The organism is Caulobacter sp. 17J80-11 (genome assembly GCF_014349105.1).
Lineage (GTDB): Bacteria > Pseudomonadota > Alphaproteobacteria > Caulobacterales > Caulobacteraceae > 17J80-11.
The window spans coordinates 108,197-165,867 of record NZ_JACSJI010000002.1 but is presented as its reverse complement, the minus strand read 5'-3'; the positions used below and the strand labels follow the sequence as shown (position 1 = coordinate 165,867).

The following is a 57,671-nucleotide window of genomic DNA, read 5'->3' as shown; positions in this document are numbered from 1 at the left end:
GCGTCGTCGTTGCCCGGGACCGGGAAGCTGATGCCGTCCGGATCGGAGTTGGTGTCCAGGATGGCGATGACCGGGATGCCCAGCTTGCGGGCTTCCTGGATGGCGATCGACTCCTTGTTGGTGTCGATCACGAACATCAGGTCCGGGATGCCGCCCATGTCCTTGATGCCGCCCAGCGACAGCTCGAGCTTGTCGCGCTCGCGGGTCAGCATCAGCAGTTCCTTCTTGGAACGGCCTTCCGGGCTGGCCATCACCTGCTCCAGTTCGCGCAGACGCGCGATCGAGCCGGAGATGGTGCGCCAGTTGGTCAGGGTGCCGCCGAGCCAGCGGTGGTTGACGTAGTACTGGGCGCAGCGCTTGGCGGCCTGGGCGACCGGATCGGACGCCTGGCGCTTGGTGCCGACGAACAGGACGCGGCCGCCGCCGGCGGCGACTTCGCGAACCTTCACCAGGGCCTGGTGCAGCAGCGGGATGGTCTGCGACAGGTCGATGATGTGGATGTTGGCGCGGCTGCCGAAGATGTAGCGCTCCATCTTCGGGTTCCACCGGTGGGTCTGGTGGCCGAAGTGAGCGCCGGCTTCGAGCAGGCTACGCATGCTGAATTCGGGAAGCGCCATGAAATTTCTCCTTCTTCCGATGCGCCTCCGCAGACGTGAAAGCCCTCAGGCCTCGGAACGGGTGGTGAGGGCGAAAAGCCCGCACCGCCGCTGTCTGCGTGTGAGATGGGGGCGCACGTAGACGCGAACGCGCCGGAAATCAAGGGAAAACGCCGGAACGCGGGACCGCCCTACCCTTCGACAAGCTCAGGGTGAGGGTTCCTTCAGCCGCTCACCCACAAAGCTGCGAGCGAAAGCAGTCCAAATCCTCATCCTGAGCTTGTCGAAGGACGAGGCCTTCGTCGCCCCTACGCGTCCTCCAGCATGAGCACGCCCGGCGCGGTCTTCAGTGCGCCGCGCAGCGAGGCGTCCAGCCGGTAGCGGCCCGGCAGGCGCAGCTCGATCTCGTGGGCGCCGTCCAGGGCCGCGATCAGCACGATCTCGCCCCCGCCCTTCTGGGTCGCCCCGGCCTCAAGCCGCTTCTTCAGGGCCTCGACCTCGGCCGAGCGAGGCGAGACGTGGACGCGCAGGCCCCCGGCCGCCTGCTCGACGGCCTTCGAGATCGGCTCGGCCTCGTCGCCGAAGAAGCGCACCTCGCCTTCGGCGGCCTTGGCGCGGACCTTCAGAATGATGGAGGCGCCGGTCTCCAGCACGTCGCGGCAGCGGCGCAGGCTCTCCGGCGGGAACATCACCTCGTACTCGCCGGTGGGGTCCGACAGGGTGACGAAGGCGAACTTCTCGCCGGTGCGGGCCGAAGCGCGCTCCTGGCGGCGGCGTACGACGCCGCACATGCGGAAGGCTTCCTGCCCCTCCTCGGCCAGGGCCTGGGCCTCGGCCGCCAGGGTGGTGCGCCGGCGGCGCAGCAGATCGACCATGTCCTCCAGCGGGTGGCCGGACAGGTAGAAGCCGACGGCCGACAGCTCCTCGTCGAGCCGCTGCGGGCCGATCCAGGGCTCGCTCTTGGGCAGGCGCGGGCGCGTGGCCTCGCCGCCCTGGCCGAACAGGCTGACCTGGGACGAGGCGCGCTCGGCCGCCACGCTCTGGGCGTAGGCGATCAGCCGGTCGGCGGCCTGGACGATCTGGGCGCGGTCCGGGTGGATGCTGTCGAAGGCGCCGGCGCGGGCCAGGTTTTCGATGGCGCGCTTGTTCACCGCCTTGGGGTCGATGCGCTCCAGGAAATCGAAGATGTCGCGGAACGGCCCGCCTTCCTTGCGCACCTCGACCAGGTGCTTCATCGCCTCCAGACCGACGTTGCGGATCGCGCCCAGGGCGTAGAGGATTTCGCCGTTCTCCACGTCGAAATCGGCCATGGAGACGTTCACGTCGGGCGCGCGCACCTTCACGCCGAAGCGTTTGGCGTCCTGGTAGAACACCGCCAGCTTGTCGGTGTTGGCGATATCCAGGCTCATCGACGCGGCCAGGAACTCGACCGGGTGGTTCGCCTTCAGCCAGCCGGTTTGGTACGAGATCAGGGCGTAGGCGGCGGCGTGCGACTTGTTGAAGCCGTAGCCGGCGAACTTGGCCACCAGTTCGAAGATCGAGTCCGACTGGGACTCGGGGACTCCCTTTTCCTTGGCGCCGGACACGAACCGGGCCTTCTGGAAGTCCATCTCCTCCTTTTTCTTCTTACCCATCGCCCGGCGCAGCAGGTCGGCTTCGCCGAGGCTGTAGCCGGCCAGGATCTGGGCGATCTGCATCACCTGTTCCTGGTAGACGATGACGCCGTAGGTCTCCTTCAGCACCGGCTCCAGCGAGGGGTGCAGGGTGTCCATCGGCTTACGGCCGAACTTGCAGTCGACGAAGGTGTCGATGTTGTCCATCGGCCCCGGCCGATAGAGCGAGATCAGCGCGGTGATCTCCTCGATCGAGCCGCAGCGCATCTTGCGCAGGGTGTCGCGCATGCCCTGGCTTTCGAGCTGGAACACCCCGATCGTCTGGCCCGAGGCCAGCAGCTCGTAGGTCTTCTCGTCGTCGAACGGCAGCTGCGACAGGTCCACGCCCGCGCCGCGCTTCTCCAGGAACTTGGCCGCGCGGTCGAGCACGGTCAGGGTCTTCAGGCCCAGGAAGTCGAACTTCACCAGGCCCGCGGACTCGACCCACTTCATGTTGAACTGGGTGGCCGGCAGCTCGGAGCGCGGATCCTGGTAGAGCGGCACCAGCTCGACCAGCGGGCGGTCGCCGATCACCACGCCGGCCGCGTGGGTCGAGGCGTTGCGGTAGAGGCCTTCCAGGCGGAGCGCCGTCTCAAGCAGCTTCTCGACCGCCGGGTCGTCGCGCCGGGCTTCCTTCAGCCGGGGCTCCAGCTCGATGGCCTGGGCCAGGGTCACCGGATTGGCCGGGTTGTTCGGCACCATCTTGGACAGACGGTCGACCTGGCCCAGCGGCATCTGCAGCACGCGGCCGACGTCGCGCAGCACGGCGCGGGCCTGCAGGGTGCCGAAGGTGATGATCTGGGCCACGCGGTCGCGCCCGTACTTCTCCTGAACGTAGCCGATCACCTCCTCCCGCCGCTCCTGGCAGAAGTCGATGTCGAAGTCGGGCATGGAGACCCGTTCGGGGTTCAGGAAGCGCTCGAACAGCAGGCCGAAGCGCAGCGGATCGAGATCAGTGATGGTCAGCGCCCAGGCGACCAGCGAACCGGCGCCCGAACCGCGCCCCGGCCCCACCGGGATGCCGTGCGCCTTACCCCACTTGATGAAGTCCGACACGATCAGGAAGTAGCCGGAGAACCCCATCTTCTGGATGATCCCGACCTCGCGCTCGAGGCGGGCCCAGTAATCTTCCTCCGGCGCCGACATCGGCGTCACCGCCAGGCGCGCCTTCAGGCCTTCCTTGGCCTGCCAGGCCAGTTCCTCGGGCTCGGAGCGGCCCGCGCCGGTGCCGAAGCTGGGCAGGATCGGGTCGCGCTTCTTGACCAGGAACGCGCAGCGCCGGGCGATCTCCAGGGTGTTGTCGCAGGCCTCCGGCAGGTCGGCGAAGGTCGTGCGCATCTCCGCGGCCGGCTTGAACCAGTGCTCGGCGGTGACGCGACGGCGGTCGTCCTGGCCCATGAAGGCGCCGTCGGAAATGCACAACAGCGCCTCGTGCGCGGCGTACATGTCCTTCTTGCCGAAATAGACGTCGTTGGTGGCGACCAGCGGCACGTCGTGGTCGTAGGCCCAGCCCACCAGGCCGGGCTCGGCGGCGTGCTCGGCCGGCCGGTCGTGGCGTTGCAGCTCGACGTAGAAGCGGTCGCCGAAGGCCTCGTGCATGGCCTGGAGCGCCCGCTCGGCCTCGTCCTTCTTGCCGGAGGCGAACAGGTGGTCGACCGGGCCGTCCGGGCCGCCGGACAGCAGGATCAGCCCCTCGGAGCGCTCCACCACCCGGCTCCAGGGCACGTGCGGCTCGTCCATCGGGCCCACCTCGAGGTAGGCGGCCGAGGACAGGGCGGTGAGGTTGAGATAGCCGGTCTCGTTCTGGACCAGCAGCACCACCGTGGGGGTGCGGGCCCAACGCTCGCCGGGCTTGTCGCCGATGCCGGAGACCGGCAGGGCGCAAGCGATGATCGGCTGCACCCCGGAATCTTTGGCGGTCTGGGAGAACTCCAGCGCGCCGAACATGTTGGCGCGGTCCGCTATCGCGACGGCCGGCTGCCCGTCGGCGGCGGCCAGAGCGCCCACCTTGTCCGCCTTGATCGCGCCTTCCAGCAACGAATAGGCGGACCGAACCCGCAGATGGACGAAGCCTTCGCCGCTCATGTCATCCCCGACTTAAGCGTCGGGAACGACTCACGCCACCAGGTGCGTCACCGACCACACCATCCAAACGAAGGCGGACACGGAAGCAAGCGCCAGCGTTTCACGAACCGCACGAACAACCATGGAATTTTTCCCCCGGCTTCACCGTTTCTGGTTTGTTCTCTATTCCGGTTTTGTTCTCATTGCAAGCGCCGCGAATCGCCTGCGCCCTTCCCTCTCCCTCAGCAGTAATTCCGGTCGGCCTCCGGCGCGGCCCTGACGCCCGGATCGGCGCGCGCGGAGTTTCAGGCGCGCACGGAAGGAGCAGACCATGGCGACGCTTCGGACGATCGGCGCCCTCGTCGTCGCGGGCGCCCTGGCGCTTCCCATCGCCGCGCAAGCGCAATCGCCCGCGAACACACGGCTGGCCGACGGCCGCGACTGGCAGCGTTCCTCGCCCGAGGTGCGCCGCGCCTACCTGGCCGGCGTGTCGAACATGATCTCGGTCGGCGCCCGCTACGACGCCAAGCACGACCCCGGGCAGACCGACACCTTCTCGCAGCGCGCCCAGAAGGGCCTCGACGGCTTCACCGTCGACGCCGCCATCCAGACCGTCGACGCCTGGTACAAGGCCCACCCCGACCAGCTCGACAAGCCGGTGCTGTCGGTGATCTGGGCCCAGATGGCCAAGCCCCGGCTGGCCGAGTGAAGCCGCAGGAGACCGCGATGAGAAGACTCGCGACCGCCCTCGCCGCCGCAGCCCTCGTCCTGACCGGCTGCGCCACCGCCACCGGCGCGGTCGTGGGCGCCGGGATCGGCAGCCTGTCGGGCAACGCCGGAACCGGGGCCCTGATCGGCGGCTCGGTCGGCGCGGTGATCGACATCGTCGACTGACGCCGACCTTCGGCCCAGGCGCCTCAGCCGACGGCCGCGGCCGCGGCTGCCGGCGAGCGTGCCCTGCCCCGCCCCGGCGACGCACGCCCAGGCCAGCCAGTCGCCGAAGCGCGCATAGGGGGTGACCGCGCCGCGAACCGGCAGGTCGGCGACCATCGCCTTCACCCCGTCCTTGCTCGCGTAGTCGTCCATGGCGGCCAGCACGCGCGCCTGGGCGTCGACCGCCTGGCTCAGGCCGTCGTTGGTCACCCGGAACATCGAGGCGCCGTTCTCGATGGCTCGGAGGCCCGCCATGTGGGTGTGCATCGGATCCATGCCGCGGCTGTCCCAGGACGGGTTCAGCAGGATGTCGGCGCCGGCGCGCCCGGCCTGGCGGATCAGAGCCTGGTAGTCGAAGTCGTAGCAGATGGCCCAGGCCAGCCGGCCGTAGGGGGTGTCCATCACCTCCACGACGCCGTCGCCGGGCACGGACGCTTCCGCCGGGGTCGGGTGGCTCTTCAGATAGCTGGAGCGCACCTCCCCGGTCGGGTCGATCGCGACCACCTTGTTCCGGGCCAGCCGTTCGCCGGGCGTGATCGTCGCCATAGCCATGAACAGGTAGACGCCCTCCTCCCGGGCCAGCCGGCGGCCCTGCGCCACGAAGGCCGATTCGTCGTCCTTGAAGACCAGCGCGTTGGCCTCGGACCAGACGACGATCCTGGCCCCCGCCCTCGCCTCTTCGCGGCTGCGCTCCAGCAGCCGCTGCTGCAGCTCCTGAGTCGCCGGCCGCGCCTTGTCCGCCATCTCCGGCGTCAGCTTGCGTCCCTGGGCGAGCGGCGCCCAGGCGCCCATGAACACGTCGAGGTTCTCGGCGACCACGCCGGCCACGCGCACGGTCGGCCCCTTCGGCGGGTCCAGCGCCAGCCGAAGCCCACCCGCCGCCAGCACCGCCGCGACCACGCCGGCGACGACGAGCCCCGCACGGCGGGCGGCCGGATCGGCCCAGCCGCGCGCCCAGACGACGTTCGCCGTCGACGCCGCCCAGCCGACCAGGAAGCTCACGCCCCATAGGCCCGTGACCGACAGCACCTGCAGCAGTGGGAGCGCGCCCCACTGCGAGTAAGCAGCCAGGCCCCACGTGCCGAGCCCGGCGCTCGACCAGGCGAACTCGACGGCGACCAGCGCCAAGGGGAACACCAGGGTCGAGGCGAAGCCCTTCAGACGCGGCGCGATCAGCCGGTCCGCCACCACCGGCAGGAAGAACAGCAGGCCGATGGCCGCGACCACCGCGTGGTAGATCAGCCCCTGGAAGACCAGCGCGCCGCGCCAGGCTACGTCCTGCCCCGCGATGAACGTCACCGCGCCCAGGGCGAGCCCCGGCAGGGGCGCCGAGCTTCGCGTGAAGCGGAGCATGAACACCGGCGCCAGCCAGGCGGCGATCGGCACGGTCGTGTTTCCGACCGTGAAGGCGGCGCAGGCGAAGGCGAGCGCCAGCCAGACGAATCTCGACATAAGGAACCTCGGTTTGCGGGTCGCGTGCGCCGGATGAAGCCGGCCGGAACGCCGCCCGCGAGCGGAGATGCGTCGCCGGACCGGCGGCGTTCGCAGGAGGAACCGGTGACGTCGATGAGGCCCGTTCACGAAGCGTCGGCGGGACTGCGCGCGAACTTGAGCCCGCGCGGCGTCGCCCGCGAGCTGGGCGCCTTGCTGGGCGTCGCCGTCGTGCTGGCCATGATCGGCGCCTTCGGCCTGTTCGTGACCGGCCCCTGGCCGGAGCGGCTGCTCTACTGGTCGCGCACCGTGCTGGCGGGCTACGTCCTGCAGCGGCCGTTGATCCGGCTGGGCGCGGGCGTGGCCGTGCGACTGGGCCGGAGCGAAGCCGTCGGCTGGGCGGCGGCGGTGCTGGTTGGGACGGTCCCCATGACCTTCTGGCTGTGGTGGCTGGGGCCGACCATCGATCTCGCCCGTCCGTGGCCGGACGACCTCGCCTTCCTGCAGACCTACGCCCAGGCCCTGCCGATCGGCGCGCTGGGCTGGAGCCTGATGTGGTTCCTGGCCGGCCGGAGTCTGGCCGCCGACGTCGAGCCGACCGAAACCCCGGCGCCCGCCCCCGAGACCGAGGCGTCCGTCGAGCCGGCCGCCGGCGCACGCCTGCTCGAGCGCCTGCCCGCCCGGCTGGGGCGGGAGGTGATCGCGCTGGGCATGGAGGACCACTACGTGCGGGTCTTCACCCGTCGCGGGGACACCCTGGTGCTGATGCGCATGGCCGACGCGGTGGCGGAGCTGGCGGCCGTGGACGGCGCGCAGGTGCACCGCTCCTGGTGGGTGGCGCGCGCCGCCGTCGTCGCCTCCGAGCGGCGCGGGCGCTCCGGCGTGCTGCGCCTGGACACCGGACTCGAGGTCCCGGTCGCACGCCGCCGGCTGGCGGAGCTGAAGGCGCTGGGCTGGGCCTGAGCGCCTTCAGCCGCCGTTTCCTTACTCCGCCGCGTCGAAGGCCGGCCGGCCCTGGACGCCGACCGCCGCGCGCAGCTTGTCGGCTTCCATGAGCTTGCCGTCCATCATGACCAGGCGCGTGTGGCGCAGGTCCCCGATGGTCTTGGACGGGTCGCCGTCGACCAGCACCAGGTCGGCGTCCATGCCCACGGCGATCGTGCCGGTGTGCTTGTCGGCGCCGACCAGGCGGGCCGGCACGGAGGTCGCCGCCGCCAGGGCCTCGGCCGGGGTGAAGCCGGCCTCGACGTAGAGCTCCAGCTCGCGCACCAGCTCCAGGCCCGAACCGTCGGTGCCGGCCACGATCGGCACGCCGGCCTTGTGCATGACCCCGACCAGCTCGACCAGCTTCTTGAAGCTGGCGCGGAAGTCGGCGCGGGTGGTCCCGTCGGCCGGCGCGAAGCCGCCCTGGCGGAAGCCGCGCTCCACGGTCGGCGGCAGGGTGCCCACATAAGGCGCGTAGGACGGCGACAGGTCGCCGTTCTCCGGCACGAACAGGCTCTCGGCCACCACCAGGGTCGGGTCGACCGCCGTGCCTCGCTTGGCCATGTCGGCGATCAGCGACTTCATCGGCTCGGCGTTCAGGTCCATGTCCTTGGCGTAGCGGCCCACGCCCTGGAAGCGCTGGATCCCGTTGGAGTGGTTCACCACGTCGTCGGGCATGGCCTGCATGGCCACGAAGTAGATGTGGGTGACCTCGTCGTAGCCGGCGGCGATCGCCTCGCCCGGGCGCATGCCGGCCGGCACGTGGCCGTGGACGTGCAGGCCCAGCTTGTGCGCCTCGGCGGCGGCCGGGGCGACCCAGGACGGATCGAAGGTGCCGTAGAATTTCACGCCCACCTGGCCCTTGGCCTTGGCGGCGTCGACCTGCTGGATCGCCTCCTCGCGGGTGGTGGCGACGTTGGCGATCTGGGCGGTGTTGGGGCCCTTCCCGTCGATCAACGACGACGAATAGACGTGAGGGGACAGCAACTCGCCGGCGGCGCGGCGTTCACGGCGCGCCTGGGTCAGGGCGTCGTTGTTGCCCGGGTCGCGCACCGAGGTGACGCCCAGCGAGAGCTCGGACGGACCGGTGTAGTCGTCGCCGACGTGCATGTGGGCGTCCCACAGGCCCGGCGTCAGGGTCATGCCCTTGCCGTCGACGATCCGCGACGCCTTGGGGAACTTCACCTTGCCGACCGGGCCGACGGCGACGATCTTGCCCTTGTCGACGACCACGGTCTGGTGCTCGGCGAAGCGCTTGCCGTCGACGAAGGCGCGCACGTCGTAGAAGGCCACCGGAGCGGCCGGCGTCTCGACCAGGGTGCGCGCCAGCTCCGGCGACTTTTTCGCCAGGGCCGCGTCCTGCGCCTTCTCCAGCGCCGGCTGATCGCCTTCGAAACCGGCGCGGATGATGCTCAGCCCGCCGATGTTGGCGAACACCTCGCCCTTGGCGTCGGTCCACACCGCGAACGGCGTCCCGCTGATGCCGGTGATCGACCAGGCGGTGACGGTCTGGGCGTTCGCCCCGGTACCGACCGTCGCGGTCGTCAGCTTTTCGGCGTGCGCCTTGCCGCCCGGCAAGAGGGCGACGTCGGCGCCGCCGGACACCAGCCGTTCGATCGGCAGGTTGCTGCCCCGCAGCGAGATCCCCGCCGGCAGGTAGAAGGCCGGACCGGTGTAGGCGGACGAGCCGGAGTCGATCGGCGACTTCCACACCGCGCGGCCGTTCGCGACGCTGAAGGTCTCGGCGACGTCGCCCTGCGGGCTGGAGCCGCGCAGCCGGTAGTCGGCGATGGCTCCGTCGGCCCCCAGCCGCACCGTCTCTTCCTCGTCCCAGGCCTGCCCGCGCAGCAGCAGGTTCATGCGGGCCATCAGCGCGCCGTCGGCCGCGGTCCAGTACAGGACCTCGCCGTGGCGACCGCCCGGCGACATGATGACGAAGCGTTCGGCGTCCGCCGGCGGCTTGGCCAGCTCGGCCGACGGCGTCTGCGCCGCAGCGCCGCTCGCGAGCAGAAGCGCCGCCAGAGCGGTCGTAGCCAACAGATTGCGCATGGTCTTCCCCGTCCCTTTTCAGCAAGGGTTAGTTTGAAGACCGACGTTTTTCAATCCGGGTGCGACGAACCGTAGACGGACGCTCAGTAGGCGTGGCTCTCGGCCGGGCGCTCTTCCAGGTGGCCGTCCTTGAGCGCGAACACCCGGTCCATGTAGCCGGCCAGCTCCATGTTGTGGGTGGCGACCAGGGCGGCGACGCCCTGCTGGCGGACCAGGTCGTGCAGGGCCTGGAACACGGCGCGGGAGTTGTTCGGGTCGAGGTTGCCGGTCGGCTCGTCGGCCAGCAGCAGGCGCGGCCTGTTGGCGAGCGCCCGGGCGATGGCCACGCGCTGCTGCTCGCCGCCGGACATCTGCGAGGGCTGGTGCTCCAGCCGCTCCGCCAGGCCCAGCGTGATCAGCAGCTCCCGCCCCCGCGCCTCGGACTCGGCGCGCGGCCGGCCGGCGATACGCAGCGGCAGGCCGACGTTCTCCACCGCGGTGAATTCCGGCAGCAAGTGGTGGAATTGGTAGACGAAACCGATCTCGGCCAGGCGCAGGCGGGTGCGCTGGCGCTCGGACAGGTCCGAGCAGTTCTGGCCGTCGATGGTGATGGTCCCGGCGTCCGGGTGCTCGAGCAAGCCGGCGGCGTGCAGCAGGGACGACTTGCCCGAGCCGGAGGGGCCGATCAGGCCGACCACTTCACCCGGACGGACGTCCAGGTCACAACCCTTCAGCACCTCGAGCCGGCCGGCGCCGGTGACATAGGTGCGGCGCAGGCCGCGGATCGAAAGAACGGGACGCTCACTCATAGCGGAGCGCCTCCACCGGATCGAGTTTCGACGCCCGCCAGGCCGGCGGCAGGGTCGCCAGGCAGGCTGCCAGCATCGACCACAGGGCCACGAAGGCGACCTCCGACCACTCCACCTTGGCGGGGATCTGGGCCAGGAAATAGATCGACGGGTCGAACACCCGCGTGCCGGTGGCCCATTCCACGAACCTCTGGATGGGGCCGATGAAGATGCAGAACAGCACGCCGAGCGTGATGCCCGCGAAGGTCCCGGCCAGGCCGATCGAGGCCCCGGCCATGAAGAAGATCCGCAGCACCGCGCTCTGGCTGGCCCCCATGGTGCGCAGGATGGCGATGTCGCGGCTCTTGTTCTTCACCAGCATGACCAGGCCCGAGATGATGTTCATGGCCGCGATCAGCACGATGAACATCAGGATCAGGCGCATGACCGTGCGCTCGACCTGCAGGGCGTCGAAGAACTCGCGATTGCGGTCGCGCCAGTCGGTGAACAGCGCCCCCGGCCCCGCCGCCTGGATGATGGCGGGTTTAAGCTTGTCGATCTGGTCGGGGTTCTGGACGGTGATCTCGACCGCGTCCCAGAGCCCTTCCTTGCCGAAGAACAGCTGAGCCTGCTCCAGCGGCATGTAGGCGTAGAGCGCGTCGAACTGCGACATGCCCACGTTGAAGGTGCCGCCCAGCAGGAAGGTCTTGCGCAGCGGCGCCGCGCCGAAAGCGGTCGAACCGCCCGACGGCGAGATCATGGTCACCGGGTCGCCGGGCCGCAGGCCCAGGTTCATGGCCAGCACTTCGCCCAGCAGGACGACGTCGCCGCCGTACTCGCCTTCGCCGAAGCCGTCCTTGGAGCCGGCGCGGATGTTGGTGGAGACCAGCTTGGTCTCGTTCAGGGTGCGGCGGCTGACGCCGCGCACCAGCGCGCCCTGCACCTGGCCGGAGCCCAGGATGATGGCCTGGTTCTCGACCAGCGGCGCGACCTGGACCACGCCGGGCACGGCGCGCAGGCGCTCGACCATGGCCTCGCGGTCCGGCGCGGTCAGCGGCGCGCCCTGGATGAAGGCGTGGCCGTTGAAGCCGAGCATGCGGCCCAACAGGTCGGCCCGGAAGCCGTTCATCACCGACATCACGATGATCAGCACCGCCACCGCCAGCGTGATGCCGACGAAGGAGATGATCGAGATCAGCGCGACGCCGCCTTCCTTGCGCTTGGCGCGCAGGTAGCGGAACGCCAGGTTCCGCTCCCAGGCGGAAAAGGGTCTTGCAGCTTGCAGCTCAGCCATGGAGCTCTCTTAACGCGCTTCCCCCCGAAAGAGGACTCAAGCGGCCGTCAACTTGGTCAGCGCGGCTTCCAACGGCAAGGTCTCGCGCTCGCCGGTCGCGCGACGCTTCAGCTCGACCACGCCTTCGGCCAGGCCCTTGGGCCCGATGATCAGCTGCCAGGGCAGGCCGATCAGGTCCATGGTGGCGAACTTGCCGCCCGCGCGCTCGTCGCGATCGTCGTAAAGCACGTCGACGCCGGCCTTGGTGAGGGCCGCATAGGCCTGCTCGCAGGCGGCGCCGACCGCCTCGTCGCCGTGGCGCATGTTGATCAGGCCGACCTTGAAGGGCGCGACCTGGTCCGGCCAGACGATGCCGTTCTCGTCGTGGCTGGCCTCGATGATGGCGCCGATCAGGCGCGACACGCCCACGCCGTAGGAGCCCATGTGCACCGGGCGCTCGACGCCGTCGGGGCCGGCGACCACGGCCTTCATCGGCTTGGAGTACTTCTCGCCGAAGTAGAAGATGTGGCCGACCTCGATGCCGCGGGCCGAAAGGCGAGCGCCTTCAGGCGCTTCGGCCTCGAACCTGGCCTGATCGTGCATCTCTTCGGTCGCCGCGTAGAGCGCCGTGCGCTGGTCGACGACCGCCTGCAGGTCGTCCCAGTCCACGTTCGGACCGGGCGCGGGCATGTCGACCAGGTCCTTGTGGCAGAACACCTGGCTCTCGCCGGTGTCGGCCAGGATGATGAACTCGTGGCTGAGGTCGCCGCCGATCGGGCCGGTGTCGGCGCGCATCGGCACCGCCTTCAGGCCCATGCGGGCGAAGGTGTTCAGATAGGCCACGAACATGCGGTTGTAGGCCTTGCGCGCGTTCGCCTCGTCCAGATCGAAGGAGTAGGCGTCCTTCATCAGGAACTCGCGGCCGCGCATCACGCCGAAGCGCGGGCGCTGCTCGTCGCGGAACTTCCACTGGATGTGGAACAGGTTCTTCGGCAGGTCGCGGTAGCTGCGGACGTACGAGCGGAAGATCTCGGTGATCATCTCCTCGTTCGTCGGGCCGTAGAGCATCTCGCGCTCGTGGCGGTCGGTGATGCGCAGCATCTCCTGGCCGTAGTCGTCGTAACGGCCGCTCTCGCGCCACAGGTCGGCCAGCTGAAGGGTCGGCATCAGCAGTTCGACCGCGCCGGCGCGCTCCTGCTCCTCGCGCACGATCTGCTCGATCTTCTTCAGCACCCGGAAGCCCAGCGGCAGCCAGGCGTAGATGCCGGCGGCCTCCTGGCGGATCATGCCGGCCCGCAGCATCAGGCGGTGCGAGACGATCTGCGCCTCGGAGGGCGTTTCCTTGAGAACGGGCAGGAAATAGCGCGACAGGCGCATGGGCTGAGAATCCGGGGGAGCGAAAACGAGGAAGCGTCCAATTAGCCGCTGCAATGCAGCAAAGGCAACGACGTCGTTCTCGCGGAGGGCCCGCCCCTCGTCCTTCGACAAGCTCAGGATGGGGGCCACCCAGCCGTCAGTCGAAGTCCTCACCCTGAGCCTGTCGAAGGGCGAGGACTTCGTAGCCTCAGACCGGCGGAGCGCTCGGCATCGGGATGACGCCCGACCAGATCACCGCCATGACCACCAGCCACACGATGGCGGAGACCCAGGTGGTGGTGATGAACTTGCGCTTCAGGTTGGGATTGACCGGGGCGCCGGGGTCGCCGCCGTCCTTCAGGTCGATGCCCATCTCCGCGTGGGTCTTGGTGCCGAGCGGCAGGACGGCGAACAGCACGGTCCACCAGACGACCAGGTAGATGGCGACGAGGGTGAACGGTCCCATCAGTGCGCGTCCTTCGGGGTTTCCATCAGCTCGACCAGCACGCCGCCCATGTCCTTCGGGTGCAGGAAGATGACCGGGGTGCCGTGCGCGCCGATGCGCGGCTCGCCGGTGCCCAGGACCGTGGCGCCCTTGGCGCGCATGGCGTCGCGGGCGGCGATGATGTCCTCGACCTCGAAGCAGACGTGGTGCTGGCCGCCCTTGGGGTTCTTGGCCAGGAAGCCCAGCAGGGGCGAGGCGTCGCCGTGCGGCTCGATCAGCTCGATCTGGCTGTTCGGCAGGTCGACGAAGCAGACCCACACGCCCTGCTCCGGCAGGGCGAACTTCTCGCCGATGCGGGTCGCGCCCAGCAGGTCGCGATAGAGCTTCACGCTCTCGTCGATGGACGGCGTGGCCACGCCGACATGGTTGAGGCGACCGATCATGTTTCCCCGACTAGGTCCCTGGTTTCTCGTCTTTTAGTCCGCCCCCGGCGGATCGTCCCGCGGCTCAGACGCGCAGGACGATGGTCTCGACGATCGGGCGGCGGTCCCAGATGTGCTGGGCGGCCTTTTTCACGGCGCGGGAGACGGCCGTTTCCACCGCCTCGTCCTCGCCGCGGTCGTCCTTGGAGAGCCGCTTCAGGGCCTCCTCGGCGGCGTCGGCCAGTTCGTCCAGCGCGTCGTCGATGGTGTAGTCCTCGTCGCCGGGCAGGCCGAGGCCGCGCACCTCGACGTCGGTGACCAGCTTGCCCTTGCCGTCCAGCGCCATGGACACGAACAGCATGCCGTTGTGGGCGGCGTGGCGGCGTTCACGCAGCGCGTCGCCGCCCTCCGGCACCAGCACGCCGCCGTCGACGAACAGCCGGCCAGCGGGCACCTCGTCGATCACCTCGGGCTTGCCCGGGGCCAGGCGGACCATGTCGCCGTTGCGCGGGGCGACGGCCTGCGGCACCTGCATGTCCTTGGCAAGGTTGCAGTGCTCGAGCAGGTGCCGGCGCTCGCCGTGGGTGGGGATGGCGATCTGCGGCCGGGCCCACTGGTACATCTCTTTCAGCTCGTCACGGCACGGGTGGCCGGAGACGTGGATGCCCGGGTGGTCGCGCTCGGTGTAGAGCCGCACGCCGCGGTCGGCGAGCTTGTTCTGCAGGTTGCGGATCGGGATCTCGTTGCCCGGGATCACGCGCGAGGAGAACACGCACGAGTCCCCCTCCCCCAGGCTGACGTGGGGGTGGTTGCCCTCGGCGATGCGCGACAGGGCCGCGCGCGGCTCGCCCTGGCTGCCGGTGCACAGGTAGAGGATCTGCTCCTTCGGGAAGGCCTTGGCCTCCGCCTCGGGGATGAACTCCTTCACGTCCTTCAGCAGGCCCACCGACTTGGCCGCACCGGTGATGCGGTGCATCGAGCGGCCGACCAGGCAGACGCGCCGGCCGGCGGCTTCGGCCGCCCTGACGACGCTGTCCACCCGGGCCACGTTGGAAGCGAAGCAGGCCACCGCCACCTTGCCCTTCAGCGTCTTGATCAGCGCGGCCAGGGCGACCTTCACCTCGCCCTCGGAGCCGGCGTGGCCGTCGACGAAGACGTTGGTGGAGTCGCAGACCATCGCCAGCACGCCCTCGTCGCCGAGGCGGCGGATGGTGTCGACGTCGGTACGCTCGCCGATCACCGGGTCCTGGTCGATCTTCCAGTCGCCGGTGTGCAGCACGGTGCCGAGCGGAGTCTTGATCGCCAGGCCGTTCGGCTCCGGGATCGAGTGGGTGATGGTCACCAGGGTGACGTCGAACGGCCCGAGCTTCAGGGTCCCGCCCAGCGGCACCTCGATGATCTCGACCTCGTCCAGCAGGTCGGCGTCACGCAGCTTCTCGCGCACCAGGTAGGCGGTGAACGGCGTCGCGTAGATCGGGGCCTTCAGCTTCGGCCACAGCCAGCCCAGCGCGCCGATGTGGTCCTCGTGCGCGTGGGTCAGCACGATGCCCAGGATGTCCTCGCCTTCCATGTAGGAGGCGTCCGGGACGATCACCTCGACGCCCGGCGTGGTCTGGTCGCCGAAGGTCACGCCGACGTCGACCACGATCCACTTGCGCGCATGCGCCGGGCCGTAGCCGTAGAAGTTCAGGTTCATCCCGATCTCGTTCGACCCGCCGAGCGGCAGGAACACGAGTTCGTCTTGTTGTTGTTTTTGATTCATTTCGATGCGGAGTTCGTGTTCCGCCGCCAGATTTCAAGCAGGCCGCGGATGGTGAGGTCGGAGTCGAACCGGTCGATCTTGGTCGTCGCTCCCTCGAACAGGGAGGCGACCCCGCCGGTTGCGACGACGGTCATGGGACGGCCGTACTCGGCCTTGATGCGGTCGATGAGGTGCTCGATGAGGCCGACATAGCCCCAGAACACGCCCGCCTGCATGGCGCCGACGGTGTCCTTGCCGATCACGTGGGCGGGACGCTCGATGGCGATACGGGGAAGCTTGGCGGCGGCGGAGTGCAGGGCCTGCAGCGACAGGTTGATGCCGGGCGCGATCACCCCGCCCTCGAACCCGCCGTCCTCGCCGACCACGTCGAAGGTGGTGGCGGTGCCGCTGTCGACCAGGATCAGCGGGCCGCCGTATTCGATGAAGCCGCCGATGGCGTTGACCAGGCGGTCGGCGCCGGCCTCGGACGGCTTCTGGATGCGCACCTCGATGCCGAGATCGGCGTTCTCGCCGACCACCAGGGGTTCGGTGTGCAGGTAGCGCCGCGACAGGTTGCGCAGGTTGAACAGCGACTGCGGCACCACGGTGGAGATGATGCAGCCGTCGAGGTCGTTCAGCGACAGGCCGGCCATCTGCAGCAGCTGGTGCAGCCACACGGCGTACTCGTCGGCGGTGCGGCTGGCCTCGGTGGCGGTCCGCCACTGGGCGATCCAGTCGGCGCCGTCGTGGACGGCGAACAGCGTGTTGGTGTTGCCCTGCTCGATGGCCAGCAGCATGTCCCCGCCCCTCGTCCTCAGGCCGCCGCGAAAAACACGTCGCCGGCGGTCACGCGGCGCAGCTCGCCCGAGGCGGTGCGCAGGCGCAGCGCCCCGTCGGGCTCCAGGCCCTCGGCGATCCCTTCGATGGTCTCGTTGCCCAGCCGGGCTACACACGCCTGGCCGAGCCCTTGAGCCTTCGCCGTCCAGGCCGTGAGCACGGCCGCAAAGCCGGACGCCTCCCAATCGGCCAGACGCCGCGCGAAGGCGGCGCGGAAGGCCTGCATGGCCTGATCCGGCGTCGGACAGGCCGTGACGTCGCCGCTCAGGTGGTCGGCCAGCCGCGTGGCGGGCCGCTCCACGTCGCTGGGCGCGTGCGCGAGATTCAGGCCGCAGCCGATCGCCAGCCACAGCCGGCCGTCAGGCGTCGGACCCGACTCGATAAGGATGCCGGAGGCCTTGCGGCCCGCCAGCAGCACGTCGTTCGGCCATTTGATGGAGACGACCGCGGCCGGGGCCCAGGTCTCGAACACGTCCGCCACCGCCAGGGCGGCGACGAAGGCGACCTGGGCGGCCTCGGCCGGGCGGCGGTCGGTGGTGGCCAGCAGGGTGGCGGCGAGGTTGCCCTCGCCGGTCGCCCAGGCGCGGCCGCGGCGTCCGCGGCCCGCGCTCTGGCGGCGGGCGGTGATCCACAGGGGCCCCGCCTCGCCCGCCTCGGCCCGCCTGCGGGCCTCGGCGTTGGTGGAGTCGATCTCGTCGAGGGCGAGAACCGGCGGAAGGTCGGCCGCGCCGATCAACGGCTCACCCGAGGCCCAGCGCCGAGGCGGCGTTCCGGGCGGCCGGGTCCAGCAGGGCGAGCGCCACCAGCACCAGCGGGAAGCAGAACGCCGCCGAGGCGAAGGCGACCAGCCGGGTCTCGGCCGGGGCGCCGTCGGTCGGCGCGGGAGCCGCGTCGAACCACATCACCTTGATGATGCGCAGGTAGTAGAACGCGGCCACCACGGAGGCGACGAGGCCCGCCACGGCGATCGGCCAGAGGCCCGCGCCGATGGCCGCCTTGAACACGTAGTACTTGCCCCAGAAGCCCGAGAACGGCGGCATGCCCAGCACCGACAGCGACAGCACGGTCAGCGCCAGCGCCACGCCAGGGTTGACCCGGCGCAGGCCGGACAGCTCGGCGATGGTGGTCACCGGGCGGCCGTCGCGCGACAGGGCCATCAGGCAGGCGAAGAAGCCGGTGATGTCGATCATGTACAGGACCAGGAACACCAGCAGGGCCTGCAGGCCGGCCTGGGTGCCGGCCGCGATGGCCAGAAGCGCGTAGCCCATGTTGGCGATCGACGAGTAGGCCAAGAGGCGCTTGATGTCGCGCTGCATCAGGCCGCCGAAGGCGCCGACCACGAAGGAGATGGCGGCGATGATCATCACCACCTGGGCCCACTGGTCGTGCACGCCGAAGAAGCCCTGGCTCAGGGTGCGGGCGAACAGCACCATGGCGGCCAGCTTCGGGGCGGCGGCGATGAAGGCCACCGCCGGGGTGGGGCCGCCTTCGTAAACGTCGGGCGTCCACATGTGGAACGGCGCGGCCGACACTTTGAAGGCCAGGCCGCAGATCAGGAACACCAGGCCGAAGATCACGCCGGCGCCCGCCTCGCCGCTGACCGCGGCGGCGACGGCGTCGAAGCGCATGGCGCCGGTGAAGCCGTAGATCAGGCTGATGCCGTACAGCATCAGGCCCGACGACAGGGCGCCCAGCACGAAGTACTTCAAGCCGGCCTCGGAGGCCTTGGCGTCGTCGCGCTGGAAGGCGGCCAGGACGTAGAGCGCCAGGGACTGCAGCTCGACGCTGACGTAGAGCGAGATCATGTCGCCGGACGAGACCATCATGCTCATGCCGATCGTGGCGAGCAGGATGAGCACCGGGTACTCGAACTTCTGGTTGGACGCGCGACCCAGCCAGCCGTGGCCGAGCACGACGCCGAAGGCGCTGGCGACGTAGATGGCCACCTTCGAATAGACCGCCATGCGATCCACCACGAAGGCGCCGTTGAAGGCGACGCCGAGCGGGCCGAGCGCCGCGGCGAAGGCGGCGGCCACCAGGGCCGCGCCGGACAGCACGGCCACCGCGCCGGACGCGCGGTCGCCGCGGAAGGCGCCGAACACCAGAACCGCCAGGGCGCCGATGGCCAGGATCAGCTCCGGCAGAGCCAGGGAGAGGGCGGACGAGAGATCCATCACTTTAGGTCCTCACCCGGCGATCGCGGCCTGGTACGTAGCGACCAGGGCGTCGACCGAGGCGGTCGTGAAGTCGAAGACGAAATTCGGATAGACGCCGAGCGCCAGGGTGCCGATCACCAGCGGGGCGAACACGGCGATCTCGCGCCAGTCCATGTCGCTGATGTTGGCCAGCTGCGGGTTGGTCAGCTCGCCGAACATGACCCGACGGTACAGCGTCAGGGCATACACCGCCGAGAAGATCACGCCCGAAGCCGAGACGATCGCCGCCCAGGTGGACACGTTGTAGACGCCGGTCATGGTGGTGATTTCACCGATGAAGCCCGAGGTCCCCGGCAGGCCCACGTTGGCCATGGTGAACAGCAGGAAGGTCGCCGCGTAGACCGGCATGCGGCTGGTCAGACCGCCGTAGAAGGCGATCTCGCGGGTGTGCATGCGGTCGTAGATCACGCCGACGCAGAGGAAGAGCGCGCCGGAGATCACCCCGTGGCTCAGCATCTGGAAGATGGCGCCCTGGATGCCCAGCGCGTTGCCCGCGAAGATGCCCATGGTCACGAAGCCCATGTGCGCGACCGACGAATAGGCGATCAGCTTCTTGATGTCGGTCTGCCGGAAGGCGACCAGCGAGGTGTAGACGATCGCGATCACCGACAGGGTGAAGACGAACGGCGCGAACAGCTCGGAAGCCTGCGGGAACATCGGCAGGTTGAAGCGCAGGAAGCCGTAGCCGCCGAGCTTCAGCAGGATGCCGGCCAGGATGACCGAGCCCGCGGTGGGCGCTTCGACGTGGGCGTCCGGCAGCCAGGTGTGCACCGGCCACATCGGCATCTTCACCGCGAACGAGGCGAAGAAGGCGAACCACAGCAGCTGCTGGGTCGTCGCGTCGAAGTGGAACTTCATCAGTTCCGGGATGGCGGTCGTGCCGGCGGCGTAGGCCATGTACAGCATGGCCGCGAGCATCAGGACCGAGCCCAGCAGGGTGTACAGGAAGAACTTGTACGCCGCGTAGATCCGGTTCTTGCCGCCCCAGATCCCGATGATCAGGAACATCGGGACCAGGCCGCCTTCGAAGAAGATGTAGAACAGGAACAGGTCCAGCGCGGTGAACACGCCGATGACCAGCGTCTCCAGCACCAGGAAGGCGATCATGTAGTCGACCACCCGCTCCTTGATGCTGGTCCAGCTCGCCAGGATGCAGAGCGGCAGCAGGAAGGCGGTCAGCAGGACGAACAGCACCGAGATGCCGTCCACGCCCAGATAGTACTGGGCCCCCGAGAACCACTCGTAGCGCTCCACGAACTGGAAGCCGGGCGCGTTGCGGTCGAAGGCCACGCACAGCCAGATCGACAGGGCGAAGGTCGCCAGCGTGGTCCAGAGCGCGATCCATTTGGACGTGCGCTCCACGACCTGCCGGTCGTCGGGCCGCGAGGTCAGGCGCAGGCCGAGGACGACGAGCGCGCCGACCAGCGGCAAGAAGGTGATGACGCTGAGAATGTTAGGCATCGCTTTTTACCCCCCTCACCCGTGCCAGTTGGCGATGACGAAGGTCAGAAGGCCCGCGACGCCGAGCAGCATCACAAAGGCGTAGTGATAGACGTAGCCGGTCTGGATCCGGACCAGGCGCTTGGCGGCGGCCAGCGAGGCCGCGGCGAAGCCGTTGGGCCCCAGACCGTCGATGAGCTTCTGGTCGCCGCCCTTCCAGAACAGGTCGCCCAGGAAACGGGCGCCGCGGACGAAGACGAAGTCGTAGAGTTCGTCGAAGTACCACTTGTTGTAGAAGAAGCTGTGCAGCGGCCCGCCGCGGTCGGCCATGCGCTTCGCCAGGCCTTCGTGCAGCAGGTAGAACCAGGCCGCGACCAGCAAACCGCCGACCGAGCCGACCAGCGGCGCCCAGCGCACCCAGGTCGGAACCTCGTGCATTTCGTGCAGCAGGTGGTTCGACGCCGCGTTGAAGATCGCGCCGCCCCAGAACTCGACCTGCTTCTCGCCGATGAAGTACGGCGCGAAGAAGAAGCCCGCGACGATCGCGCCGGCCGACAGCACGATCAGCGGGATCAGCATGACCCACGGGCTCTCGTGCGGCTTGTGGTCGTGATCGACGGCATGCTCGTGCTCGGCGCCCGGCTCGGTGTGGCTCTCGAACTGCGCGGCGCTGGCGTGGTCGTCGGCGTGCGCGTCGTGGGCGTGCCCGTGCGCCTCGGCGTGATCCCACTTCGGCGTGCCGAAGAAGGTCATGAACACCAGACGCCAGGAGTAGTAGGCGGTCAGGATCGCGGCGAACAGGCCGATGAAGAAGGCGAACTTGCCGACCTGAGAGTGAGCGCCCGCGGCGAAGGCCGCTTCGAGGATGGCGTCCTTCGAGTAGAAGCCGGCGAAGCCGAAGCTGAAGCCGTGGCCCGGGAAGCCGAGGCCGGTGATGGCGATCGTGCCGATCGTCATCATGGCGAAGGTCAGGACCATGTACTTGGCCAGGCCGCCCATCTTCCGCATGTCCTGCTCATGGTGCATGCCGTGGATCACCGAGCCTGCGCCCAGGAACAGCAGCGCCTTGAAGAAGGCGTGGGTGAACAGGTGGAACATGGCCGCCTGGTAGGCGCCGATGCCCGCGGCGAAGAACATGTAGCCGAGCTGCGAACAGGTCGAATAGGCGATGACCCGCTTGATGTCGTTCTGGGCCAGGCCGACGGTCGCCGCGAACAGCGCCGTGATCGCGCCGATGACGGCGACGATCTGGGACGCCACCGGGGCGGCCTCGTAGATCGGCGACAGCAGGCAGACCATGTAGACGCCGGCGGTCACCATGGTGGCGGCGTGGATCAGGGCCGAGACCGGGGTCGGGCCTTCCATCGCGTCCGGGAGCCAGGTGTGCAGGAAGAACTGGGCCGACTTGCCCATGGCGCCGATGAACAGCAGGAAGCCCGCCAGATCCAGCGCGCTGAACGACCAGTTGCCGAACGCCCAGGTCTTGCCGGCCATGGTCGGGATCAGCGGGAACAGCTCGTCGAACCGGATGGTGTGGAACATCCAGTAGACGGTCATGATGCCCAGCGCGAAGCCGAAGTCGCCGACCCGGTTGACCACGAAGGCCTTGATGGCCGCGCCCGAGGCCGAGGCCTTTTGGTACCAGAAGCCGATCAGCAGGTAGGACGCCAGGCCCACGCCTTCCCAGCCGAAGAACAGCTGCATGAAGTCGTTGGCGGTGACCAGCGCCAGCATGGCGAAGGTGAACAGCGACAGATAGGCGAAGAACCGCGGCTTGGCCGGATCCTCGGCCATGTAGCCCCAGCTGTAGAGGTGCACCAGGGCCGACACCGTGGTGACCACGATCATCATGGTCGACGACAGGGCGTCGACGCGGATCGACCAGGTCGACTTGAAGTCGCCGATCTGGATGAAGGGCAGCAGCTCGACCAGGAACTTCGGCTGATGGCCCCAGGTGTGGTTGTAGAAGTTCACCCAGGCGAAGGCGCAGGCCAGGAACAGCAGGCCCGTGGTGATCGCCATCGAGGGCTTGTCGCCGATCCGGCGGCCGAACAGGCCGGCGATCGCGGCGCCCACGAGCGGCGCGAACACCAGGACGGTGACGAGGGTCTCCGAAGACACTGGACTTAGCCCTTCATCATGCTGGCGTCGTCGACGGCGATGTCGCCGCGATTACGGAAGAAGGTGACGAGGATGGCGAGGCCGACGGCCGCCTCGGCGGCGGCCACGGTCAGCACGAACATGGCCATGATCTGGCCGGCCACGTCGTTCAGGTAGGCCGAGAACGCCACGAAGTTGATGTTCACCGACAGCAGGATCAGCTCGATCGACATCAGGATGACGATCACGTTCTTGCGGTTCACGAAGATGCCGAACACGCCGATCGTGAACAGGATCGCGGCGACGGCCAGGTAGTGGGCGAGCGTGACGGTCATTCGGAAATCCCCTCGCCGGTCGGGACGCTGACGACCGCCACCGCGTCCTTGCGGCGGCGACCGACCTGCACGGCCACCTTCTGGCGGCGCACGTTCGGCTTGTGGCGCAGCGTCAGGACGATGGCGCCGACCATGGCGATCAGCAGCACGATCCCGGCCGCTTGGAAGAAGTAGACGTAGTCGGTGTAGAGCACCCGGCCGATCGCTTCGGCGTTGGTCATGTCGGCCGCGGCGGCCAGCGGGACCTTGCCGGCGGCCGCGCCGCGGTCGGCGACGGCGACGCTGACGAAGATCATCTCGCCCAGCAGCACGACGCCGATCACCAGCGCCAGCGGCAGATATTGGGCGAAGCCCTGTCGCAGGCTGGCGAAGTCGACGTCCAGCATCATGACGACGAACAGGAACAGCACCGCGACGGCGCCGACGTAGACCACGACCAGCAGCATGGCCAGGAACTCCGCGCCGAGCAGCACGAAGAGGCCGGCCGCCGAGAAGAAGGCCAGGATCAGGAACAGCACCGAGTGCACGGGATTTCGGGCCGAAACGACGGCCAGACCGGAAACGACGGTGACTGTGGCGAGGATGTAGAAGGCGAGCGCCGGAAGCGGCATGCGGACATCTGCTCCGTGCGGTCCGCGCCGCTTCGAAGCGCGGGAGGCGGAAAGAAACTCATGAAGCCTGCGGGACGTTCGAGGGACGCGAATCCGCGCCCCTTCGGGGTCCCGCAAGCCGGCGCTCTTCTAGACTGGGCCGGATGCGATTGCAAAGGGTCCGGAGGGCTGTTCGGAACCGCAAGAACCGGGATGGCGCCGGAGCCTGTGCGCATCCATCTTCCCGGCTCAGTTTGAGAGGTCCTCATGGCCGAGAAAGATCAAAATTACCTGCTGGGCACGCACGACGAGGAGATCGCCCGGCTCGGCCTGCAGCACCGGGTCTGGCGCCCGCGCGTGCTGGACGCCTGGCGCCGGGCGGGAATCACCGAGGGCTCGACCGTGGTCGACGCCGGGGCCGGCCCCGGATGGGCTTCCGTGGACCTGGCCGAGATCGTCGGCGCGACCGGGCGGGTGCACGCCCTGGAGCGTTCCGAGCGGTTCCTCGCCTATCTGAACGCGGTCGCCGCCCAGCGCGGGCTCGACAACGTCTCCACCCACAACCTCGACCTGGTGCTCGACGCCCTGCCCGTCGCGAACGCCGACGCCTTCTGGGTGCGCTGGGTGCTGGCCTTCGTCAGCGACCCGCGCGCCGTGCTGGCCAAGCTGGCCTCCACCCTGCGCCCGGGCGGCGTGGCCGTGATCCACGAGTATCTGGACTACGGCACGTGGGCCTTCGCCCCGGCCCAGCCGATGCAGGAAGCCTTCCGCGACTTCGTCACCGCGGACTGGCGCGCCAGCGGCGGCGAGCCGGAGATCGGCCGCTTCCTACCCGCCATGCTTCCGGAGGCCGGTTTCCGAATCAAGGAGTTGCGCCCGATCGTGGATGTGGTGCCGCCGACCAACTTCGTCTGGCAGTGGCCCGCGTCCTTCGCCAAGACCTATCCGGAGCATCTGGTGCAGACCGGCAAGCGCGACCGCGCCTGGGCCGACCAGGTGATCGCCGAATACGAAGCGGCCGAAAAGAACCCGAACGCCATGATGGTCACCCCCATGGTGCTGGAGGTGATCGCCGAGCGGGTCTGAGGCGGCGGAACATCCGGGCACGGCGGCTGTTCAGGGCGTGACCGCCGCGAACCGGCCGCCGATGACCCTGCGCCTCTTCTCGCGCCTGTGCGGCCTCGTCGCCGTCGTCGCCGCCCTGCTCGTCCTGGCGGGCTGGGCCTGGGACGTCCCCGCTCTGGAGGCCCTGTTTCCCGGCTTCCCTGCGACCCAACCGACGACAGCGCTGGTCATCGGGCTCCTCGGGGGCGGCCTGCTTTCGGCGGCGTCTGACCGGCCGCCCGCGCGCGGGCTGGCGCGGGCGCTGTCGGTCCTGGTCGCGCTGATCTGCGTAGCGACCATCCTGGCCTACGCCGGCTTCGACATCGGCGTGGACCGGTGGCTCTTCCCGGACCGGGTGGCGGAACAGCGCTTCATCCCGCACCCCGGCCGCATGGGCCAGATGACCATCACCTGCGCCCTCCTCCTGGCCTTCGCGATCGCGGCCAAGGCCCGGCGCCGATGGCCGCGGACGGCGGTGGGGGCCGCCACCGTGGCGCTGCTGCTGGCGGCGGCGGCGTCTCTGGCCTTCGTGTTCAACGCCGGAACGGCCGGCTTCGCGTCCGTCTCCATCCCGACCGCGGCCGTCCTGGCGGTGCTGGGGGCCGGCGTGCTCGCCGCCCCGCCGCTCACCGGCTGGCCGCGGCGCCTGACGCTCGACACCCCCGGCGGCGCGGTCTCGCGGCTGCTGCTGCCGCTGGCGGTGCTGACCCCCGCAGGGATCGGCGCGATCGCCCTGATCGCCACGCGCGAGGGCTATTTCTCGCCGGACTTCCGGCTGGCGGTCGTCTGCGCGGTCACGGCGACAGCGTTCGGCGCCATGGTGATCTGGGCCGCAGACCGGATCGACGCGCTCGAAGCGGCGCGCCAGCAGTTGCGCCATCGGGCGGCGGAGGCCCAGGCCGGCGAGACGCGGCTGCGCGCGGTGGCCGACGCGGTGCCGGGGCTGCTGTTCGAAGGCGACGCCGAGGGGCGCAACACCTACGTCAACGCCCGATACCTGGCCTACACCGGCCTGCCCTTCGACGAGTTGCTCGGCGAAGGCTGGCGGCAGGTGGTTCATCCCGACGATCTCGGCCCGCTTTACGCCGTTTGGATCGACGCGGTGCGGGAGGTGCACCCGGTCCAGCAGGAGGTTCGCATCCGCAGGGCCGACGGCGCCTGGCGCTGGTTCATGCTGCGCGCAGCCCCTGCCCGCGACGCCGAGGGTCAGGTGGAGAAGTGGATCGGGGTGGCCACCGACATCACCGACCAGCGCGAGGCGATGGAGCTGCAGCGGACCCTTCTGCAGGAGGTCAGCCATCGGGTGAAGAACAGCCTCGCCCTGGTCTCCAGCCTGCTGGGGCTGCAGGCCCGGACGCTCCAGGACGCCCCACGGCGGGCGCTGGAGGACGCCGCCGCGAGAGTGCATGCGGTGGCGCGGGTGCACGACCAGCTCTGGCGCGGAGCCGGCATGCGCGAGATCGACCTGAGCGCCTTCCTGACCGACCTGTGCGCCGCCGTGGCCGGCACCGCCCCACAGCACGCCACCCGGGTCGACGCGGAGCCCGCTGTGGTCAGCGCCGACCTCGCCGTGCCGCTGGGCCTGCTGGTCAACGAGCTGCTGACCAACGCCTACAAGTACGCCTATCCCGAAGGCGAGGGCGGCGAGGTCCAGGTGCGCGGCGCCTCGGCGCCGGGCGGTCGCTATCGGCTGGAGGTGACCGACCGCGGCCGGGGCCTGCCGGCCGATTTCAACCTGGCTGGCTCCCGCGAGAGCCTGGGCATGCGCGTCGTCACCAGCCTGGCGGCCCAGCTCGGCGGCGAGCTGACCGCCGGCTCGGCCGAACCTGGCGCGCGCTTCACGCTGGAGTTCCCGCTGGGGGCCGCAGCCCCCTCCTCTCCCGAATGAAAAAAGCGCGGGAGAGGCCTCCCGCGCTTCATCTTTTCAGGCAGTCGCTCAGATCAGCGATACGGCGCGTCGAGCTCCAGGTTGCGAGCCAGCTCGCGCTCCCAGCGGTCGCCGTTCGCCAGCAGCTTCTCCTTGTCGTAGAGCAGCTCCTCGCGGGTCTCGGTGGTGAACTCCATGTTCGGGCCCTCGACGATGGCGTCCACCGGGCAGGCCTCCTGGCAGAGGCCGCAGTAGATGCACTTCACCATGTCGATGTCGTAGCGCGTCGTGCGGCGGCTGCCGTCGTCGCGCGGTTCGGCCTCGATGGTGATGGCCTGGGCCGGGCAGATCGCCTCGCAGAGCTTGCAGGCGATGCAGCGCTCTTCGCCGCTGGGATAGCGGCGCAGCGCGTGCTCGCCGCGGAAGCGCGGCGACAGCGGCCCCCGTTCGAACGGATAATTGATGGTCGCCTTGGGGCGCAGCATGTAGCGGAACGCCAGGCCCCAGGCCCCGATGAAGTCCAGCAGCATGGCGCCTTTGGCGGCCTGTCCGATCCTTTGGAACATCACGAAACTCCGAACACGCGCCAGGCGGCGACCAGGACCACCGCGGCCAGCGAGGTCGGCAGGAAGATCTTCCAGCCCAGACGCATGAGCTGGTCATAGCGATAGCGGGGCACCACCGCCTTGGCGACGGCGATCATGCAGAACCAGAACACCACCTTGATGATGAAGGTCAGCAGGTAGACCGTGTACTGCATCCAGCCCGGCAGGGCGTCGATCCAGCCCTGCGGCACGCCCGGGTGCCAGCCGCCGAAGAACAGGATGGTGATCATCGCGCACATCAGCACGATGTTCGCGTACTCGCCGATCATGAACAGCAGGTACGGGGTGGAGGAGTACTCGACCTGGTAACCGGCCACGAGCTCCGACTCCGCTTCCGGCAGGTCGAACGGCGGGCGGTTGGTCTCGGCCAGGGCCGAGATGAAGAACACCACCGACATGGGGATCATCACCAGGGCCATGTGCAGGCCGCCCAGGCCGTGGCCGCCGAACACGTTCCAGTTCAGCAGGCCGCCGCCCTGCGCGTCGACGATCGACGTCAGGCGCATGGAGCCGGAGAACAGGATGACGGTGATGATGATGAAGCCGATCGAGACCTCGTAGGACACCATCTGCGCGGCCGAACGAAGCGAGCCCAGGAACGGGTACTTCGAGTTGGAGGCCCAGCCGCCCATGATGATGCCGTAGACGCCCAGCGAGCTGATGGCGAACAGGTAGAGGATGCCGACGTTCAGGTCGGCCACCACCCAGCCCGGCGCGAACGGGATCACCGCCCAGGCGGCGAAGGCCAGGATGAAGGTGAGCAGCGGGGCCAGCAGGAAGACCGTCTTGTCGGCCCCGGCCGGGACGACGATCTCCTTGAACACGAACTTGAAGAAGTCCGCGAACGACTGGAACAGGCCGAACGGGCCGACCACGTTGGGGCCTTTGCGCAGCTGCACGCCGGCCCAGATTTTGCGGTCGCCCCACAGCAGGAAGGCCAGCGAGACCAGCACGCCGACCATGACCAGCAGGATCTGGCCGACGGTCAGAAGCGTCCACCCGCCCGGCGTGGTCCAGAAGCTTTCAGTCTGCATGGCGGTCACTCGGCGGCCAGAGCGCGGACGGGCGAACGCAGGGCCGAGAGTTCGGCCATGGTCACGCTGGCGCGCGCGATCGGGTTGGTCAGGTAGGGGTCGCGGATCAGGCTGACGAACGGCAGGTCGGAGACCTCGCCCTTGGCGCCCAGCTTGGCCAGGTCCAGCGCGGCCGACGGCGCGACGTAGTCGACGCGGCCGAAGGTCGGGTGCTCGATCAGCAGCTTGGCGCGCAGGTCGGCCAGGGTGTCGTACGGCAGGGTGCGGCCCAGGCGCTCCGACAGGGCGCGCAGGACGGCCCAGTCTTCCTTGGCCTCGCCCTTCGGGAACACCACGCGTTCGGCCAGCTGCACGCGGCCTTCGGTGCTGACGTAGAAGCCCGGCTTTTCGGTGTAGGCGGCGCCCGGCAGGATCACGTCGGCGCGCTGAGCCCCCGCGTCGCCGTGGCTGCCCATGTAGACCACGAAGGCGCGGCCCAGGCGGGACATGTCGATCTCGTCGGCGCCCATCAGGAAGAGGACGTCCAACGCGCCCTTGCCGGCCGCCTCGACCATGCCCGGCACGTCCAGGCCGCCCTCGCTCGGCACGAAGCCGAGGTCGAGGCCCGCCACGCGCCCGGCGGCGGTGTGCAGCACGTTGAAGCCGTTCCAGCCGTCCTTCACCACGCCGAAGGCCTTGGCGGCGTCGGCCGCCAGCTTCAGCACCGCGGCGCCGTCCGCTCGGGCCAGCGCGCCCATGCCGACGATCACGGCCGGACGCTGGGCGTTCTTCAGCACCTCGGCGAAGGCGGACTTCTTGACGTCCTTGAGGGCCTTCACGCCCTCGCCCAGCCAGGCGTAGTCGTAGGACAGGTCGGCCTGCTCGCCGATCACGCCGATCTGGGCCTTGCCGGCCAGCCAGATCTTGCGCAGGCGCGCGTTCAGCAGCGGCGCTTCCTTGCGCGGATCCGTGCCGATCAGCAGGACCGCGTCGGCGTCTTCGATGCCGGCCAGGGTCGAGTTGAACAGGTAGGCCTCGCGCTGGCCGACGCCGATCTGGGCGCCGTCCTGACGGCAGTCGAGGTTCTTCACGCCCATCGACCCGAACAGGTCCAGCGCGGCCTTCATCGACTCGGCGTCCTGCAGGTCGCCGGCGATCACGCCGACGCGCTCAGCCGCCACGCCCTGCATGCGCTGGGCGATGGTGTCGAAGGCCTCGGCCCAGGAGGCCGGCTTCAGCTTGCCGCCGACGCGCACGTAGGGGCGGTCCAGACGCTGGCGCATCAGGCCGTCCACGGCGTAGCGGCTGCGGTCCGACAGCCACTCCTCGTTCACCGCGTCGTTCACGCGCGGCAGCACGCGCATGACTTCCGGGCCGCGGTAGTCGGCGCGGATGTTCGAGCCCAGCGCGTCCATGACGTCGATGGTCTCGGTCTTGCGCAGTTCCCACGGGCGGTAGTTGAACGACCACGGGCGGTGGGTCAGGGCGCCGACCGGGCACAGGTCGTTGACGTTGCCCGACAGCTCCGAGGTGACCGCCTGCTCGAGGTAGGTGCCGATCTCGACGTCCTCGCCGCGGCCGGTCAGGCCGATCTCGGGAACGCCGGCGACTTCGGTGACGAAGCGGACGCAGCGCGTGCACTGGATGCAGCGCGTCATGAACGTCTTGATCGTCGGGCCCATGTTCTTTTCTTCGACCGCGCGTTTGTTCTCCGCATAGCGGGAAGCGTCGCGGCCGTAGCCCACGGCCTGGTCCTGCAGGTCGCACTCGCCGCCCTGGTCGCAGATCGGGCAGTCCAGCGGGTGGTTGATGAGCAGGAACTCCATCACCCCTTCGCGCGCCTTCTTCACCAGCGGCGTGTCGGTGAAGATCTCCTGGCCTTCGGCGGCCGGCAGGGCGCACGAAGCCTGCGGCTTCGGCGGTCCGGGCTTCACCTCGACGAGGCACATGCGGCAGTTGCCGGCGATGGACAGGCGCTCGTGGTAGCAGAAGCGCGGGATTTCATTCCCGGCCAGCTCCGCCACCTGCAGCACGGTCATGCCGGGTTCGAACTCGACCTCGACGCCGTTGACCTTGGCCTTGGGCATTCGAACTTACTCCGCCGCGAGCGTGGCGCCGGCGAACGAGCCGCGACGCGCGCGATATTGGTTGATGCGATCCTCGATCTCGTGGCGGAAGTGCCGGATCAGGCCCTGGACCGGCCAGGCCGCCGCGTCGCCGAGCGCGCAGATGGTGTGCCCTTCGACCTGACCGGCCACGTCGAGCAGCAGGTCGATCTCGGACGGATCGGCCTCGCCGATCGACATGCGTTCCAGCACGCGCCACATCCAGCCGGTGCCTTCACGGCACGGCGTGCACTGGCCGCAGCTCTCGTGCTTGTAGAAGTAGCTGATGCGGGCGATGGCCTTCACCATGTCGGTGGACTGGTCCATCACGATCACCGCCGCGGTCCCCAGGCCCGAGCGCAGTTCGCGCAGACTGTCGAAGTCCATCAGCGCGGTTTCGCACTGCTCGGCCGTGATCACCGGCACGGACGAGCCGCCCGGGATGACCGCCTTCAGGTTGCCCCAGCCGCCGCGCACGCCGCCGCAGTGCTCTTCGAGCAGCTGCTTCAGCGGGATCGACATGGCCTCTTCCACGTTGCACGGCTTGTTCACGTGGCCGGAGATGCACATCAGCTTGGTGCCGGTGTTGTTCGGACGGCCGAAGCCGGCGAACCAGTCGGCCCCGCGGCGCAGGATGGTGCCCACCACCGCGATCGACTCGACGTTGTTCACCGTGGTCGGGCAGCCGTACAGGCCCGCGCCGGCCGGGAACGGCGGCTTCAGGCGCGGCTGGCCCTTCTTGCCTTCCAGGCTTTCCAGCAGGGCCGTCTCTTCGCCGCAGATGTAGGCGCCGGCGCCGTGGTGGACGTAGACGTCGAAGTCCCAGCCGTGGACGTTGTTCTTGCCGATCAGCTTGGCCGCATAGGCCTCCTTGACCGCCTCTTCCAGGATCTCGCGCTCCCGGACGTACTCGCCGCGGAGATAGATGTAGCAGGCGTGCGCCTGCATCGCGAAGGAGGCGATCAGGCAGCCTTCGATCAGGAGGTGCGGATCGTGCCGCATGATCTCCCGGTCCTTGCAGGTGCCCGGCTCGGATTCGTCGGCGTTGACCACCAAGTAGTGCGGGCGGTCGCCCACCACCTTGGGCATGAACGACCACTTCAGGCCGGTGCCGAAGCCCGCCCCGCCGCGGCCGCGCAGGCCGGAGTTCTTGACCTGGGTGATGATCCAGTCGCGCCCGGCCGACAGCATGTCCGCCGTCGCGTTCCACGCGCCGCGCTTCTTCGCCCCGTCCAGCCGCCAGTCCTGGAGGCCGTACAGGTTGGTGAAGATGCGGTCCTTGTCTTCGAGAATGCCGACCATGTGCAAATCAACCGCCGGAGATCCGGCGCCGGTGATAACGATTGCGCTGGACCAACGCCACCGCGAGGGCGACCCATCCAGCTCCGAAACAGATCCAACCGAGCGTGATCACCCAGTTGGGATAGGCGCCGAGGGACAGGATCGCCCCCACCACCACGAGAGCCATTCCCGTCAACCGCGCCGGCTGGGCCACCTTGCGCAGTTCCGCGCGGTAGGCCGCCCTGCCCTCGGGCGTCGACAGGTCCGGCGGGTTCACGAACGCCCCTCCGGATCGAACGGGTGCTCTTCGCGCCACTTCTTGCGGCGCATGAACACCACCACCCAGCAGGCCAGGGCCGCGACCAGCGCCACCATCCCCAGCCACCAGAGCGTCTTGAAGTCGGCCAGATCGAAGCGGCGACCGACCACCGAGACCAGGCCCAGAAGCGTGAAGACCCAGGCCCCCGCCTCCCACTTGCCGCCCGCCCGGTTGAGCTCGCGGTTGTAGGCGAGCCGGCGCTCCAGCAAGCGCTTGCGGGCCTCGATCTCCTCGGGCGTCACGTCGCCGTCTCCGGCGTCGGCGCGTTCGGCAGCTGCTTGATCTTCTTGGCGGCCGAGCCGTCGTAGAGCTTCGGATCGGTCAGGGTCAGCGCCCCGCCCTGCGGCTCCGAGGAATGACGGCCGGCGTAGGAGCCCGGGTACGGCTTCTCGCCGGCGCGGAACTTGTCGAGGATGTCGGCCAGGCTCTCCGGCGTCAGGTCCTCGTAGTAGTAGTCGTTGATCTGGGCCATCGGCGCGTTCACGCACGCGCCGAGGCACTCGACTTCCTGCCAGGTGAACCAGCCGTCGGCCGACATGTGGTCCTTCGCGCCGATCTTGTCCTTGCAGACCGTGATCAGGTCGCCCGCGCCGCGAAGCATGCACGGGGTGGTGCCGCAGACCTGGACCAGGACCTTACCCACCGGCTCCAGCTGGAACATGGTGTAGAAGGTCGCCACTTCCAGCACGCGGATGTAGGGCATGCCGAGCAGTTCGGCGATGGCGCGCAGGGCCGGCTCCGAGCACCAGCCTTCCTGCTTCTGCACCAGCCACAGGATCGGGATCACCGCCGATTGACGGCGGCTCTCGGGATACTTCGCGATCCACCAGTTCGCCTTCTCCAGGGTCTCCGGAGAAAAGGCGAAGGACGCGGGCTGCTCCTTGGCGAGACGACGGACCGACATCAGACGGCCTCTTTCCTTACTTCGCCGGCGGACACGGGCCGCGCGGCTTCCAAACGCAATTGGGCCTGTCGCACCGGGCCGACCCGACGCGCGACGATCACGCCGACGTAGGCGACCACGAACAGGCCCAGATAGATCGGCTGGCCGGAGGCCGCCGGGGTCGCCCCGGTGAGGGTCCGATAGGCCAGGCCGGCGGCGAGCAGCAGCAACAGCGGCGACCACACCGTAGCCACGTCCTGCAGATAGCCGCGCGCGCCGCCCGGATGGAGCGGCCACCACGGCTTCGCCGCGCCCCAGCGCAGCAGGACGACGCCCGCCAGCACGGCGAGCGACGTCAGAGTCAGCAGGATCGGGCTGCCGGTCATCACCGGTCGATTTCCCCGAACACGATGTCCAGCGAGCCCAGGATGGCGGACACGTCGGCCAGCATGTGGCCGCGGTTCATCCAGTCCATGGCCGCCAGGTGCGGGAAGCCGGGCGCGCGGATCTTGCAGCGGTACGGCTTGTTGGTGCCGTCCGAGACCAGATACACGCCGAACTCGCCCTTGGGGGCCTCGACGTAGGCGTAGACCTCGCCCGGCGGGGTGCGGAAGCCTTCGGTGTAGAGCTTGAAGTGGTGGATGAGCGCCTCCATCGAGCGCTTCATCTCGCCGCGACGCGGCGGGGCCACCTTGTTGTCCACCGCCAGCACCGGGCCGGGGGTTTTGCGCAGGCGATCAATGCACTGCTGCATGATCTTCAGCGACTGGTACATCTCCTCCATGCGCAGGAGGTAGCGGTCCCAGCAGTCGCCGTTCTTGCCGACCGGAATGTCGAACTCCAGGTCCGCGTAGCACTCGTAGGGCTGGCTCTTGCGCAGGTCCCAGGCCACGCCCGAGCCGCGCAGCATCACGCCGGTGAAGCCCCAGGCGATCGCCTGCTCCTTCGACACCACGCCGATGTCGACGTTGCGCTGCTTGAAGATGCGGTTCTCGGTGACCAGGGCCTCGAGGTCCTTGGTCACGCGCGGGAATTCGCTGATCCAGCGCTCGATGTCGTCGATCAGGTCCGGCGGCAGGTCCTGGTGGACGCCGCCCGGGCGGAAGTAGTTGGCGTGCAGGCGCGCGCCGCAGGCGCGCTCGTAGAACACCATCAGCTTCTCGCGCTCTTCGAAGCCCCACAGCGGCGGGGTGAGCGCGCCGACGTCCATCGCCTGGGTGGTGACGTTCAGCAGGTGGTTCAGAATGCGGCCGATTTCCGAGTACAGCACCCGGATCAGCTGGCCGCGGATCGGCACCTCGACACCCAGCAGGCGCTCGATGGCCAGGCAGAACGCGTGCTCCTGGTTCATCGGCGCGACGTAGTCGAGCCGGTCGAAGTACGGGATGTTCTGCAGGTAGGTGCGCGCCTCCATCAGCTTCTCGGTGCCGCGGTGCAGCAGGCCGATGTGCGGATCGACGCGCTCGACGACTTCGCCGTCGAGCTCGAGCACGAGACGCAGAACCCCGTGCGCCGCAGGGTGTTGCGGGCCGAAGTTGATGGTGAACTTGCGGTCCTCGTCGGCGCCCAGCGCGGGGCGGGCGAGATCGGATTGGCCGGCTTCGGGCATGGCTCAGCCTTTCGCCTTTTCGTCGCCGGGCAGGACGTACTTGGCCCCTTCCCACGGCGAGAGGAAATCGAACTGTCGGAACTCTTGGGTGAGCTTCACCGGCTCGTACACGACCCGCTTCTGCTCCTCGTCCCAGCGCACTTCGACATAGCCCGTCATCGGGAAGTCCTTGCGCAGCGGGAAGCCGGTGAAGCCGTAGTCGGTCAGCAGCCGGCGCAGGTCGGGGTGTCCGGCGAACAGCACGCCGTACATGTCGAACGCCTCGCGCTCGAACCAGTCGGCGACCGGGAAGACGCTGGTGATGGTGGAGACCGGGGTCTCCTCGTCGGTCTGCACCTTGACCCGCACGCGCAGGTTCTTGGTCAGCGACAGCAGGTGATAGACCACGTCGAACCGGCGCGCGCGCTCCGGATAGTCGACCGCGGTCAGGTCGATCAACTGCACGAAGCGCAGCTCCGCGTCGTCGCGCAGCAGCTTCAGCACCTCGACGATGCGGTCGCGGTCGGCCAGCAGGGTCAGCTCGCCGTAGGCGAGCTCGAACGCGGAAACGGCGCCGTTCGACTTGGCGACGGCGGCTTCCGCGACGGCGGTCAGCTTTTCAATGCTCATGCCGCCCTCCTCAGCGCTCGATCGAGCCGGTGCGGCGGATCTTCTTCTGCAGCTGCAGCACGCCGTAGACCAGGGCCTCGGCGGTCGGCGGACAGCCGGGCACGTAGACGTCGACCGGCACGATCCGGTCGCAGCCGCGCACGACGCTGTAGCTGTAGTGATAGTAGCCGCCGCCGTTGGCGCAGCTGCCCATCGAGATCACGTACCGCGGCTCCGGCATCTGGTCGTAGACCTTGCGGAGCGCCGGGGCCATCTTGTTGGTCAGGGTGCCGGCGACGATCATCACGTCCGACTGGCGCGGGCTGGCGCGCGGCGCGAAGCCGAAGCGCTCCAGGTCGTAGCGCGGCATGGACGCCTGCATCATCTCCACGGCGCAGCACGCCAGGCCGAACGTCATCCACATCAGGGAACCCGTGCGGGCCCAGGTGATGACGTCGTCGGCGGCGGCGACCAGGAAGCCCTTGTCGGTCAGTTCGGCCGAGACGTGCTCGAAGAACTTGTCGTGGACCTTCGGGTCGTAGCCTTCGACCGTGGCGCGGCCGGCCATGCCGGCGGGAAGCTTGTTCAGTCCCATTCCAGCGCCCCCTTCTTCCACTCGTAGATGAAGCCGACGGTCAGCACGCCGAGGAACGCCATCATCGACCAGAAGGCGAACACCATCTCCGGCTTCGGCAGGTCGAACATCGACACCGCCCAGGGGAACAGGAACGCGACTTCGAGGTCGAAGATGATGAACAGGATCGACACCAGGTAGAACCGGATGTCGAACTTCGTGCGCGCGTCTTCGAAGGCGTTGAAGCCGCACTCGTAGGCCGAGTTCTTCTCGGTGTCGGGCGCGCTGGGCGCCATGATCCAGGCGGCCAGCATGAAGCCGACCCCCAGCGCCGCCGCGATCCCGAAAAAGATCACGATGGGCAGATATTCCAGCAGGAACGCGTTCATCGATGAGCCTCGTCCGCCGAGGAGAGCGGCGGAATCGCGGGCCTTTTAGACCATGGCCGGAGCCGGTTCAAACCCTTAGCGCGGGGTCGCCACACGCCCTCGTGAAATAACTGCGAGGCTGGAACGAACCTTTTCCGGCGGCCGGCGGTTGGATGTCGAATTCAGGCCGGGAGTGAGCGCAGGGATTGGGCGCTTCCATTCCAACGGGTCGCTGGAGGGGACCATGGCGACGCTTGCCATGCCGGCGCGGGCGACCGCGGCGGCTACGGTCGAATTGACCGTTCTCATGCCATGCCTGAACGAGGCCGAGACCATCGAGACCTGCGTGCGCAAGGCTCGCCGGTTCCTGGAGCGGGCCGGCGTGGTGGGCGAGGTGCTGGTCGCCGACAACGGCAGCACCGACGGCTCCCAGGCCCTGGCCCAGGCCAGCGGCGCGCGTGTGGTGCAGGTCGGCGAGCGCGGCTACGGCGCGGCGCTGATGGGCGGCGTGCGCGCCGCGCGCGGCCGCTACGTCATTATGGGCGACGCCGACGACAGCTACGACTTCGAGCGGCTGGATCCGCTGCTGGAGCGGCTGCGCGCCGGCTTCGACCTCGTCATGGGCAACCGCTTCAAGGGCGGCATCAAGCCCGGGGCCATGCCCTTCCTGCACCGCTGGCTGGGCAATCCGGTGCTGTCGTTGCTCGGCCGGCTGTTCTTCAACATTCCGATCGGCGACTTCCACTGCGGCCTGCGCGGCTTTTCGCGCGAGGCGCTGCTGAGCCTCAACCTCCACTGCCCGGGCATGGAGTTCGCCAGCGAAATGGTGGTGAAGTCGGCCGTCAACGGCCTGCGCATCGCCGAGGCGCCGACCACGCTCAGCCCGGACGGCCGCTCGCGCGCGCCGCATTTGAAGACCTGGCGCGACGGCTGGCGGCACCTGCGCTTCCTGCTGCTGCACAGCCCGAAGTGGCTGTTCCTGATCCCGGGCGCGGCGCTGATCGCCTTCGGGCTGCTGGGCATGGTCGTCCTCGCCCCCGGCCCGCTGGCGCTGGCCCCGCACCTTGTGCTGGACGTGCGCACCCTCGTGGTCGCCTGCTTCGCGCTCGTCACCGGCACCCAGCTGATGGTGTTCAGCGCGCTGGGACGGCGCTACGCCATGAACGAGGGCTTCATGCCCCCGGCCAACGCCTTCCGGCCGCTTCTGGCGGCGCTGACCCTTGAACGCATGCTGCTGGGCAGCGGGCTTGTGCTGCTCCTGGGCTGCGCCGGCACGGCCTGGGCCATCGGCGCCTGGGCGGCGTCGGACTTCGGGCCGCTGATCAGCGGCGGCCTCACCCGCCTGCTCCTGGTGTCGCTGACCGCCGTGGCGGTGGCGCTGGAGGTCGGCGCCTCGGCCTTCCTGGCCTCCATGTTCACCCTGCGCCGGTGAGCCGCCGATGATCCGCCGACTGCTGATCGCCGCCCAGATCGCCGCGGCTGCGGCGCTCCTGCTGTGGCCCGCCCTGATCGCCGGCCGACCGGCCGTGTTCGACGACACCGACGGCTATTACTGGCTGGGCGAAAGCCTGTCGGAAGCCGGCCTGCAGAGCCTACTGCACCTGTTCGGCGACCACCGCCCGATCATCGCCCAGGGCTCGCTGTTCGCGCCCGACGGCGTGCAATACCTCAGCTACATGGGCGCGCGCTCGCCCGCCTACGCCCTCTTCCTGTTCCTCACCCAGCGGCTCGGCTCGCTGTGGTTCACCGTCTACCTACAGGCCCTGGCCGCGGCGTGGATGATCCGCACCCTGCTGCGCGCCGCCGTGCCCCGCGCGGGCGCCAAGGCCTTCTTCGGCCTGATCGCCGGCCTGTCTGCAACCACCGCCCTGCCGTTCTACGCTGGCTTCGCCATGCCGGACCTGTTCGCCGGCCTGGCCGCCCTGGCGCTGGTGCTGCTGCTGGTGTTCCCGGACCGGCTGCCGCGGGCCAGCGCCGTGGCGGTCTGGCTGATCCTGGCCCTCGCCCTCTCTTTCCACCGCAGCAACCTGCTCGTCGCCCTGGCTGTGCTCGGCGTCGTGTTCGCGGTCCTGGCCTGGCGGCGCGGCCCGCGCCGGAGCTTGCGTCGATGCGCCGTCGCGGCCAGCGCGGCGGCGGCGGCGCTCGCGGCGCTGACGGCATATCCGGCGCTGATCCGCGCCCTGCCAGGCCCCGCCGAGCTCGCCGACCCGCCGTTCCTGATGGCGCGCGTGCTGGCCGACGGTCCCGGGCGCGCCTACCTCGCTCACGCCTGCGCCCACCGCGCCGACTACGCCCTGTGCGACTTCCAGCACGTGGCCATGACCGACTCGGAGGACATCCTCTGGTCCCAGGAGCCGGGCTACGCCCTGGTCGAGACGGCCGACGCGGCCACCCGCGCCCGGCTGAAAGCCGAGGAACGCACCTTCGTTCTCGCCACCCTGAAATCCGCCCCGCTGGCCGAGCTCGGCGCGGCCCTGCGCAATGTCGGCCTCCAGTTGATCCGCTTCCAGGTGGCCGAACCCCTGGAGTCGCCGGCGCAGTACGTGGCGCGCGGGCAGAACGCGATCGCGACCATCCTGCCGGGGGCCGAGGCCTGCCAGCAGGAGCCCGCCTGCACGCCGCCGTTCCACGCCGGCTTCCTGCGCTGGCTGCACTCCGGCATAGTCGTCCTGGGCGCCGGCTTCCTGGCGGTCTGGGCGGTGCGCGCTCGCACGAGCGCCCCCGCCGGCGACGAGGCGCGCCTGCTCTACGCGGCGGCCCTGATTGTCGGCTTTCTGGTCCTCAACGCGGCACTCTGCGGCGTCCTGTCGGCGCCCATGCCGAGATACCAGGCGCGGGTGATCTGGCTGCTGCCGCTGCTCGCGGGAGTGGTCGCCATCGCTTCGGCGCGCGGCTGGCGAAGCTTGGCGACGACGGTGGGGACGGCCGCGCAGTCGACCGCCGTCGGCCTGCTGGCCGTCGCCTTCTATCGTCGCTGACCGATGCGGCGCGTCTCGATCCCCGCCTGGAGCACCGTCTTCCCGGCCGCCCTGCTGCTGATCTGGCCCGCCCTCGCGGTCGGCCGGCCGTCGATCTTCTACGATTCAGACGGCTATCGAGCGGCCGGAATCAGCATCCTCAGCCTGCTGCACGGGATCGGCGCGCGCCTGCTCGGCGGCCACGGTCCTGTCGTCGAGAACTGGTCGATGTTCGCCGCCGGCTCGGCGGAGTCGCTCAGCTTCATGGGCGCGCGCTCGCCCACCTACGGCTTCTTTCTGGCGCTCAGCGAAGCGGCCGGCTCGCTCTGGATCGCGCTCTACCTGCAGGCCCTGGCCGTGGCCTGGCTGGTCTGGACCTGGCTGCGCGCGGCCGCGCCGGCGTCCGGCGTGCGGGCCTACCTGATCCTGGCCGCGGCGCTCGCGGCGGCCACGTCCCTGCCCTTCTTCGCCGGCTTCCTGATGCCGGACCTGTTCACCTCCGTCGCCCTGCTCGCGGCCGTCCTGCTGCTGGTCTATCCGGAGCGGCTGGGCCGTCGGTCCCGGGTCGCCGTCTGGCTTCTGCTGGCCGTGTCCCTGACCTTCCACACCAGCAATCTGCTGGCGCTTGCGGCCGTCCTGGTGCTGGTTTTCGCTGTCCTGACGGTACGGACCGGCCTGCGGCCCGCCGTTCGGCGCAGTGCTGCGACCGGCGCCGCCGTCCTCGCGGCCCTCCTGGCCGCGGCCGCCTATCCTCTGGCCGTGCGCGCCCTCCCAGGCCCCCAGGAGCTGCACAGCCCGCCCTTCCTGACCGCGCGGGTGCTGGCAGACGGCCCCGGCCGCAGCTATCTGGCCGACGCGTGCGGCCACGGGCGCCCCTTCGCCCTATGCGCCTTCCGCGCCGCCGACCTCGCGGACGCCGACAGCTTCCTGTGGGAAGAGACTGTCGGCACTGGGGTTTATCGGGTCGCCTCGCTCCCCGTCCGCGAGCAGCTTCGGGCCGAGCAGGCGCGATTCGTCGCCGGCGTGTTCGCGACCGCGCCGTTCCGCCAGCTGGGCGCCTCGATCGGCAACTGGGGCCGCCAGCTCGCCGCCTTCCACGTGGAGGAGCCGATCACCGCCCAGGGCGAGGTGTTCGCCAAGTCCGTCACCCGCGTGCCCGGCGCCCAGAAGTGCCTCCAGGCCGGCGCCTGCGATTCCGCGTTCAGCGTCGGGGAGCTGCAGCTTTTGCACGGGCTCCTGCTGGCGCTGGCGATCGGCTTCCTCGGCTGGCGGCTGACGCGCGCCGACGTCCGTTCGGCCCTGCATCGCGACGCCGGCGCAGGCGATGCCGCCCTGCAGTCGGCCGCCGCCGCCGGCCTGATTCTCGGCTTCCTGCTGGTCAACGCCGCGGTATGCGGCATGCTTTCGGGTCCTGCGCCCCGCTACGAGGCCCGGGTGGTGTGGATCGTCCCCGCCCTGGCCGGCGTGCTGGCCTACGCCCTGCCGCGTCCGGCGCTCGAGAGAGCGAGCCCGCGCGCGGTCTGGCAGGGCCTGCGCGCCGCGGCCGCCCCGCTTTCCCGGTTCGACCGCCCCGTGCTGCGCTTCGCGATGGTGGGCGGCTCAGGCTTCATGCTCGACGCCAGCCTGACTTACGGCCTGGTGCACTTCGCGGCCCTAAGCCCGATCCCGGCGCGGCTGTGCGCCTTCTCAGTGGCGGTCTGCTTCACCTGGCTGCTGAACCGGCACTGGACCTTCGCGGCCCGGCGCAGCCCGCGGCCGCTGAAGGAGGCCCTCGCCTACGCCCTGGTCCAGGGCCTGGGCGCGGCGGCCAATCTCAGCGTCTACGCCGGCGCGCTGAGCCTGATGCCCCGGCTGGAGGCCTGGCTGATCGTGCCGCTGGTGCTCGGCGCGGCGACCGGCATGAGCGTCACCTACCTCGGCTCCAAGCACGTCGTGTTCGCCCGGCGGGCCCTCGGCTAACGCCGGTCTCGACCATCTCGCTTTTTTCGTCGGAGACGCGGTTGACAGGGGTCCGGCCGCCCGCCTAAGAAGCGCGCCTCGTCGGGGCCACGCTCCGATGCGCGGGTGTAGCTCAGTTGGTTAGAGCGCCGGCCTGTCACGCCGGAGGTCGCGGGTTCGAGCCCCGTCACTCGCGCCACTTTACTAAGCTCGCAAGAGATCGAAAGTCGGCGCTCTCCGCCTCCATGCGCGGGTGTAGCTCAGTTGGTTAGAGTGCCGGCCTGTCACGCCGGAGGTCGCGGGTTCGAGCCCCGTCACTCGCGCCACTTTCGCTTCTCTGCGAACTTCGCCGCGCTCAGTGCGCCGCCGCCCCCTGCACACCTGTAAAGGCCGGCTCGCCGGACAGCTCGGCGTAGAGGCCGCCTAGATCTCCGAACACGCGCTCCCACGCGAACAACTCGACCGCGCGCGCCCGCGCCGCCTGCCCCAGCTGGGCCAGGTCCCGATCGAACAGCGCCTCCACCGCCTCGGCGAAATCCTCCGGCGCCGCCGAGGGGGCCAGCGATCCCACCGTCGCATCCACTGTCTCGGCCACGCCGCCGGACGCGACGCCCACGACCGGCAGGCCGCAGGCCATCGCCTCCAGCACCACCAGGCCGAACGGCTCGCGATCGTTGGCGTGGACGAAGGCGTCGCAGCTGGAGAGCAGGCGCACCAGGGCGCGCGGGTCCCGCTCGTAGGGCAGGCAGATCACGCCCGGCTCCGCGGGCAGGCCCGATCCCGCCCCCACCAGCACCAGCACGTACGGCGCCCCCAGGCGCTGCACCGCCTCGATCAGCACGTCGATGTTCTTCTCCTTGGCCGGGCGGCCGGCGAACACCAGCACCCGCGCGTCGGCCGGAAGGTCCAGCCGCCGGCGTAGCCAGGCCGGGTCGCGCCGATCGGGCACGAAGGTCTGCACGTCCACGCCCAGCGGGCGGCAGACCACCCGCTCCACGCCGGCGTCGTAAAGGCGGCTGGCGATGAACCGGCTGGGCGCCACCACCCGGTCGAACTGGCAGAACAGCCGCGCCCAGCGCTTCTCCACCGGCCGCTTGGCCCATTCGCCCAGGTGAAGGGCGGCCAGGGCCGCCGGATCGGAGTGGCAGAACCCGACCACCGGCACGCCGCAGGCCTGACCGGCCTCGAGCGCGGCCTGGCCGGGCGCATAGGGATCGCCCGCCTCGATCACCGTGGGCCGCAGCACCTCCAGCGCCGTCGTCCATTTCCTCACGTTCGAGGGCCATCGATAGCCGTCGCCGAACGGCAGCGGCGGCGCGTGCAAGGTGACCACGCCGGCGCCGTCCGAGCCGGTGCGGGCGCCCGGGACGACCAGAGAGTGCCGCAGTTTCGGACGGTTAACGCTCACCCACGCCCGCTTGGCGTTCAGGTAGCGCTTCACACCCCCGCTACGGGGCGCATAGAGCATGGTGACGTCGACCAGATGCGGGCCGGCGTCCGACGCGTGCAGGCCCAGCCGGGCGCGCGTGGCCTCCGGATCGCCCCCCGGAAACCAGGAAAACTCACGCTCGCGCACGCCGTAAGCCATCGCCGCTCTCACTGTCTTCCGCGCAACAACGCATGAAAGTGCGACCGGGTCGCGACAGCTCGGCCGAAGCGCGCCCGAGAAGCGTCACGGCGTTAATTATGGCGTAGGCGGCTGAGCCGTTTCGGACTAGAAAGCTGTGGCGTACTGCCACGCATTCGCCGCATTGTGGCGAAAGCTGGGGCGCAAGCGTGACCGTTCGCCGCCGCGCGTTCGTTCGGGTTTCTGACCAGGGGTTATCGACAATGCGTAAGATGCTCGCGACCGCGGCCGCGCTGGGGCCTTTGTGCATCGCCCAGACCGCCCTCGCTGAGACGTCGGTCTCGACCGAACGAACCACCCCGATCGCAACCGCGACTGCGACGCCCACCTCGACCGCGGACGACGTGAAGATCACGTCCACCGGCAAGGTGAAGCTCTCCACCGGCGCCGCCGTCACGCTGAACAGCAACAACAGCGTGGTGAACGAGGGCTCGGTCACCATGGAGAACGCCACGGACGGCGCCACCGGCGTGCTGGTTCAGGGCGGTTTCACCGGCAACGTGACCAACACGGGCAACATCACCGTCAAGGACAACTACACGCCCACCGACGTCGACCCCGACGGCTCGGGCCCGCTGTTGCCCGACGGCGACCTCGACGGTCCCTTCGCGACCGGCACCGGCCGTTACGGCATCCGGGTCACGGGCGCCTCGCCGCTGGTCGGCAACGTCACGAACAACAAGGCCGCCGCGATCGACATCGAGGGCAACGAGTCCTACGGCATCCGGATCGAGCCGGTCCTGCAGGGCAACCTCACCAACAACGGCATCATCCGCCTGACCGGCAACAACGGCTACGGCGTGCTGGTCGAGGGCGGCGTCACCGGCAACGTCAAGCTGGGCGGCACCATCACCACCCTGGGCGGCAACACCAGCGGCGCGGTCATCAACGGCGACGTCGGCGGCGCGCTGACCATCGACGGCCAGATCTCCTCGACCGGCTACCGCTACAACACCCGCCCGCCGACGAAGGCGCTGCGCGACCAGCTCGACGCGGACGACCTGCTGCAGGGCGGCCCGGCCGTCGCGATCGGCGCCGACGTGGCCGGCGGCGTGCTGTTCGACGCCGCGCAGCCGAACCTCGACCCGAACGACGACGACGAGGACGACGACGGCGTCAAGGACACCGACGAGACCACCGCCAACATCACCAGCTGGGGCGCGGCTCCGGGCGTGCAGGTCGGCTCGACCACCCAGACCGTGACGCTGAGCCCGGTCGGGACCGGCGACAACGCCTACGGCCTGGTGAACAAGGGCACCATCAACGGACTGGGCGTCTATGACGACGTGGACGCGACCGCGCTGGCGATCGGCGTCACCGGCGGCCAGGCGGTCACGGTGGACGGCGGCGTGCGCAACACCGGCACCATCCATTCGATCTCCTGGGACGGCACCTCCACCGCCCTGAAGTTCAACGCCACCGCCTCGACCGGCGAGATCCGCAACAGCGGCGTGATCCAGGCCGAGAAGAACGGCGACGACGCCAAGAACGCCATCGCCATCGACATCGCCAACGGGGCCACGATCGGTCTCGGCCAGCCGCAGGGCGTGATCCGCAACGAGAAGACCGGCCTGATCCAGGCCACCGTCAGCGGCGACAAGGGCGACGCCATCGCCATCCGCGACCAGTCGGGCACGGTCGACCGCATCGAGAACACCGGCAAGATCCGCGCCGGCGTGGTCGGCACCGACGACGCCGAGGACACCGACGACGCCGACACCGACGCCAGCAATGAGACGGTGACCGGCAAGGCGGTCGCCATCGACGTCAGCGCCAACACTGGCGGCGTGGTCATCCGTCAGTGGGGCGTGAACGACGGCGACGACGGCGCGGACGGCAAGGCCGACGCCGACGCCGACGCCGACGGCGTGGACGACGCCGACGAGTCGGACATCATCGGGGCCGTGCGCCTCGGCTCGGGCGCCGACCGCCTCGAGATCGCCAACGGCCGCCTGATCGGCGACGTCTCCTTCGGGGCCGGCGCCGACGTCCTGGTGATCGGCGAAGGCACGGCGGCCGGCGAAGTCCGCGGCGTGCTGACCGACAGCGACGGCCTGCTCGACATCACCGTGCACAAGGGCGTGCTGGAGGCCCGCAACACCTCCGCCCTCTCCCTGACCAACCTGACCGTGGAAGGGGGCGGCGAACTGATCTTCACCGTCGACCCGACCACCTCGGGCTCGACCCGCTTCAACGTGTCCGGAACCGCGACCTTCGCGAACGGCGCCACCCTCGGCGTGCGCCTGACCGACCTGCTCAGCGACCCGACCGCCCAGTTCGTCCTGGTGGACGCGACGACCCTGAACGTCGGCTCGATCGATATCAGCGAGCTGACCAACAACACGCCCTACCTGTACGTCCCGGACATCAGCCGCACGGGCAACCAGCTGATCCTTCAGCTGGACCGTCGCACGGCGGCCGAGGCCGGCATGATCGCCTCGGAGGCTGCGGCCTACGACGCGATCTACAACGCCCTGCAGACCGACAGCGCCCTCGGCTCGGCCTTCCTGGCCCAGCTGGACCGCGACGGCTTCTTCCAGCTCTACAGCCAGATGCTGCCCGACCACTCCGGCGGCACCCTGCTGTCGCTGGCCTCGGGCGTCGACGCGGTCACTCGCGCCCTGTCCGATCCGCGGCCGGAAGCCCCGCTCGGCGAAACCACGGGCTGGATCCAGGAGATCAACTTCTACGCCGACAAGGAAAAGAACCTGTCCTACGGGTTCCGTTCGGAAGGCTTCGGCATCGCCGGCGGCCTCGAGCGCGGCACCAACATGGGCGCCTTCGGCCTGTCGACCGCCTTCACCTCGTCGGACATCGAAGACCCGCAGTCGGCCGGCGACGAGAACCTCAGCTCCCAGCTCTTCGAGCTCGGCGCCTACTGGCGCGGCGCGGGCGAGAACTGGCGCGGCTGGGCGCGCGCCGCGGCTGGTTACGCCATGTTCGACAGCACCCGCCAGCTGATCGGCGCCGGCCTGAACCGCACGACCGAGGCCGACTGGAACGGCTTCACCTTCTCCGCCGGCGCCGGCGCCAGCTACGAGAAGAAGTTCGGCCGCCGCTGGTACATGCGCCCCGAGGCCACGCTGGACTACTTCTACCTGAGCGAGGAAGAGCGCCAGGAGAGCGGCGGCGGCAACGGCTTCGACCTGATCGTCGACGGGCGCGACGGCCACATGCTGACCGGCATCGCCGCGCTCAACTTCGGCGGCCGCTTCGGCACCCAGGGCTGGCTGACCCCGGAACTGAGGCTCGGCTGGCGCCAGAACATCAGCTTCGACGCCGGCGAGACCATCGCCCGCTTCCGCAGCGCCTCGGCCTCCTCGCCGTCCTTCGTGCTGAAGGCGGACGAGCTGAGCGGCGGCGGCCCGATCATCGGCTTCCGCCTGCTGTCGGGGAACACCCTGGGCTTCCTGGCCCTGGAAGGCGGCGCGGAGCTGCTCGACGACTACGCCCGCTACTCCCTGCTGCTGCGGGCCGGCTTCCGCTTCTAAGCGCAAGCCACGGGCTGGAAACGAAAACGCCGCCGCGAGGCTCTCGCGGCGGCGTTTTTCATTCGCCCTCCTCCCGTCGTGCGAAGCTCCGGGGCGAAGGAAGATGGTGGGCGGCGAGGGGATCGAACCCCCGACCTACTGGGTGTAAACCAGCCGCTCTACCGCTGAGCTAGCCGCCCAAAGGAAAAGGGCGCGGAAGCTCCGCGCCCTCCCCTGTCTTTCGACCTTGAACGGATTAGCCGTTCAGGGCGCCCTTCAGGCCTTCGCCCACGCGGAAGCGCGCGGTGGTCGAAGCCGGACGCGCGACCTGCTGGCCGGTGCGCGGGTTGCGGGCCATGCCGGCGGCGCGCTTCACCGGAGCGAAGGTGCCGAAGCCGACCAGACGCACGTCCTCGCCCTTCTTCAGGGCGTCGACCACGCAATCGGTGAAGGCGTCGACCGCCTTCTTCGCCTGGTCCTTGCTCAGCCCAGCCTTGTCCGCCATCGCGGCGATCAGTTCGGCCTTCGTCATCTCAGAATCTCCCAGCCCTTATTCCTGGTGCGACGACGTCGTGCCTTGACTCGATTCGACGTCGTTTCGAGAGGAGTATGAAACTCAGATTCCCTTTGCGTCAAAGGAGAAACGCCGCCCGGGGAGGCCCCGGACGGCGTTTTTCCACCGATTCAGCGTCGATTTCAGTGCGCGACGACCGCGCCGGCGTCCTCAGAGGCCGGCTTGGCCGGCGCGGCCTCCTCCTCTTCCGACCATTCGATCGGCGTCAGAGGCCCGGCCAGGGCGTGCTTGAGCACCTGGTCGGCGGTCGAGACCGGGATGATCTCCAGGCCCGACTTCACGTTGTCGGGGATGTCGACCAGGTCCTTCACGTTCTCTTCCGGGATCAGCACCGTCTTGATGCCCGAGCGCAGGGCCGCCAGCAGCTTCTCCTTGAGGCCGCCGATGGCCAGCACCCGGCCGCGCAGGGTGATCTCGCCGGTCATGGCCACGTCCTTGCGGATCGGCACGCCCGTCAGCACCGAGACCATGGCGGTGGCCATGGCGATGCCGGCCGAGGGGCCGTCCTTGGGCGTGGCGCCTTCCGGCACGTGGACGTGGACGTCCACCTTCTCGAACACCGGCGGCTTGATGCCGTACTGGGTGGCCCGGGCGCGGACGTAGGAGGCCGCGGCCTGGATCGACTCCTTCATCACGTCCTTCAGGTTGCCGGTGACCGTCATGCGGCCCTTGCCCGGCATCTTCAGGGCTTCGATGGTCAGGATGTCGCCGCCGAACTCGGTCCAGGCCAGGCCGGTGACGATGCCGACCTGGTCCTCGGTGTCCGTCTGGCCGTAGCTGACCTTCCGGACGCCGGCGTACTTGGCCAGTCGCTCCGCGTCGACGGTGATCGACGTCGCCTTCTCCTTGACCATGTCGCGCACGGTCTTGCGGGCCAGGCCGCCGAGCTCGCGCTCCAGGTTCCGCACGCCCGATTCCCGCGTGTAGTAGCGGATCAGGTCGCGGATGGTCTCTTCCGGCACGATCCACTCGCCGTCTTTCAGGCCGTGGTCCTTGGCCAGCTTGGGCAGGATGTGGCGCTTGGCGATCTCGACCTTCTCGTCCTCGGTGTAGCCGGGGATGCGGATGATCTCCATGCGGTCCAGCAGCGGCTGGGGCATGTTCAGGCTGTTGGCCGTGGTCACGAACATCACGTTCGAGAGGTCGTAGTCGACCTCCAGATAGTGGTCGTTGAAGGTCGAGTTCTGCGCCGGGTCCAGCACCTCGAGGAGGGCCGCGGCCGGATCGCCGCGGTAGTCCTGGCCCATCTTGTCGATCTCGTCGAGCAGCATGAAGGCGTTGGTGGTCTTCGCCTTCTTCATCGACTGGACGATCTTGCCGGGCATGGAGCCGATGTAGGTCCGACGGTGGCCGCGGATCTCGGATTCGTCGCGCACGCCGCCCAGCGACAGGCGCACGAACTCACGGCCCGTGGACTTGGCGATGGACTTGCCGAGCGAAGTCTTGCCGACGCCGGGCGGGCCGACGAGGCACAGGATCGGGCCGCGCAGGTTGCCGGTGCGCTGCTGCACCGCCAGGTACTCGAGGATGCGCTCCTTGACCTTCTCCAGGCCGTAGTGGTCGTGGTCGAGGATGTCCTCGGCCAGGCCGAGGTCGATCGGCTTGGTCTTGGCCTTGCCCCACGGCACCGACAGCAGCCAGTCGAGGTAGTTGCGCACCACCGTCGATTCCGCCGACATCGGGCTCATGTTGCGCAGCTTCTTCAGCTCCGCCTCGGCCTTGGTCCGCGCTTCCTTGGAGAGCTTGGTCTTCTTGATGCGCTTCTCGAGCTCGATCAGCTCGTCGCGCGAGTCGTCCTGCTCGCCCAGCTCGCGCTGGATCGCCTTCATCTGCTCGTTCAGATAGTACTCGCGCTGGGTCTTCTCCATCTGGCGCTTCACGCGCGAGCGGATCTTCTTCTCGACCTGCAGGACGGAGATCTCGCCTTCCATCATGGCGTAGACCTTCTCGAGCCGGCGCGGCGTCTCGAAGGTTTCCAGCAGCGCCTGTTTGTCGGCGATCTTCACCGACAGGTGGGCGGCCACGGAGTCGGCCAGCTTGCCCGGATCGGTGATCTGCGGGATCGAGCTCAGCGCCTCGGGCGGGACCTTCTTGTTCAGTTTGACGTAGTTTTCGAACTGCTCGACCACGGCGCGCGACAGGGCCTCGGCTTCGCGCGGATCGCCGATCTCCTCGCCGACCTCGGCGACCTCGGCTTCGTAGTAGTCGGCCTGGCTGGTGAACCGGCGCACGGCGGCGCGGCTCTTGCCCTCGACCAGCACCTTCACGGTGCCGTCCGGCAGCTTCAGCAATTGCAGAACCGTCGCGATCACGCCGACCTCGTAGATGGCCGAGGGGGCCGGATCGTCGTCGGTGGAGTTCTTCTGGGTGGCCAGCAGGATCTGCTTCTCGCCGCGCATCACCTCGTCCAGGGCGCGGACCGATTTGTCGCGCCCGACGAACAGCGGCACGACCATGTGCGGAAACACGACGATGTCCCGCAGCGGCAGCACCGGAAGAACCTTGATCTCGGACATATGATGCTTGCTCCCTGACCGGCGAAAACGCACCGGCCGTTCAGACCGCGGGGTTCCGGCGAAGCGCCGGCTTCCGCAGCCCGCCCACGATTCCGCAGGCTGTTGTCTGGGACTATGTGGCCGCCGAAGAGCGTCGTTCAAGCGGAGCGGCGTTACGCAGCCAGAACGTCGCACCTGCGCGGCCACGCTGGAAGTTCTCACCCCTGAAGGGCGATTGGCCTGCGAAAACAAGCCGGAACCTGGGGAAAACGTTCCAAAAAGAGAGCGGCGCGCCGGAGACCGGCGCGCCGCTAAAGCCTAGGTTTTCCTGTGGAGAACTCGCGTTCTGGTCAGGATGCCGCACCCTTGTCGCGCCGCTCGGCATAGATCAGCAGCGGCTGGGCCCGGCCTTCGATGACCTCGGCGTTGATCACCACCTCTTCCACGCCCTGGTAGGTCGGCAGCTCGAACATGGTCTCGAGCAGGATGCCTTCCAGGATCGAACGAAGGCCGCGCGCGCCGGTCTTGCGGGAGATCGCCTTGCGGGCCACCGCCGACAGAGCGTCGTCGGTGAAGGTCAGGCCGACGTTCTCCATCTCGAACAGGCGCTGGTACTGCTTGACCAGGGCGTTCTTGGGCTCGGTCAGGATCTTGACCAGGGCGGTCTCGTCCAGGTCTTCGAGGGTGGCCAGCACCGGCAGACGGCCGATGAACTCGGGGATCAGACCAAAGCGCATCAGGTCGTCCGGCTCGACGCCGCGCAGCACCTCGCCGGTGCGGCGCTCCTCCGGATCCTTCACCTTGGCCCCGAAGCCGATCGAGGTGCCTGCGCCGCGGCCGGAGATGATCTTCTCCAGGCCGGCGAAGGCGCCGCCGCAGATGAACAGGATGTTGGTGGTGTCGACCTGCAGGAACTCCTGCTGCGGATGCTTGCGCCCGCCCTGCGGCGGCACGGAGGCGACGGTGCCTTCCATGATCTTCAGCAGCGCCTGCTGCACGCCCTCGCCCGACACGTCGCGGGTGATGGACGGGTTGTCGGACTTGCGGCTGATCTTGTCGATTTCGTCGATGTAGACGATGCCGCGCTGGGCCCGCTCGACGTTGTAGTCGGCCGCCTGCAGCAGCTTCAGCACGATGTTCTCGACGTCCTCGCCCACGTAACCGGCTTCGGTCAGGGTCGTGGCGTCGGCCATGGTGAAGGGCACGTCGATGATGCGCGCCAGCGTCTGGGCCAGCAGCGTCTTGCCCGAGCCGGTCGGCCCGATCAGCAGGATGTTCGACTTGGCCAGCTCGACGTCGTTGTTCTTCTGGGCGTGGTTCAGCCGCTTGTAGTGGTTGTGAACCGCGACCGAGAGCACCTTCTTGGCGTGGTCCTGGCCGATCACGTAGTCGTCGAGAACCTCGCGGATCTCTTTCGGCGTGGGAACCCCGTCCTTGGATTTGACGAAGGCGATCTTGTGCTCTTCACGGATGATGTCCATGCAGAGCTCGACGCACTCGTCGCAGATGAAGACGGTGGGCCCGGCGATCAGCTTGCGCACCTCGTGCTGGCTCTTTCCGCAGAAGGAGCAGTAGAGGGTGCTCTTGGTGTCGCCGCTGGCGGCTTTCGTCATCAGTGCTTCTCACTCACCGGCGGGGCCCGGATCGGGCCACGCTCGCCTCCTCGGGGCGTCCCCTGCAGGATATGGGCCGCGAGGGTTCAAAAAATGACAATCCCCGATACCGCATTCGATCACAAGCGTCTCGCGTCGATCAAGGGCGGGGCTTCCACAATCCCGTTTTTCGGGGAGGCGACAAATGGGGACGACTGACCGCGAACGCCAGATCGTGGCCTTCGATTTCGACGGCACCCTGACGGTGCGGGACAGCTTCACGGCCTTCCTGCGGTGGCGGGCGGCGCCTTCGCGTTTCGTTTCGGGATATGCCCGCCTCACGCCCGCCGCCCTGCGCTACCTTATGGATCGTGACAGGGAACGGCTGAAAGCTGCTGCGGTTGCCGAGTTCCTCACGGGCTTGCCGCGCGCGACATTGGAGCAACAGGCGCAAAGCTTCGCGGACGCGGTCTGGGACCGGTTCATGCGCCCCGACGCGCTGGCGACCTGGCGGCGCTGGCGCGACGAAGGAGCGCGGCTGGTGATCGTCACCGCCTCGCCGGACATCACCGTCGCTCCCTTCGCGCGTCGGCTGGGCGCCGACGACCTTATCGGCACGCAGCTCGCCTTCGACGCCGACGACCGGGTCATGGGCGCCTTCGCCACGCCCAACTGCCGCGCCGCCGAGAAGGTCTGCCGACTGAAGGCCGCGTTCGGCCCGGACGTCAGCCTGGCCGCCGCCTACGGCGACACCTCCGGCGACACCGAGATGATCGCCATGGCCGCCGAGAAGGGATTCCGGGTGTTTCACGGCGTGCCGGGACGGGGTTGAGCCCCCTCCCCACGCTTCGCGAGAGGACGAAATGAAAAAAGCGCGGGAGTTTCCCCCCGCGCTTTTCATGTCTCTGGTCGCCGGCGCGATCAGGAGGCCGGCGTCGCCGCCGTCTCGCCGCCTTCCTCGCGCTTCTCGTAGACGTGGTCGACCAGGCCGAAGGCCTTGGCCTCCTCGGCGCTCATGAAATAGTCGCGGTCCAGGGTGCGCTCGATCACCTCGATCGGCTGGCCGGTGTGCTTGGCGTAGATTTCGTTGAGGCGGCGCTTGGTCTTCAGGATGTCCTCGGCGTGCCGCTCGATGTCCGAGGCCTGGCCGCGGAAGCCGCCCGACGGCTGGTGCACCATGATGCGGGCGTTCGGCAGGGCGATGCGCTGGCCGCTGGCGCCGGCGGCCAGCAGGAACGAGCCCATCGAGGCGGCCATGCCCATGCACACGGTCGAAACCGGGCTCTTGATGTACTGCATGGTGTCGTAGATCGCGAGGCCGCTGGTCACCACGCCGCCCGGCGAGTTGATGTACATGGCGATCTCTTTCTTGGGGTTCTCGGACTCCAGGAAGAGCAGCTGGGCGCAGATCAGCGAGGCCATGCCGTCCTCGACCGGACCGGTCAGGAAGATGATCCGCTCCTTCAGCATCCGCGAGAAGATGTCGTAGGCGCGCTCGCCGCGGCTGGTCTGCTCGACCACCATCGGCACGAGGTTCATCATCACGTCTCGCGGGTCACGCATAGGTTCGCTCGCCTTCTCGATGCACGCCTGAGTCGGCCAGACCCGACCGGCGACCAACCGATATCGCCGCACCTGCGCCGAGTTGCAACCACCCACACCGCGCGAAGGTTGGGCGGGGGCCGAGGGCGCCATGCAGTTGACCCAGCTTCAGCGATCGGCCGCGCAGGCCATCGTGAGCATTTTCGAGACCGGCCGACCGACCGGCGGCTACGGTAAAGTGACGGTCCTGCAGGGCGATACGGGCCGGCTCACCTACGGGCGTTTCCAGACCACCCTGGGCAGCGGCGCGCTGTATTTCCTGATCAAGGACTATGTCGAGCGACCGGGCGCGATCTATGTGACCGCGCTGGCGAAATACCTCGGCCGCCTGCTCAAGCGCGACGGGACGCTCGACCACGACGGCGCCCTGCACCGGACGCTGAAGGCCGCCGGAGACGATCCGGTCATGCGCCAGGCCCAGGACGACTTCTTCGACCGCAACTTCTGGACCCCGGCCGTGGCGGCCGCCCGCGGCCTGGGGGTGACCACGCCGTTGGGCGTGGCGGTGATCTACGACAGCAAGGTGCACGGCTCGTTCGAGCGCATCCGCGACCGCACCCTGCGCCAGATGGGGCCGCCCTCGGCGGTCGGCGAAGAAACCTGGATCAGCGCCTACGTCGCCAACCGCCGCGCCTATCTGGCCCAGCACGCCCAGCCGATCCTGCGCCGGACGGTCTACCGCATGGCCGCGTTCGAGCGACTGATCCGCGACGACAACTGGGATCTCGACCTGCCCTTCAAGGTCGGCGGCTACCGCATCGACGAGAAGACGCTGCGCGCCGGTCCGGCGAAGGGGCGCGCCGCCCGCATCCTGGCGCCCGCCGATACGCCGATGAAGGGCGACGACGTGCGGGAGGTGCAGGCCCGCCTGCGCGAGCTGGGCTACGGCGCCGATCCGACCGGCGCCTATGACGAGGACACGGTGGAGCTGGTGCGCAAGTTCCAGGAGGCACACGGCCTGAAGGTCGACGGCGCCGTCGGCCCGGCCACGCGCGCCAGCCTGGAGACCGCCCGCCCCGCGTCCCCGAAGGCCGGGCACGCCGAAGCCGCGCCCGACCCGGCCGTCCTCGCCGCCGCGCCCCATCCGGCCGGCCGCGCGCACGCCCCGCCTCCGGCCCACCCCCGCCTCTCGCGAGGGGCGCGGGCGGTCCAGCGCGGCTCGGCGGTCGCCGGCGTGCTCAGCAATCTCGCCCCATGGCTGACCCGCTATTCGCTGGCCCCTGTGGCGGCGATCGGGGCGCTGTCGGCCGGCATGACCGAGCTACGCAGCCTGGTCCCGAACGCCGAGGCGTTGGAGCGGCTCTCGACCGCCGGGCTCGTCCCCGCCCTGCAGCCGGCCTACGACTGGATGATCCGCACCGTGCCGGACGAGACCACGCGCATGCTGGCGCTGGGCGCCCTGGTCTGGGTGCTGCTCGCCGCGATCCTGCGCCGCCGGCACGCGGCCGAGGCGCGGGCCCGGAGCGCGGACTAGCGCGCGGACTGGCGCTTGTCGCTCTTGGCGGGCTCCTCGTCCCCACTCCGCTTCAGGCGCCGGGTGATCGAGTTGCGCTGGCTGCGCAGGTTCGGCGCGTCGGCGCGCGCCCCGTACAGCCCCTGCAGATAGGCCTGATCCCAGTCGGTCAGGCCCGACGGGCCGGGCCGGCCGGCCGCCCGCTCGCTGAAGAGGTTCAGGATAGTCGGGGATCCGCTGGTCTGTGCGTGAGGGTCCAGTTGCGCCAGCGAGACCATCGCCAGATAGCTGGACAGGGCGTCATAGCTCACCCCCTCGGCCATCTTCGCGTCGACCACCACCAGCACGCCGGCGAACTCCTCCTGCACGGTGGACTTAAGCCGGCTGTCAGACACGCCGCGGATGATCATCGCGCCGCTCTTGGTGTGGCTGACTGGCTGGCCGCCGGACGGCGTGGTGGTCGATACGTGCCACCAGCGCACGGGACGCTTCTCGTGCAGGAATTCGCCGAAGGCCTTGGTTCCGGCCGAGCTGAGGTTTTCGTCCGAATAGGGCCTGACCGCCAGGGCGGCCTGGTGCGCCGTCTCCAGCTCGGTCATCAGCCGGTCCACGTCGTCGGCGACGACGATCAGGATGTCCGGCCGGCAGCCCGGCTTGTCGACCTCCAGGCCCACCGAACGCGCCACCTGGGCCAGGCGGTCGTTCAGGAACTCGCCGTACTTGCGCGGCAGCCCCATGGTCGCGGGGCAGATGGTGCGGTTCCAGCGCGACAGCCGCCGCTCCTTGGTCGGCTCGGAGATCGCCTGGACGAAATCGGAGATGGCCTTGGCCCGGGGGCCGGTGACCACGACGTCCTCGACCGTGGCCGGCGCGTCCTTGTCGGACGTCGGCGCCGGGGTCTCGGCCGCCTGGGCGACCAGCAGCGCCAGCGCCGCTCCGACCATCCATCCCGCCATCACGCGCCCTCCCCGGCCCTTCGCCCAGGGGAACGACGGTACGGCAGCGCCTGTAGCTTGGAAAGCCGCTCCCAAATGCGAAACGGGCCCGCCGTCGCCGGCGGGCCCGTCCCTCAAATCAGCATCCGACGTCAGGTCAGGCCGACAGCTCCTCGTCTTCGAACAGCTCGTCCTTGGTGACCGTCTGGTCCGCGATCTTCGCCTTGCCGAAGATCATGTCGCAGACCTTCTCTTCGTAGATCGGGGCGCGCAGCTGGGCGGCGGCGTTCGGGTTCTGGCGGTAGAAGTCGAACACCTGGCGCTCGCGGCCCGGGTACTGGCGGGCTTCGGCCATGATGGCGTTCGACAGCTCCTGATCGGAGACGCCGACGTTGTTGCGGCGGCCGATCTCGGCCAGCACCAGGCCCAGGCGCACGCGGCGCTCGGCGATCTTGCGGTACTCGGCCTTCAGCTCGTCTTCCGACTTGGCCGCGTCTTCGGCCGGCAGGCCGCCGCGGGCCTTGTCGGCTTCGACCTGGCTCCAGATGGCGCCGAACTCGGTCTCCACCATCTTGGCCGGCAGCTGGAAGTCGTGCTTGGCGTCCAGCACGTCCAGCAGGGCGCGCTTCAGCTTGAAGCGCGAAGCCGAGGCGTACTGCTGCTCGAGGTTGGTCTTCAGGGCGGTCTTCAGGGCGTCGAGGGTCTCGAAACCGATCCGCTTGGCGAACTCCTCGTCGGCGTCGGCTTCCTTCGGCGCGCGGATTTCCTGGACGGTGACTTCGAACTCGGCCGGCTTACCGGCCAGGTGCTTGGCCTGGTAGGCTTCCGGGAAGGTCACGGCGACGGTCTTGGTCTCGCCGGCCTTGGCGCCCTTCAGCTGGTCTTCGAAGCCAGGGATGAACTGGCCCGAGCCCAGCACCAGCTGAGCGCCTTCGGCCGAACCGCCTTCGAAGGCTTCGCCGTCGATGCGGCCGACGAAGTCGATCACCACCATGTCGCCTTCAGCGGCCTTGGGCGACTTGCCGCCCTTGGCTTCGTAGGTCTTCGACTGCGAGGCCAGCTCCTTGAGCGCCTCGTCCACGTCGGCGTCCGACGCGGCGTAGGTCGGCTTGGTCAGCTCGATCGAGGCCGGGTCGATCGGCTCGAACTCCGGCATGATCTCGACCGACATTTCGAAGGCGAGGTCTTCCTGGCCGGCGATGACCTTCTCGATGTCCGAAGACAGCTTCATCTCGGCCGGCGCGGCCGGACGGATGTTCGCGTCTTCCAGGGCCTTCTGGCCGGAGGTGTTGAGGGCTTCCTGGACGATCTCGCCCATCAGCTCCTTGCCGTACAGCTTGCGAACGTGCGCGGACGGCACCTTGCCCGGACGGAAGCCCTTCAGCTTCATGCGCGGGGTGACCTCGGCGATCTTCGCTTCGAGCTTCTGACCCAGGTCCTTGGCGGGGACCGTGATCTGCAGCACGCGGCTCAGACCTTCGTTCGACTTCTCAACGACCTGCATGGACTTTCAGCCTTCGGAACACGTCGCCAGGCCCTCGGCCCGACCGCCCTTCCGCCTTGTTTAGAAAAACCAAAGGCCGCCCTGTTCGGGCGGCGCGAGCGGCCCTTATGTCACGGCGCTTCGGGGTTCGTCAAAGCCCCTCGGGCGAGGGGCGAAACGGCCCGAAAAACCCTGGTGCGGATGAGAGGGCTCGAACCTCCACGCCTCGCGGCGCTGGAACCTAAATCCAGTGCGTCTACCAGTTCCGCCACATCCGCACGCAGGGTCCGCCCTTATGATTCTCAGCTCCGCCCAAGGCAAGCCCGCGTGCGGCGGCCGCGCCGAATTTGGACGAAACCGCCGCAGCGGCGCTGCTGACCCCGCGCGCGCCGCTCCGTTCGTGCGCCGCGCCTGCCCGGCGGCTCCCTCGGCCCCCCCTGGCGTACGGGAACGCCCGAGGAGGCGCGCTGTTTCTCTCGCGTCCCATGTCGTCGCCGATCAATCCGCAGCCTGTCCCAGGTAGCTCCACCGGTGAGCTTCCGGCCTTCGTCTCAAACGGGGTCGTCGGTCTGCGGGTGCGGTCCGACCCGCTGGTCTCGGGCGCCTGCCTGGTCAGCAGCTACGCCGGAGAACATCCCGAGAAGCGCATCGAGGCGGCGGCGCTCGCGCCCTATCCGCTGGCCTGCCAGGTCGGCCTGGACAATGTCTGGAGCTTAGACGAGTCGGCGCGGGTCGAGGTCGAAGACCAGAGCTATGATTTCGCGACCGGTGAACTCAGCAGCCGCGCGATCTTCGACAACGGCGGCAAGCGGGTCCGGTTGGAGACCGTGACCTTCTGTTCTCGCAACCATCCCAGTCTGGCGTGCCAGGAGGTGGTCCTGACGGTCGATTCCGCGTGCGACCTCGGCGTGCGGGCGATGATCGACGGTCGCAACGTCGGCGGGCGACTGGCCCGCTGGGACCGCGCCACGCCCGGCGAGGCGGAGCCGGCGTGCGACGGCTACATGCTCTGGGATAGCGAGGGCGTGACCGGGACGTGCGGGCTGGCCTACGTCACCGAGCTGGTCGGTGAGCAGCTCGAGCCCTCCCGGCCCGCGGCTCGCAATCGGACGATGTGGTCCGAGTACCGTTTCCGCGCTCGGGCTGGACGGAAGTACCGCCTTCGACAGATCGTCAGCCTGGTGCCGGGCCTCATGCATCGGCGTCCCGACGAGGAAGCCGCACGTCTGGCGGCCAAGGCGCGTAGCGACGGCTTCGACCGGATCCGAGCGGAAAACCGAGCCGAGTGGAACGAGCTCTGGAAGGGGCGCATCGTCCTGGTCGGGGCCGACACGCGCTGGCAGGCGCTGGCGGACGCCTCCTTCTTCTACATGAACACCTCCGCCCACGCGTCGTCGCTGGCTTCGACGTCCATGTTCGGTCTCGCGACCTGGTGGGACTACCACTACTACTACGGGCACGTGATGTGGGACCTGGAGGCGTTCGTGGTCCCGGCCCTCAGCGTGATGCAGCCGCACGCGGCGCGCGGCCTGCTGGACTACCGGTCGCGCCACTTGGAGGCGGCCCGCACCAATGCCCGGATCTGGGGGCGGCGAGGCCTGCAGTTCCCGTGGGAGTCCGCGCCGGCCACCGGCGAGGAGACAGCGCCCTTGCCGGGCACGGGCGCTTGGCACGCCGATCACGTCACGCTGGCGGTCGCCCGCGCCTTCGCGGTCCACAGCTTTTTGACTGGCGACCCGCGCTTTCTCAAGAATAAGGCCTGGCCGGTCCTGTCCGGGGTCGCCGAATGGCTCGAGAGTCGGCTCAAGCGCACGCCCCGCGGCGTCGAGTACCCCGCGAGCATGGGCGTCGCGGAGCGGCCCGAGCCGGCCGACAACGCGGCCTATCCCAACATGGCCGCCAAGGTGGCCCTCGGCTACGCCGTCAGCGTCGCCGAGCGGCTCGGCGAGGCGGCGTCTCCGAAGTGGTCGGCGCTGGCCCGTGACCTGGTGCTCCCCG

At 69.2% G+C, this 57,671-nt stretch carries 46 protein-coding genes and 4 tRNA genes (2 of these 50 running past the window's edge); 12 read left to right on the top strand and 38 right to left on the bottom strand.

Going from position 1 to position 57,671, the window contains the following annotated elements:
* From rpsB to H8B08_RS03220, 3 genes are all read right to left on the bottom strand, one after another.
* Positions 1-617 carry the 5' portion of a 30S ribosomal protein S2 gene (gene rpsB / locus H8B08_RS03230; RefSeq protein ID WP_187448774.1) on the bottom strand. It extends 238 nt beyond the left edge of the window, so only the first 617 of its 855 coding nucleotides appear in the window; its start codon is at positions 615-617; its stop codon lies off the left edge, out of view.
* A gap of 287 nt (positions 618-904) precedes the next feature.
* Positions 905-4,333, bottom strand: a complete 3,429-nt coding sequence (dnaE, locus tag H8B08_RS03225) for a DNA polymerase III subunit alpha (protein WP_187448773.1) — start codon at positions 4,331-4,333, stop codon at positions 905-907.
* Between the two features lie 495 nt (positions 4,334-4,828).
* Complete coding sequence (locus H8B08_RS03220) at positions 4,829-6,697, bottom strand: nitrilase-related carbon-nitrogen hydrolase (protein WP_187448772.1); 1,869 nt, start codon at positions 6,695-6,697, stop codon at positions 4,829-4,831.
* A 156-nt stretch (positions 6,698-6,853) separates the two neighbouring features.
* Between H8B08_RS03220 and H8B08_RS03215 the strand changes: the two genes are divergently transcribed.
* The gene (locus H8B08_RS03215) at positions 6,854-7,639 is read left to right on the top strand and encodes a LytTR family DNA-binding domain-containing protein (RefSeq protein WP_255500638.1); all 786 of its coding nucleotides are present in this window, start codon (positions 6,854-6,856) and stop codon (positions 7,637-7,639) included.
* Positions 7,640-7,660: 21 nt separating this feature from the next.
* Here the strand turns inward: H8B08_RS03215 and H8B08_RS03210 are convergent, their stop codons facing one another.
* From H8B08_RS03210 to H8B08_RS03145, 14 genes are all read right to left on the bottom strand, one after another.
* The gene (locus H8B08_RS03210; protein ID WP_187448771.1) at positions 7,661-9,709 is read right to left on the bottom strand and encodes an amidohydrolase family protein; all 2,049 of its coding nucleotides are present in this window, start codon (positions 9,707-9,709) and stop codon (positions 7,661-7,663) included.
* An 83-nt stretch (positions 9,710-9,792) separates the two neighbouring features.
* Positions 9,793-10,497, bottom strand: coding sequence for an ABC transporter ATP-binding protein (locus tag H8B08_RS03205; protein ID WP_187448770.1), 705 nt, complete (start codon positions 10,495-10,497; stop codon positions 9,793-9,795).
* Positions 10,490-11,770 carry a lipoprotein-releasing ABC transporter permease subunit gene (locus tag H8B08_RS03200; RefSeq protein WP_187448769.1) on the bottom strand — a complete coding sequence of 427 codons (1,281 nt, stop codon included), beginning with the start codon at positions 11,768-11,770 and terminating at the stop codon, positions 10,490-10,492. Before H8B08_RS03200 ends, H8B08_RS03205 begins: the two co-directional genes overlap by 8 nt.
* A 36-nt stretch (positions 11,771-11,806) precedes the next feature.
* Positions 11,807-13,126, bottom strand: coding sequence for a proline--tRNA ligase (gene proS, locus H8B08_RS03195; protein ID WP_163262854.1), 1,320 nt, complete (start codon positions 13,124-13,126; stop codon positions 11,807-11,809).
* A gap of 187 nt (positions 13,127-13,313) precedes the next feature.
* Positions 13,314-13,571: a DUF1467 family protein gene (locus H8B08_RS03190; RefSeq protein ID WP_187448768.1), complete on the bottom strand. Its 258-nt coding sequence runs from the start codon at positions 13,569-13,571 to the stop codon at positions 13,314-13,316.
* Positions 13,571-13,993, bottom strand: a complete 423-nt coding sequence (gene mce, locus H8B08_RS03185; RefSeq protein WP_187448767.1) for a methylmalonyl-CoA epimerase — start codon at positions 13,991-13,993, stop codon at positions 13,571-13,573. The genes H8B08_RS03190 and mce overlap by 1 nt, the downstream gene beginning before the upstream one ends.
* A 64-nt stretch (positions 13,994-14,057) precedes the next feature.
* On the bottom strand, positions 14,058-15,734 hold the full coding sequence (locus tag H8B08_RS03180) for a ribonuclease J (protein ID WP_187448766.1): 1,677 nt from the start codon (positions 15,732-15,734) through the stop codon (positions 14,058-14,060).
* Entirely contained in the window at positions 15,731-16,510 is a 780-nt protein-coding gene (locus H8B08_RS03175; protein ID WP_187448765.1) for a type III pantothenate kinase, read from the bottom strand. The genes H8B08_RS03180 and H8B08_RS03175 overlap by 4 nt, the downstream gene beginning before the upstream one ends.
* Positions 16,511-16,527: 17 nt before the next feature.
* Positions 16,528-17,286, bottom strand: a complete 759-nt coding sequence (locus H8B08_RS03170) for a biotin--[acetyl-CoA-carboxylase] ligase (protein ID WP_187448764.1) — start codon at positions 17,284-17,286, stop codon at positions 16,528-16,530.
* A 4-nt stretch (positions 17,287-17,290) separates the two neighbouring features.
* The gene (nuoN, locus tag H8B08_RS03165) at positions 17,291-18,724 is read right to left on the bottom strand and encodes an NADH-quinone oxidoreductase subunit NuoN (RefSeq protein WP_187448763.1); all 1,434 of its coding nucleotides are present in this window, start codon (positions 18,722-18,724) and stop codon (positions 17,291-17,293) included.
* 12 nt (positions 18,725-18,736) lie between these two features.
* On the bottom strand, positions 18,737-20,227 hold the full coding sequence (locus H8B08_RS03160; RefSeq protein WP_187448762.1) for an NADH-quinone oxidoreductase subunit M: 1,491 nt from the start codon (positions 20,225-20,227) through the stop codon (positions 18,737-18,739).
* A gap of 15 nt (positions 20,228-20,242) precedes the next feature.
* The gene (nuoL, locus tag H8B08_RS03155) at positions 20,243-22,327 is read right to left on the bottom strand and encodes an NADH-quinone oxidoreductase subunit L (protein WP_187448761.1); all 2,085 of its coding nucleotides are present in this window, start codon (positions 22,325-22,327) and stop codon (positions 20,243-20,245) included.
* A 5-nt stretch (positions 22,328-22,332) separates the two neighbouring features.
* Complete coding sequence (gene nuoK, locus H8B08_RS03150; protein WP_163262765.1) at positions 22,333-22,641, bottom strand: NADH-quinone oxidoreductase subunit NuoK; 309 nt, start codon at positions 22,639-22,641, stop codon at positions 22,333-22,335.
* Positions 22,638-23,252: an NADH-quinone oxidoreductase subunit J gene (locus tag H8B08_RS03145; RefSeq protein WP_187448760.1), complete on the bottom strand. Its 615-nt coding sequence runs from the start codon at positions 23,250-23,252 to the stop codon at positions 22,638-22,640. Before H8B08_RS03145 ends, nuoK begins: the two co-directional genes overlap by 4 nt.
* A 246-nt stretch (positions 23,253-23,498) precedes the next feature.
* On the opposite strand from H8B08_RS03145, the gene H8B08_RS03140 reads away from it, so the two are divergent.
* A complete protein-coding gene (locus tag H8B08_RS03140; RefSeq protein ID WP_187448759.1) occupies positions 23,499-24,317 on the top strand; it encodes a methyltransferase domain-containing protein in 819 nt (272 codons plus the stop codon).
* A gap of 61 nt (positions 24,318-24,378) precedes the next feature.
* Positions 24,379-26,223 carry a sensor histidine kinase gene (locus H8B08_RS03135; RefSeq protein WP_187448758.1) on the top strand — a complete coding sequence of 615 codons (1,845 nt, stop codon included), beginning with the start codon at positions 24,379-24,381 and terminating at the stop codon, positions 26,221-26,223.
* Positions 26,224-26,276: 53 nt separating this feature from the next.
* On the opposite strand, the gene nuoI is transcribed toward H8B08_RS03135, so the two are convergent.
* The 12 genes from nuoI to H8B08_RS03075 are packed head-to-tail and all read right to left on the bottom strand — an operon-like array spanning position 26,277 to position 35,568.
* Complete coding sequence (gene nuoI / locus H8B08_RS03130) at positions 26,277-26,768, bottom strand: NADH-quinone oxidoreductase subunit NuoI (RefSeq protein ID WP_187448757.1); 492 nt, start codon at positions 26,766-26,768, stop codon at positions 26,277-26,279.
* Positions 26,768-27,841, bottom strand: a complete 1,074-nt coding sequence (gene nuoH / locus H8B08_RS03125) for an NADH-quinone oxidoreductase subunit NuoH (protein ID WP_187448756.1) — start codon at positions 27,839-27,841, stop codon at positions 26,768-26,770. Before nuoH ends, nuoI begins: the two co-directional genes overlap by 1 nt.
* A 5-nt stretch (positions 27,842-27,846) precedes the next feature.
* Positions 27,847-29,907, bottom strand: a complete 2,061-nt coding sequence (gene nuoG / locus H8B08_RS03120) for an NADH-quinone oxidoreductase subunit NuoG (protein ID WP_187448755.1) — start codon at positions 29,905-29,907, stop codon at positions 27,847-27,849.
* A 6-nt stretch (positions 29,908-29,913) separates the two neighbouring features.
* Positions 29,914-31,227, bottom strand: coding sequence for an NADH-quinone oxidoreductase subunit NuoF (gene nuoF / locus H8B08_RS03115; protein WP_187448754.1), 1,314 nt, complete (start codon positions 31,225-31,227; stop codon positions 29,914-29,916).
* Between the two features lie 7 nt (positions 31,228-31,234).
* Positions 31,235-31,483 carry a hypothetical protein gene (locus H8B08_RS03110; RefSeq protein WP_187448753.1) on the bottom strand — a complete coding sequence of 83 codons (249 nt, stop codon included), beginning with the start codon at positions 31,481-31,483 and terminating at the stop codon, positions 31,235-31,237.
* The gene (locus tag H8B08_RS03105; RefSeq protein WP_187448752.1) at positions 31,480-31,767 is read right to left on the bottom strand and encodes a hypothetical protein; all 288 of its coding nucleotides are present in this window, start codon (positions 31,765-31,767) and stop codon (positions 31,480-31,482) included. Before H8B08_RS03105 ends, H8B08_RS03110 begins: the two co-directional genes overlap by 4 nt.
* The gene (gene nuoE, locus H8B08_RS03100; protein WP_187448751.1) at positions 31,764-32,429 is read right to left on the bottom strand and encodes an NADH-quinone oxidoreductase subunit NuoE; all 666 of its coding nucleotides are present in this window, start codon (positions 32,427-32,429) and stop codon (positions 31,764-31,766) included. Before nuoE ends, H8B08_RS03105 begins: the two co-directional genes overlap by 4 nt.
* Positions 32,429-32,794 (bottom strand): hypothetical protein, encoded by a 366-nt coding sequence (locus H8B08_RS03095; protein WP_187448750.1) that lies wholly within the window; start codon positions 32,792-32,794, stop codon positions 32,429-32,431. The genes nuoE and H8B08_RS03095 overlap by 1 nt, the downstream gene beginning before the upstream one ends.
* Complete coding sequence (locus tag H8B08_RS03090) at positions 32,794-34,017, bottom strand: NADH-quinone oxidoreductase subunit D (protein ID WP_187448749.1); 1,224 nt, start codon at positions 34,015-34,017, stop codon at positions 32,794-32,796. The genes H8B08_RS03095 and H8B08_RS03090 overlap by 1 nt, the downstream gene beginning before the upstream one ends.
* Positions 34,018-34,020: 3 nt before the next feature.
* Positions 34,021-34,626 (bottom strand): NADH-quinone oxidoreductase subunit C, encoded by a 606-nt coding sequence (locus H8B08_RS03085; protein WP_187448748.1) that lies wholly within the window; start codon positions 34,624-34,626, stop codon positions 34,021-34,023.
* Between the two features lie 10 nt (positions 34,627-34,636).
* The gene (locus H8B08_RS03080) at positions 34,637-35,221 is read right to left on the bottom strand and encodes an NADH-quinone oxidoreductase subunit B family protein (protein WP_370545383.1); all 585 of its coding nucleotides are present in this window, start codon (positions 35,219-35,221) and stop codon (positions 34,637-34,639) included.
* Positions 35,191-35,568 carry an NADH-quinone oxidoreductase subunit A gene (locus tag H8B08_RS03075; protein ID WP_187448746.1) on the bottom strand — a complete coding sequence of 126 codons (378 nt, stop codon included), beginning with the start codon at positions 35,566-35,568 and terminating at the stop codon, positions 35,191-35,193. Before H8B08_RS03075 ends, H8B08_RS03080 begins: the two co-directional genes overlap by 31 nt.
* A gap of 223 nt (positions 35,569-35,791) precedes the next feature.
* On the opposite strand from H8B08_RS03075, the gene H8B08_RS03070 reads away from it, so the two are divergent.
* The 5 genes from H8B08_RS03070 to H8B08_RS03050 all read left to right on the top strand — a co-directional run bounded on the left by H8B08_RS03070 (position 35,792) and on the right by H8B08_RS03050 (position 40,768).
* On the top strand, positions 35,792-36,979 hold the full coding sequence (locus H8B08_RS03070; RefSeq protein ID WP_187448745.1) for a glycosyltransferase family 2 protein: 1,188 nt from the start codon (positions 35,792-35,794) through the stop codon (positions 36,977-36,979).
* A 7-nt stretch (positions 36,980-36,986) separates the two neighbouring features.
* On the top strand, positions 36,987-38,525 hold the full coding sequence (locus H8B08_RS03065) for a hypothetical protein (RefSeq protein WP_187448744.1): 1,539 nt from the start codon (positions 36,987-36,989) through the stop codon (positions 38,523-38,525).
* Between the two features lie 3 nt (positions 38,526-38,528).
* The gene (locus H8B08_RS03060) at positions 38,529-40,463 is read left to right on the top strand and encodes a GtrA family protein (protein ID WP_187448743.1); all 1,935 of its coding nucleotides are present in this window, start codon (positions 38,529-38,531) and stop codon (positions 40,461-40,463) included.
* A gap of 101 nt (positions 40,464-40,564) precedes the next feature.
* Positions 40,565-40,641: transfer RNA gene (locus H8B08_RS03055), tRNA-Asp, on the top strand.
* Positions 40,642-40,691: 50 nt separating this feature from the next.
* Positions 40,692-40,768, top strand: a tRNA-Asp gene (locus H8B08_RS03050).
* A gap of 29 nt (positions 40,769-40,797) precedes the next feature.
* Here the strand turns inward: H8B08_RS03050 and H8B08_RS03045 are convergent.
* A complete protein-coding gene (locus H8B08_RS03045; protein WP_187448742.1) occupies positions 40,798-42,030 on the bottom strand; it encodes a glycosyltransferase in 1,233 nt (410 codons plus the stop codon).
* Positions 42,031-42,272: 242 nt separating this feature from the next.
* On the opposite strand from H8B08_RS03045, the gene H8B08_RS03040 reads away from it, so the two are divergent.
* Positions 42,273-45,560, top strand: coding sequence for an autotransporter outer membrane beta-barrel domain-containing protein (locus H8B08_RS03040; RefSeq protein ID WP_187448741.1), 3,288 nt, complete (start codon positions 42,273-42,275; stop codon positions 45,558-45,560).
* 104 nt (positions 45,561-45,664) lie between these two features.
* Here H8B08_RS03040 and H8B08_RS03035 read toward each other — a convergent pair.
* From H8B08_RS03035 to clpX, 4 genes are all read right to left on the bottom strand, one after another.
* Positions 45,665-45,739: transfer RNA gene (locus H8B08_RS03035), tRNA-Val, on the bottom strand.
* Positions 45,740-45,795: 56 nt separating this feature from the next.
* Positions 45,796-46,071: an HU family DNA-binding protein gene (locus tag H8B08_RS03030; RefSeq protein ID WP_163261723.1), complete on the bottom strand. Its 276-nt coding sequence runs from the start codon at positions 46,069-46,071 to the stop codon at positions 45,796-45,798.
* 164 nt (positions 46,072-46,235) lie between these two features.
* Entirely contained in the window at positions 46,236-48,629 is a 2,394-nt protein-coding gene (gene lon / locus H8B08_RS03025; RefSeq protein WP_187448740.1) for an endopeptidase La, read from the bottom strand.
* 329 nt (positions 48,630-48,958) lie between these two features.
* Positions 48,959-50,221: an ATP-dependent Clp protease ATP-binding subunit ClpX gene (clpX, locus tag H8B08_RS03020; RefSeq protein ID WP_187448739.1), complete on the bottom strand. Its 1,263-nt coding sequence runs from the start codon at positions 50,219-50,221 to the stop codon at positions 48,959-48,961.
* Between the two features lie 214 nt (positions 50,222-50,435).
* Here clpX and H8B08_RS03015 point away from each other — a divergent pair, with 214 nt between their 5' ends.
* Positions 50,436-51,032, top strand: coding sequence for an HAD-IB family hydrolase (locus H8B08_RS03015; RefSeq protein WP_370545382.1), 597 nt, complete (start codon positions 50,436-50,438; stop codon positions 51,030-51,032).
* Between the two features lie 89 nt (positions 51,033-51,121).
* On the opposite strand, the gene clpP is transcribed toward H8B08_RS03015, so the two are convergent.
* Positions 51,122-51,763, bottom strand: coding sequence for an ATP-dependent Clp endopeptidase proteolytic subunit ClpP (clpP, locus tag H8B08_RS03010; protein ID WP_187448737.1), 642 nt, complete (start codon positions 51,761-51,763; stop codon positions 51,122-51,124).
* A 130-nt stretch (positions 51,764-51,893) separates the two neighbouring features.
* Here clpP and H8B08_RS19440 point away from each other — a divergent pair, with 130 nt between their 5' ends.
* Positions 51,894-53,276 (top strand): chitosanase, encoded by a 1,383-nt coding sequence (locus H8B08_RS19440; RefSeq protein WP_187448736.1) that lies wholly within the window; start codon positions 51,894-51,896, stop codon positions 53,274-53,276.
* Here the strand turns inward: H8B08_RS19440 and H8B08_RS03000 are convergent.
* The 3 genes from H8B08_RS03000 to H8B08_RS02990 form a co-directional block, all read right to left on the bottom strand.
* Positions 53,273-54,211 carry a hypothetical protein gene (locus tag H8B08_RS03000; RefSeq protein ID WP_187448735.1) on the bottom strand — a complete coding sequence of 313 codons (939 nt, stop codon included), beginning with the start codon at positions 54,209-54,211 and terminating at the stop codon, positions 53,273-53,275. The two genes, H8B08_RS19440 and H8B08_RS03000, sit on opposite strands and share 4 nt — an antisense overlap.
* Positions 54,212-54,347: 136 nt before the next feature.
* Positions 54,348-55,694, bottom strand: coding sequence for a trigger factor (gene tig / locus H8B08_RS02995; RefSeq protein WP_187448734.1), 1,347 nt, complete (start codon positions 55,692-55,694; stop codon positions 54,348-54,350).
* 172 nt (positions 55,695-55,866) lie between these two features.
* Positions 55,867-55,951: transfer RNA gene (locus H8B08_RS02990), tRNA-Leu, on the bottom strand.
* Between the two features lie 207 nt (positions 55,952-56,158).
* Between H8B08_RS02990 and H8B08_RS02985 the strand changes: the two genes are divergently transcribed.
* A protein-coding gene (locus H8B08_RS02985; RefSeq protein ID WP_187448733.1) for a glycoside hydrolase family 65 protein crosses the window boundary here: on the top strand, positions 56,159-57,671 show its 5' portion. 560 nt of this gene lie beyond the right edge of the window; only the first 1,513 of its 2,073 coding nucleotides appear in the window; the start codon lies at positions 56,159-56,161; its stop codon lies beyond the right edge, outside the window.

Coding starts and splice junctions, on each gene's coding strand:
- dnaE (WP_187448773.1), bottom strand. CDS start 4,333: ATGAGCGGCGAAGGCTTCGTCCATCTGCGGGTTCGGTCCGCCTATTCG.
- H8B08_RS03220 (WP_187448772.1), bottom strand. CDS start 6,697: ATGTCGAGATTCGTCTGGCTGGCGCTCGCCTTCGCCTGCGCCGCCTTC.
- H8B08_RS03210 (WP_187448771.1), bottom strand. CDS start 9,709: ATGCGCAATCTGTTGGCTACGACCGCTCTGGCGGCGCTTCTGCTCGCG.
- H8B08_RS03205 (WP_187448770.1), bottom strand. CDS start 10,497: ATGAGTGAGCGTCCCGTTCTTTCGATCCGCGGCCTGCGCCGCACCTAT.
- H8B08_RS03200 (WP_187448769.1), bottom strand. CDS start 11,770: ATGGCTGAGCTGCAAGCTGCAAGACCCTTTTCCGCCTGGGAGCGGAAC.
- proS (WP_163262854.1), bottom strand. CDS start 13,126: ATGCGCCTGTCGCGCTATTTCCTGCCCGTTCTCAAGGAAACGCCCTCC.
- H8B08_RS03190 (WP_187448768.1), bottom strand. CDS start 13,571: ATGGGACCGTTCACCCTCGTCGCCATCTACCTGGTCGTCTGGTGGACC.
- mce (WP_187448767.1), bottom strand. CDS start 13,993: ATGATCGGTCGCCTCAACCATGTCGGCGTGGCCACGCCGTCCATCGAC.
- H8B08_RS03180 (WP_187448766.1), bottom strand. CDS start 15,734: ATGAATCAAAAACAACAACAAGACGAACTCGTGTTCCTGCCGCTCGGC.
- H8B08_RS03175 (WP_187448765.1), bottom strand. CDS start 16,510: ATGCTGCTGGCCATCGAGCAGGGCAACACCAACACGCTGTTCGCCGTC.
- nuoN (WP_187448763.1), bottom strand. CDS start 18,724: ATGGATCTCTCGTCCGCCCTCTCCCTGGCTCTGCCGGAGCTGATCCTG.
- H8B08_RS03160 (WP_187448762.1), bottom strand. CDS start 20,227: ATGCCTAACATTCTCAGCGTCATCACCTTCTTGCCGCTGGTCGGCGCG.
- nuoK (WP_163262765.1), bottom strand. CDS start 22,641: ATGACCGTCACGCTCGCCCACTACCTGGCCGTCGCCGCGATCCTGTTC.
- H8B08_RS03145 (WP_187448760.1), bottom strand. CDS start 23,252: ATGCCGCTTCCGGCGCTCGCCTTCTACATCCTCGCCACAGTCACCGTC.
- H8B08_RS03140 (WP_187448759.1), top strand. CDS start 23,499: ATGGCCGAGAAAGATCAAAATTACCTGCTGGGCACGCACGACGAGGAG.
- H8B08_RS03135 (WP_187448758.1), top strand. CDS start 24,379: ATGACCCTGCGCCTCTTCTCGCGCCTGTGCGGCCTCGTCGCCGTCGTC.
- nuoI (WP_187448757.1), bottom strand. CDS start 26,768: ATGTTCCAAAGGATCGGACAGGCCGCCAAAGGCGCCATGCTGCTGGAC.
- nuoH (WP_187448756.1), bottom strand. CDS start 27,841: ATGCAGACTGAAAGCTTCTGGACCACGCCGGGCGGGTGGACGCTTCTG.
- nuoG (WP_187448755.1), bottom strand. CDS start 29,907: ATGCCCAAGGCCAAGGTCAACGGCGTCGAGGTCGAGTTCGAACCCGGC.
- nuoF (WP_187448754.1), bottom strand. CDS start 31,227: ATGGTCGGCATTCTCGAAGACAAGGACCGCATCTTCACCAACCTGTAC.
- nuoE (WP_187448751.1), bottom strand. CDS start 32,429: ATGTCGGTCCGTCGTCTCGCCAAGGAGCAGCCCGCGTCCTTCGCCTTT.
- H8B08_RS03095 (WP_187448750.1), bottom strand. CDS start 32,794: ATGACCGGCAGCCCGATCCTGCTGACTCTGACGTCGCTCGCCGTGCTG.
- H8B08_RS03090 (WP_187448749.1), bottom strand. CDS start 34,017: ATGCCCGAAGCCGGCCAATCCGATCTCGCCCGCCCCGCGCTGGGCGCC.
- H8B08_RS03085 (WP_187448748.1), bottom strand. CDS start 34,626: ATGAGCATTGAAAAGCTGACCGCCGTCGCGGAAGCCGCCGTCGCCAAG.
- H8B08_RS03075 (WP_187448746.1), bottom strand. CDS start 35,568: ATGAACGCGTTCCTGCTGGAATATCTGCCCATCGTGATCTTTTTCGGG.
- H8B08_RS03070 (WP_187448745.1), top strand. CDS start 35,792: ATGGCGACGCTTGCCATGCCGGCGCGGGCGACCGCGGCGGCTACGGTC.
- H8B08_RS03065 (WP_187448744.1), top strand. CDS start 36,987: ATGATCCGCCGACTGCTGATCGCCGCCCAGATCGCCGCGGCTGCGGCG.
- H8B08_RS03060 (WP_187448743.1), top strand. CDS start 38,529: ATGCGGCGCGTCTCGATCCCCGCCTGGAGCACCGTCTTCCCGGCCGCC.
- H8B08_RS03045 (WP_187448742.1), bottom strand. CDS start 42,030: ATGGCTTACGGCGTGCGCGAGCGTGAGTTTTCCTGGTTTCCGGGGGGC.
- H8B08_RS03040 (WP_187448741.1), top strand. CDS start 42,273: ATGCGTAAGATGCTCGCGACCGCGGCCGCGCTGGGGCCTTTGTGCATC.
- H8B08_RS03030 (WP_163261723.1), bottom strand. CDS start 46,071: ATGACGAAGGCCGAACTGATCGCCGCGATGGCGGACAAGGCTGGGCTG.
- lon (WP_187448740.1), bottom strand. CDS start 48,629: ATGTCCGAGATCAAGGTTCTTCCGGTGCTGCCGCTGCGGGACATCGTC.
- clpX (WP_187448739.1), bottom strand. CDS start 50,221: ATGACGAAAGCCGCCAGCGGCGACACCAAGAGCACCCTCTACTGCTCC.
- clpP (WP_187448737.1), bottom strand. CDS start 51,763: ATGCGTGACCCGCGAGACGTGATGATGAACCTCGTGCCGATGGTGGTC.
- H8B08_RS19440 (WP_187448736.1), top strand. CDS start 51,894: ATGCAGTTGACCCAGCTTCAGCGATCGGCCGCGCAGGCCATCGTGAGC.
- H8B08_RS03000 (WP_187448735.1), bottom strand. CDS start 54,211: ATGGCGGGATGGATGGTCGGAGCGGCGCTGGCGCTGCTGGTCGCCCAG.
- tig (WP_187448734.1), bottom strand. CDS start 55,694: ATGCAGGTCGTTGAGAAGTCGAACGAAGGTCTGAGCCGCGTGCTGCAG.